The 51,490-nt window shown below is 70.5% G+C and carries 40 protein-coding genes; 20 read left to right on the plus strand and 20 right to left on the minus strand.

From position 1 onward, the window contains the following. Positions 1 to 167: 167 nt before the first annotated feature. Both AB0I88_RS02445 and AB0I88_RS02450 read right to left on the minus strand, forming a co-directional pair. A complete protein-coding gene (locus tag AB0I88_RS02445) occupies positions 168 to 611 on the minus strand; it encodes a hotdog domain-containing protein (RefSeq protein ID WP_361017452.1) in 444 nt (147 codons plus the stop codon). Continuing rightward, positions 608 to 1,243 carry a TetR/AcrR family transcriptional regulator gene (locus AB0I88_RS02450; RefSeq protein ID WP_361017454.1) on the minus strand — a complete coding sequence of 212 codons (636 nt, stop codon included), beginning with the start codon at positions 1,241 to 1,243 and terminating at the stop codon, positions 608 to 610. Before AB0I88_RS02450 ends, AB0I88_RS02445 begins: the two co-directional genes overlap by 4 nt. 81 nt (positions 1,244 to 1,324) lie before the next feature. Here AB0I88_RS02450 and AB0I88_RS02455 point away from each other — a divergent pair, with 81 nt between their 5' ends. Continuing rightward, positions 1,325 to 2,254 carry a TIGR03619 family F420-dependent LLM class oxidoreductase gene (locus AB0I88_RS02455; protein WP_361017456.1) on the plus strand — a complete coding sequence of 310 codons (930 nt, stop codon included), beginning with the start codon at positions 1,325 to 1,327 and terminating at the stop codon, positions 2,252 to 2,254. Positions 2,255 to 2,348: 94 nt separating this feature from the next. Here the strand turns inward: AB0I88_RS02455 and AB0I88_RS02460 are convergent, their stop codons facing one another. The 6 genes from AB0I88_RS02460 to AB0I88_RS02485 all read right to left on the minus strand — a co-directional run bounded on the left by AB0I88_RS02460 (position 2,349) and on the right by AB0I88_RS02485 (position 11,414). Further along, complete coding sequence (locus AB0I88_RS02460) at positions 2,349 to 3,326, minus strand: arabinan endo-1,5-alpha-L-arabinosidase (protein ID WP_361017458.1); 978 nt, start codon at positions 3,324 to 3,326, stop codon at positions 2,349 to 2,351. 88 nt (positions 3,327 to 3,414) lie between these two features. After that, entirely contained in the window at positions 3,415 to 4,416 is a 1,002-nt protein-coding gene (locus tag AB0I88_RS02465) for an arabinan endo-1,5-alpha-L-arabinosidase (RefSeq protein WP_361017460.1), read from the minus strand. 146 nt (positions 4,417 to 4,562) lie between these two features. Next, positions 4,563 to 6,287 carry an AIPR family protein gene (locus AB0I88_RS02470; RefSeq protein WP_361017462.1) on the minus strand — a complete coding sequence of 575 codons (1,725 nt, stop codon included), beginning with the start codon at positions 6,285 to 6,287 and terminating at the stop codon, positions 4,563 to 4,565. Between the two features lie 10 nt (positions 6,288 to 6,297). Further along, positions 6,298 to 9,363 (minus strand): DUF87 domain-containing protein, encoded by a 3,066-nt coding sequence (locus AB0I88_RS02475; RefSeq protein ID WP_361017464.1) that lies wholly within the window; start codon positions 9,361 to 9,363, stop codon positions 6,298 to 6,300. Further along, a complete protein-coding gene (locus AB0I88_RS02480; RefSeq protein ID WP_361017466.1) occupies positions 9,360 to 10,088 on the minus strand; it encodes a hypothetical protein in 729 nt (242 codons plus the stop codon). The genes AB0I88_RS02475 and AB0I88_RS02480 overlap by 4 nt, the downstream gene beginning before the upstream one ends. Before the next feature lie 42 nt (positions 10,089 to 10,130). Then, on the minus strand, positions 10,131 to 11,414 hold the full coding sequence (locus AB0I88_RS02485; RefSeq protein ID WP_361017468.1) for an alkaline phosphatase: 1,284 nt from the start codon (positions 11,412 to 11,414) through the stop codon (positions 10,131 to 10,133). 73 nt (positions 11,415 to 11,487) lie between these two features. Here AB0I88_RS02485 and AB0I88_RS02490 point away from each other — a divergent pair, with 73 nt between their 5' ends. Further along, positions 11,488 to 12,207, plus strand: coding sequence for an AAA family ATPase (locus AB0I88_RS02490; RefSeq protein ID WP_361017470.1), 720 nt, complete (start codon positions 11,488 to 11,490; stop codon positions 12,205 to 12,207). Here AB0I88_RS02490 and AB0I88_RS02495 read toward each other — a convergent pair. From AB0I88_RS02495 to AB0I88_RS02515, 5 genes are all read right to left on the minus strand, one after another. Continuing rightward, entirely contained in the window at positions 12,197 to 15,022 is a 2,826-nt protein-coding gene (locus tag AB0I88_RS02495; RefSeq protein WP_361017472.1) for an FAD-linked oxidase C-terminal domain-containing protein, read from the minus strand. The two genes, AB0I88_RS02490 and AB0I88_RS02495, sit on opposite strands and share 11 nt — an antisense overlap. A 527-nt stretch (positions 15,023 to 15,549) precedes the next feature. After that, positions 15,550 to 15,786 carry a response regulator gene (locus tag AB0I88_RS02500; protein WP_361017474.1) on the minus strand — a complete coding sequence of 79 codons (237 nt, stop codon included), beginning with the start codon at positions 15,784 to 15,786 and terminating at the stop codon, positions 15,550 to 15,552. A 62-nt stretch (positions 15,787 to 15,848) separates the two neighbouring features. Further along, positions 15,849 to 16,031 (minus strand): hypothetical protein, encoded by a 183-nt coding sequence (locus AB0I88_RS02505; RefSeq protein WP_361017476.1) that lies wholly within the window; start codon positions 16,029 to 16,031, stop codon positions 15,849 to 15,851. Positions 16,032 to 17,123: 1,092 nt separating this feature from the next. Next, complete coding sequence (locus tag AB0I88_RS02510; protein ID WP_361017478.1) at positions 17,124 to 17,744, minus strand: vitamin K epoxide reductase family protein; 621 nt, start codon at positions 17,742 to 17,744, stop codon at positions 17,124 to 17,126. Beyond that, positions 17,741 to 18,502, minus strand: coding sequence for a thioredoxin domain-containing protein (locus AB0I88_RS02515; protein ID WP_361017480.1), 762 nt, complete (start codon positions 18,500 to 18,502; stop codon positions 17,741 to 17,743). Before AB0I88_RS02515 ends, AB0I88_RS02510 begins: the two co-directional genes overlap by 4 nt. Before the next feature lie 138 nt (positions 18,503 to 18,640). Here AB0I88_RS02515 and AB0I88_RS02520 point away from each other — a divergent pair, with 138 nt between their 5' ends. Next, a complete protein-coding gene (locus tag AB0I88_RS02520) occupies positions 18,641 to 19,264 on the plus strand; it encodes a hypothetical protein (RefSeq protein WP_361017482.1) in 624 nt (207 codons plus the stop codon). A 41-nt stretch (positions 19,265 to 19,305) separates the two neighbouring features. Here the strand turns inward: AB0I88_RS02520 and AB0I88_RS02525 are convergent, their stop codons facing one another. The 5 genes from AB0I88_RS02525 to AB0I88_RS02545 all read right to left on the minus strand — a co-directional run bounded on the left by AB0I88_RS02525 (position 19,306) and on the right by AB0I88_RS02545 (position 23,891). Continuing rightward, a complete protein-coding gene (locus AB0I88_RS02525; RefSeq protein WP_361017485.1) occupies positions 19,306 to 19,662 on the minus strand; it encodes a PRC-barrel domain-containing protein in 357 nt (118 codons plus the stop codon). Positions 19,663 to 19,718: 56 nt separating this feature from the next. Then, positions 19,719 to 20,465, minus strand: coding sequence for an aquaporin (locus AB0I88_RS02530; protein WP_361017487.1), 747 nt, complete (start codon positions 20,463 to 20,465; stop codon positions 19,719 to 19,721). Between the two features lie 193 nt (positions 20,466 to 20,658). Further along, positions 20,659 to 21,810, minus strand: a complete 1,152-nt coding sequence (gene fucO / locus AB0I88_RS02535; protein ID WP_361017489.1) for a lactaldehyde reductase — start codon at positions 21,808 to 21,810, stop codon at positions 20,659 to 20,661. Between the two features lie 112 nt (positions 21,811 to 21,922). Continuing rightward, positions 21,923 to 23,098 carry a hypothetical protein gene (locus tag AB0I88_RS02540; protein WP_361017491.1) on the minus strand — a complete coding sequence of 392 codons (1,176 nt, stop codon included), beginning with the start codon at positions 23,096 to 23,098 and terminating at the stop codon, positions 21,923 to 21,925. A gap of 550 nt (positions 23,099 to 23,648) precedes the next feature. Then, on the minus strand, positions 23,649 to 23,891 hold the full coding sequence (locus AB0I88_RS02545) for a hypothetical protein (RefSeq protein WP_361017493.1): 243 nt from the start codon (positions 23,889 to 23,891) through the stop codon (positions 23,649 to 23,651). Positions 23,892 to 23,999: 108 nt separating this feature from the next. On the opposite strand from AB0I88_RS02545, the gene AB0I88_RS02550 reads away from it, so the two are divergent. Next, positions 24,000 to 24,731 carry a trypsin-like serine protease gene (locus AB0I88_RS02550; protein ID WP_361017495.1) on the plus strand — a complete coding sequence of 244 codons (732 nt, stop codon included), beginning with the start codon at positions 24,000 to 24,002 and terminating at the stop codon, positions 24,729 to 24,731. A gap of 45 nt (positions 24,732 to 24,776) precedes the next feature. Here the strand turns inward: AB0I88_RS02550 and AB0I88_RS02555 are convergent, their stop codons facing one another. Beyond that, positions 24,777 to 25,742, minus strand: a complete 966-nt coding sequence (locus tag AB0I88_RS02555; protein WP_361017497.1) for a DUF2249 domain-containing protein — start codon at positions 25,740 to 25,742, stop codon at positions 24,777 to 24,779. Between the two features lie 47 nt (positions 25,743 to 25,789). Between AB0I88_RS02555 and AB0I88_RS02560 the strand changes: the two genes are divergently transcribed. From AB0I88_RS02560 to AB0I88_RS02595, 8 genes are all read left to right on the plus strand, one after another. Continuing rightward, entirely contained in the window at positions 25,790 to 26,500 is a 711-nt protein-coding gene (locus AB0I88_RS02560; RefSeq protein WP_361017499.1) for a helix-turn-helix domain-containing protein, read from the plus strand. Positions 26,501 to 27,056: 556 nt separating this feature from the next. Next, positions 27,057 to 28,607 (plus strand): TIGR02677 family protein, encoded by a 1,551-nt coding sequence (locus tag AB0I88_RS02565; protein WP_361017501.1) that lies wholly within the window; start codon positions 27,057 to 27,059, stop codon positions 28,605 to 28,607. After that, on the plus strand, positions 28,604 to 29,965 hold the full coding sequence (locus tag AB0I88_RS02570) for a DUF2398 family protein (protein WP_361017503.1): 1,362 nt from the start codon (positions 28,604 to 28,606) through the stop codon (positions 29,963 to 29,965). Before AB0I88_RS02565 ends, AB0I88_RS02570 begins: the two co-directional genes overlap by 4 nt. A 13-nt stretch (positions 29,966 to 29,978) precedes the next feature. Further along, on the plus strand, positions 29,979 to 34,370 hold the full coding sequence (locus AB0I88_RS02575; protein WP_361017505.1) for an SbcC/MukB-like Walker B domain-containing protein: 4,392 nt from the start codon (positions 29,979 to 29,981) through the stop codon (positions 34,368 to 34,370). Beyond that, on the plus strand, positions 34,363 to 35,649 hold the full coding sequence (locus AB0I88_RS02580; RefSeq protein ID WP_361017507.1) for a TIGR02679 domain-containing protein: 1,287 nt from the start codon (positions 34,363 to 34,365) through the stop codon (positions 35,647 to 35,649). Before AB0I88_RS02575 ends, AB0I88_RS02580 begins: the two co-directional genes overlap by 8 nt. A gap of 271 nt (positions 35,650 to 35,920) precedes the next feature. Continuing rightward, positions 35,921 to 37,588, plus strand: a complete 1,668-nt coding sequence (locus AB0I88_RS02585) for an alpha/beta hydrolase-fold protein (RefSeq protein ID WP_361017509.1) — start codon at positions 35,921 to 35,923, stop codon at positions 37,586 to 37,588. Then, positions 37,585 to 37,875: a hypothetical protein gene (locus AB0I88_RS02590; RefSeq protein ID WP_361017511.1), complete on the plus strand. Its 291-nt coding sequence runs from the start codon at positions 37,585 to 37,587 to the stop codon at positions 37,873 to 37,875. Before AB0I88_RS02585 ends, AB0I88_RS02590 begins: the two co-directional genes overlap by 4 nt. Before the next feature lie 144 nt (positions 37,876 to 38,019). Next, the gene (locus AB0I88_RS02595) at positions 38,020 to 38,979 is read left to right on the plus strand and encodes a hypothetical protein (RefSeq protein ID WP_361017513.1); all 960 of its coding nucleotides are present in this window, start codon (positions 38,020 to 38,022) and stop codon (positions 38,977 to 38,979) included. Between the two features lie 366 nt (positions 38,980 to 39,345). Here AB0I88_RS02595 and AB0I88_RS02600 read toward each other — a convergent pair whose 3' ends face one another. Beyond that, on the minus strand, positions 39,346 to 40,308 hold the full coding sequence (locus tag AB0I88_RS02600; RefSeq protein ID WP_361017515.1) for a DUF1963 domain-containing protein: 963 nt from the start codon (positions 40,306 to 40,308) through the stop codon (positions 39,346 to 39,348). Between the two features lie 132 nt (positions 40,309 to 40,440). On the opposite strand from AB0I88_RS02600, the gene AB0I88_RS02605 reads away from it, so the two are divergent. From AB0I88_RS02605 to AB0I88_RS02640, 8 genes are all read left to right on the plus strand, one after another. Further along, positions 40,441 to 41,847 (plus strand): hypothetical protein, encoded by a 1,407-nt coding sequence (locus AB0I88_RS02605; RefSeq protein ID WP_361017517.1) that lies wholly within the window; start codon positions 40,441 to 40,443, stop codon positions 41,845 to 41,847. A gap of 554 nt (positions 41,848 to 42,401) precedes the next feature. Further along, entirely contained in the window at positions 42,402 to 45,107 is a 2,706-nt protein-coding gene (locus AB0I88_RS02610) for an AAA domain-containing protein (protein ID WP_361017535.1), read from the plus strand. Next, a complete protein-coding gene (locus tag AB0I88_RS02615) occupies positions 45,104 to 46,276 on the plus strand; it encodes a hypothetical protein (RefSeq protein ID WP_361017519.1) in 1,173 nt (390 codons plus the stop codon). The genes AB0I88_RS02610 and AB0I88_RS02615 overlap by 4 nt, the downstream gene beginning before the upstream one ends. Beyond that, on the plus strand, positions 46,269 to 47,786 hold the full coding sequence (locus AB0I88_RS02620) for a phospholipase D-like domain-containing protein (RefSeq protein ID WP_361017521.1): 1,518 nt from the start codon (positions 46,269 to 46,271) through the stop codon (positions 47,784 to 47,786). Before AB0I88_RS02615 ends, AB0I88_RS02620 begins: the two co-directional genes overlap by 8 nt. 63 nt (positions 47,787 to 47,849) lie before the next feature. After that, entirely contained in the window at positions 47,850 to 48,284 is a 435-nt protein-coding gene (locus AB0I88_RS02625; protein WP_361017523.1) for a hypothetical protein, read from the plus strand. 188 nt (positions 48,285 to 48,472) lie between these two features. Then, entirely contained in the window at positions 48,473 to 50,218 is a 1,746-nt protein-coding gene (locus AB0I88_RS02630) for an ATP-binding protein (protein ID WP_361017538.1), read from the plus strand. A 155-nt stretch (positions 50,219 to 50,373) separates the two neighbouring features. Next, positions 50,374 to 50,838 (plus strand): rhodanese-like domain-containing protein, encoded by a 465-nt coding sequence (locus tag AB0I88_RS02635; RefSeq protein WP_361017525.1) that lies wholly within the window; start codon positions 50,374 to 50,376, stop codon positions 50,836 to 50,838. Positions 50,839 to 50,928: 90 nt separating this feature from the next. Continuing rightward, on the plus strand, positions 50,929 to 51,258 hold the full coding sequence (locus AB0I88_RS02640; RefSeq protein ID WP_361017527.1) for a NifB/NifX family molybdenum-iron cluster-binding protein: 330 nt from the start codon (positions 50,929 to 50,931) through the stop codon (positions 51,256 to 51,258). Positions 51,259 to 51,490 lie beyond the last annotated feature (232 nt).

Consider the following 51,490-nt stretch of genomic DNA (forward strand, 5'->3'; position numbering starts at 1 on the left):
ACGGGCCACGTGGTCCGGCCCCACCCAACCCCGGCACCACCGGCGCCGCACGGGCCACGTGGTCCGGCCCCACCCAACCCCGGCACCACCGGCGCCGCACGGGCCACGTGGTCCGGCCCCACCCAACCCCGGCACCACCGGCGCTGAATGGTTTCGTTTGCGGTGGCCTAGCGGATCAGGGTGGCGCCCAGGCCGCGGGCGTGATCGGTCCACGGTGCCGGGCGCATCGTGGCCGGGTCCAGGCGAACGTTGACCCGGCGGCCCTCGGCGTAGACGGCCTCGCCGTCGAGCGAGGTCACCCGGAAGCCGTAGGTGGCGCTGGAGTTGCCGAGCCGGTCCAGCCAGAAGTGGACGGCGATGTCACCGACGCTGGTCACCGGGCGGTGGAAGGTGACCGCGTACTCCCGGACCGCGTTGAAGACGTCCGGCGTGGTGGGACGGCCGCCGGTGAAGGAGACGCCGCGCTCGGCCCACCACTTGGCGATGGCACGCTCGACGAGAACCGCATAGCGCGAGTTGTGCAGGATGCCCATGGCGTCGAGGTCGTCGTAGTGGACGGGGGTGTGCTCGACGGCCCCGTAGGTGGCGCCGGTCTCGGTCATGGTGCTCATGGTTGCTCCGCAAGGATCGTCGGGTCGGTGGCGACGGCGCGCAGATGCTCGATCAGCTGCCGGCGGGCCGTCGCGTACGTGGGTGCGGCGCCGAGCACCGGGGCCTGCATGACGGCGCAGATCCCGAGCGACTCGACGTGGTAGGCGAGCCCGCCCGGGTCCACGCCCGGCCGCAGCTCGCCGAGCGTGGACGCCTCGGCGGCCAGGCCGGTGAGGAAGGACATCCAGTCGGTGAGCTCGGTGGCGAGCCGGTCCCGGATCACGCCGGGGCGGGCGTTGAACTCGAAGTGGGCGTTGGTGAAGAAGCAGCCGCCGGGCAGCACCCGCGCCTCGTAGAAGGCGATCCGCCGGTCGTGCACGGACCACAGCCGCCGGACTCCGGGTGGCGCCTCCATCGCGGGCTGGACGACCCGGTCCCGCCATTGGGCGCGGGCCTGGTCGATGACGGCGAGTTGCAGCGCCTCCTTGGACCGCCAGTGGGCGAAGAGGCCGGACTTGCTGACGCCGAGCGCGTCGGCGACCTGGCTCAAGGACAGGCCGTCGAGCCCGGAGACGGTGGCCAGCAGGAGCGCCTGCTCGATCACCGCGCCACGGGTGCGCTCGCCGCGCGCGATCCGGCCGTCGTGGGTCATGCCACGAACCTACAAAACGACCGACCGTTCGTAAATATAATCCCGGTCACCCTCGCGCGTCCTTTGTGGAAGGCTCGGGGCATGGTGAGACTCGGCATCAGCCTGCCCCAGTTCCGGCAGTACAACCCCGGCGCGGACGTGGTCGCCGCGGCACGAGCGTTCGAGGAGATCGGCTTCGACAGCGTGTGGGCGCTCGAGCGGCTGCTCGTGCCCCAGGATCAGAGCGGCCCCCACGGGCTGTACGGCGTACCCGATCTGCCCTGGCCCGACCTGTATCGGGGGGTGACCGATCCGCTGGTCACGCTCTCCCTGGCGGCCGCGGTCACCGAGCGGATCAGCCTGGCCTCCGGTGTGCTGGTGGTGCCGTTCCACGCACCGCTGCAACTGGCTCGCGCGCTCGCGACCCTGGACGCGGCGAGCGGCGGCCGGGTCGTCGCCGGACTCGGCACGGGCTGGTCACCGGACGAGTTCGGCGCCGGCGCCCCGGTTCCGATCAGCGAGCGGGGCCGAGCGCTCGACGACTTCCTCGACATCGCGGCCGCGGTCTGGGGCCCGGATCCGGTCGGCTACACGACCGAGCGGTACTCGGTCACGGCCGCCGCCGTCGGCCCCAAGCCGGCCCGTCCCATCCCGGTGCTGCTCGGCGGCGCCGGCCGGAAGGCACTGGCCCGGGTCGCCCGGCGCGCCGACGGCTGGGTGGCCAGCGGCGCCACGCCGGACCAGGTGAGGACGCAGTTCGCCCGGGTGCGGGAGATGGCCGAGGAGGCGGGCCGCGACCCGTCGTCGATCAGCTGCACGGTGCAGATCGGCACCCTGGACCTCACCGAGTCGACGGCGTCGCCGCGCCCGCCCTACGCGGGCAGCGTGGCCCAGCTGGCCGAGGACGTCGCGGCGCTCGCCGAGGCGGGCGCCGACCACGTGTACGTGACGCTCCCGGCGGCGGTCGGCACCGTGAAGGAGCTGATCGACCGGGCCGCCGAGTTCCACGAGAAGGCCCGCGCCGCCGTCTGACCTCGCAGGGCCGGCGGGCGGCGTACCCCGGAAAAGAGAGAAGGCGCCGGGGACGGGCCGGCGCCTTTCCCGCGGGAGTGACCCGCGCCGAAGGTCAGTAGACCGTCGGCCATCCGGACGAGCTCCAGGAGAGCAGGTTGATGCCGAGTTTCGCGGCGCCGGACGAGTTGTAGTAGTGGTAGACGAGCACGTCGGCGTCCGAGTCGGCCATCACCGCCGGGTGGCCGGGGCCGTAGACGCTGCCGTGCGTCGCGAGGATCTCGGTGCCGCCGCCCGCCGTGGTGTACGCGCCGGCCCGGTCCCGGTACGGCCCGGTGATGCTGGTCGACCGCGCCACCATGGTCCGGTAGGTGCTGGACGCCCCCTGGCAGCAGAGGTCGAACGACATGAACAGGTAGTAGTAGCCGTTGCGGTAGTGGATGAACGGCGCCTCGACCGACTTGCTGTTGGTGAACCGCTCGGCGATGTGGTGCAGCGTGCCGTCGGCGCGCAGGCCGGTGCTGGAGCTGAGTCTCACCATCTTGATGCCGGTCCAGAACGAGCCGAACGTCAGGTACCACTCGCCGGACGTGGTGACGCTCAGGTTCGGGTCGATCGCGTTCCAGCCGCTGCTGGAGGTCGACTCGATGACCTTGCCGACGTGGGTCCAGCTGCCGGCCGCGCCGGTGGTGCTGGTGGCCAGGAAGATCGCCGACCGGCTGGAGCCGAACGTCGAGGCCGAGTAGTACAGCCAGTACCTGCCGTTGCGGTAGGACAGGTCCGGCGCCCACAGGTTGGCGCTGCCGCCGGTGTAGGTCGAGGCCCACGACGTGCCGTTCGGGAACGCCTTGCCGGCGTCGGCGAACGCGGTCCGGTCGGCCGACGTCTTCAGCGTGATGCCGTCGCCGGTGGTGGCGAGCAGATAGCCGCCGGTCGGCCGCTTGATCAGCGACGGGTCGTGGGCGCCGGTCGAGCCGGTCACCACGCCCGGGTTGGGATAGGCGGCGGCGCTGGCCGACTGGATGCCGTAGACGCCGGCGGCCACGGCGAGCATGCCGGTCACACCGGCGAGGAGCAGCTTGCGGATTCTCATGGGGATGTCACCTTCGGGTCGCTTCGGGGAAAGCGGTTCCGGGTCGCCGCGCGCCGGCGCTGGGGGTGGGCCCCGCCGCGCGGATGGATCAGTGGACGAACGGCCAGCCGGCCGCGTCGTAGCCGATCGGGTTGATGCCCAGGTGTGGCGAACCCGAGTCGGCGTAGTAGTGATAGACGAGGTACTCGCCATCGGTGTCGGCGAGAACCGCTGGGTGGCCGGGACCGTGGACACTGCCGTGCCCGGCCAGGATCTCGGTGCCGCCGCCGGCCGTCATGGGGGTGCCGTTCCGGTCGGCGAACGGGCCGTCGGGGGTGGTGGCGCGGCCCACCATGGTGCGGTAGGTGCTGGCCGCGCCCTTGCAGCAGGCGTCGAAGGACACCCACAGGTAGTAGTAGCCACCGTGTTCGACGAGGCAGGGGGCCTCGATCGCGGTGTCGCCCCGGGTGGCGAGGCGGGCCATGGTGTCGCCGCGGCGCAGGCCGGTGGCGGGGTCGAGCTCGATCTGCTTGATGCCGGTCCAGAACGACCCGAAGGTGAGCCGCCAGGTTCCGGCGCCGTCCACGTACAGGTTGGGGTCGATGGCGTTGAAGTCGTCGCCTTCGCCGCTCTCGACGACCAGGCCGCGGTTCTCCCAGCTGCCGGAGGCACCGGTCGCGCTGGTGGCCAGGAAGATCGCCGAGTGGTTGGAGCCGAACGTCGAGGCCGAGTAGTACAGCCAGTACTTCCCGTCCCGGTAGGACAGGTCCGGCGCCCACAGGTCGGCGCCGCCCTTGGTGTATTCGGTGGTCCACGGTGCGCCGCCGGGGAAGACGGCTCCCGCCTCGGTGAAGGTGGAACGATCGGTGGACGTGCGGAGCTGCAGGTTCTTCCCGGTGTGGGCGAGCAGGTAGCCGCCCTCCGGTTTCTTGACCAGGGTGGGGTCGTGCACGCCCGCGTCACCGAGCAGGAACGCCGGATCGGGCGCGGTGGCCGGAGCCGCCGTGGGGGTGGCGGGCCCGCCGGCCGGAACTCCACCGGCCTCGGCCGTGCCACAGCCGCTCGCCGTCGCGAGGATCAGCGCGGCGACGGCGGCCGTGAGGCGTGACATCGTGCTCCCGGAGTCAAGGTTTCACCGAAGTCGATTCGTTTGCCGATATGTTAACGATCACAAGCCTGGTGTCAAGCCCACCCCATGATCAGCGATCCAGCCCGATGGCACGCTCACAGAGCACGCAGCGGACGGATACGCGGTGGTCACTCCATCGGCAGAACCGCGGCGCGTACGGCGTCCGCGAACCGCCGATTCCGCACCATCTCCCCCAGCGGAACCCCGGCGGCCTGCTCCCGGTCGATGATCCGGTTCAAATCGGGAAGCAGCTTGAGAACAGCCTGCTCGGCGCGCCCCGGCTCCCAGAGCAGGTCCAGCATCCGGCGGCACTGCTCCACCGCGCGCCTCGGATGGCTCGCCAACGGCGCCACGCCCAGTGTCTTCCAGCGCAGGGCCGCCATCAGGTGATAGCGAACCGGTCTCAACCTCGGCAGAAGGCGACGGGTCCGGAGTAACCACTCGATCCGGTAGTGCATCGCCGCGGCGGTGTAGTACGCCTCCGGCAACTGATCCGGCTGGAACAGGTCATCGCGGCGCCGTGACGTCAGGTCACGATAGTGGCCCGCCGCGGACGGCTCTCCCAGGAAGAGCGCGGCGTACGCCCGGGTCAGCTGACTGCGGTTCACCACCCGGGTCTTCTCGACGTCCGGGCGGGCCGCGTACTGCTTCGATCGGCGTTCGTAGTAGAGCCGCCGCTCCGGGACCTGCGCGGCGAAGTAGTCCTCAAGCTTGAGGTGGAAGTCCTCTCGCGTCGACAGGTCCTCCTCGCTCACCGCGGTCTGACGATTGGTCGCCGCGATGATGCCCGCGATCACGTTCTCGTCCTCGCTGTGCACCACACGGAGACTGACCTGGACGTCATCGGTGAGGCGATCCCGCTCGGCGAACAGGACATGGCAGGTCTGGCAGCCGTTGACCACCTGGAAGTCCCGTACGTGCACCTCGTCGCCGACGACCCGCAGATTGCGGGTGACGATGGTGATGCCGTTGTTCAGCACGGCAAAACGACGGTGGCCGTCGTCGTCCCGCACAGTGTCGCGGATCTGCCCGTTGACCGCGTTGTAGCCCTGGAAGTCCCGCACGTTCTCGTGGAACAGCGCCTTGCGGATGTTCCCGGCCGGATCGGTCAGCACCTTCGTCACCAGCTCCCGGGCGGGCACCACGCCGAGAAGTGACTCCTTGACCCCCGGCATGCGGGACAGGGCGATCTTCTTCGGCATCTCGAAGACGACCGACACCGCCTGCGTCGCCCTGCGATAGAGGTCCCGCAGATCGTCACGAGTGACGCACCGGAACTCGACGGTGTCGAAGAGCCCGGTCGTCATCAGCCGTTTCTCCGCGGAGACCGCCTTGCGCCGGATCAGGTCCGCGACCTGCCCGCCGGTGGTGGCGTACGCGACATGCAGTTTCGGCCGGCCTCCCGCGAACTTGGCGATGTTGGCGTAGACCGCGTCCAGGCAAGCCCGCAGGTTCTCCACATCCGGCGACGCCGGGTACGGCAGCTTCTCCTTGGACACCACGACGTGGGCGAGATTGTCGGCGAGATCGGAGAGGACCTTGGCTTCGAACTTGGGGCTGGTCTTGGCCTGCACCAGGATGATGCGGACGTCCAACTGCCTGGCCTGCTCGGTCGCGGCTCGCACGTCAACCTCGTCGCGCAGCAGCACGCCGTTCACCAGCAGGCCGCAGATGTCGATGCCGAGATCGTTGCCGCCGCCCATCCGGAACGTGTCCGGCTGGAACGCCTCCTCGTAGAAGGAACTCAGGACGCAGTAGCCGGCGAATGCCTCGAATGCATCATCCTCGGCCAGCGACAGCAGATCATGGTCGGCCTGGAACTTCTTGACCAGGCTGTCGACGACGATGTCCAACCGGTGCTCCTCAATCGCGGGCTCGCAGCAGAACCTCTTCTGTGGTCAGCGCGCTCGGCGGGTGGTACGTCAGGCACATCGCGGTCGACACCTTGCGGAACGGCCGGCCCTCGGTGACCGCGTAGAACTGGCCGGTCCGCAGCCGGGAGATGTCCAGGACCGTGCTGCCCTTCGCCTGTGCCACCTCCTTCGCCGCGGCGATCTGGGTAGGGCTGTTCAGGAAACCGAAGAACTGGGTGGCCGCGTTGCCGACTATCCGGTTGTGAATGCCCTTCGGCGCCTGGGTCGCGAAGACCAGACCGAGGCCGTACTTGCGGGCCTGGCTGGCCAGCGCAAGGGTGCTTTCGGTGCACGCGGTGGCACCGGTCGACGGGGCGAAATTCTGGGCCTCGTCCATCACGAAGAGCCCTCCCAGCGGCCGGTCGCCGGCCGGGTGCCGCTTGATCCAGGAGAACAGCGCCATCTGGAGCTGGTTGACGAAGCTCTGCCGCTGCCCGTCGCCGGGCAGACCGATCAGGCTGATCACCGAGACCCGGGCGCGGCGGCCAGGCGCCGGGGTGAAGAGGGCACCCGGGTCGAGCGGCGTTCCCGCGCCACCGAACAGGGGATCGTTGACCATAGCGGCCTTCAGCGTCTCCGCCATGTCCGCGGCCAGCTCCCGGGCGCGGCCCAGGCTGGTCACTTCGTCAGGCAGGTCGGTGAGCATTTCCACGAAGTCGGTGAGCCGGCCCGCGCCGGTACGGCCGAAGTGTTCCAGGGCCTTGCGCAGCACTGCGCGGCCCCGGTCGGCCTTCGCCGTGTTCGCCGCCATCCGAGCCCGGGGTGCCAAGGTGGCGACCGCCGCGTCCAACGCGAGCGCGAACTCGTCCGGTTCGTCGAGCACCGCCCCGAAGTCGGGCAGCGGTTGCAGACTCAGCGGCCGCCCGGACTCCCGCCGCGGCGTCCAGATCACCACGTCGGTGCCGTCGAGATACGCTCGCGCCCGCTCGGCGTCGCCCTCCCGCCAGGTCGCCGGAGGCTCGGGCCAGGCGTCGCCGAGCCGGGCCAGGTCGTTGTTCGGGTCCAGGACGATCGCCGAGACCCCGTGGAGGGCACACTCCTCGACGAGCCGCCGGATCAGCACGGTTTTACCGGAGCCGGATCCCGCGAAGATCACCGAGTGCTTACGCAGCGACTCCAGCGTGAGGCGTACCGGGGCGCCGCTCTCGGCGACCGTTCCCACCTGGATGTCCGGCTCCCCGTTCGGTTCCGGCTCGACCGGTTCCGGACCTGACCGGGCGACACCCTCCCCTGACGGCGATCCGAAGATCGCGGTGAACAGGGCCGTGTTGCCGGCTGGGTGGTTCTCCCGCAAGAAGTCCGGCAGTGCCGGGTCGTTCTCGACGAGCAGCACGGCCAAAGCTGCGAAGGTGCGCAGGTCATCCGGGGAAACCTGCATGATCGTGCCGCCGAGTTCGAGAAACTCACGCTTCACCCGGGCGCTCACCGGACCCGTCGGCCAGGCGCCGTTGCGCAGCAGGACGGCACGGCGCTTGCTGATTCCCGGGTCGAGGGCAGCGAGGCTACGCAGCCGGGCGAGCCGTGCCTGCACCGCTCGCGGATGCGAATGTGAGAGGCCGCGGAAATACCAGTGCGCCTCGTCCTCGATCTCGGCGTCGAGCGTCTCGCACAGCCAGGCATGCGCAGACGGGTTGCCTTGCTCGACCGGCTGCACCGTGAAGCGGCCGCCGCCCTGCTCCACCGCCCAGGCCCGGAGCCCGGCCTCCAGCAGGCGTGGCATCTCCACGTCCTCCGTCTGCGGCACGAGCGCGGCATCGACGTCAGCCTCAGCCTTCGCTGCGGCGAGACGCTCACCGAGCCGGGTGAGGCCGGCTTCGTCCATCGGCTGCTGCTGCGGCGACGAATTCTCCCGGTGGTCGTCGAAGTCCGCCAGCGGGACCACCTCGCCCCGGGCCAGACAATAACGGACGTGCTCGTCGGCTCGCTGGATCAGCTGCCGCGGCGTGAATTCGACTGCCCGTTCGAAGGCTTCCGGAAGTAACGGCCACGTGTAGTTGGGCGGTTTGAACTCGGCCGCGTCGAAGAGCGGTGCGAACCGGGCCGCGATCAGACTTTCGGCCACCTCCCGCGAGGGTAGCCGGGCGAGCCTGGTCTCCTGACGGAACCGGCCCTCGAACGAATCGAGCGAGTCACGCTTGATGCGCTGCCAGGAGGTTGGCAGGCAAGCCACCACGGTCACCGTCCGGAACAGCTTCTCGCGCACGTCCATCAGCCCGTGGCCGAGGTCCGCGGCAAGCCCCGGCGTGGTGGCGGAGTTGCTCTGGGCGAAGATCACGTCGATCTGGTCGACCGCCAGCATGCTCGGTCCGGTGAGCGCGAGCAACCGGGAGATCTCCACGGCCACGTCCTGCTCCGGCCTACCGCTTCGGGGCAGGCTCCACTGGGTCAGCTCAGCCTGATCCAGGTCCGGGAGCGACAGCAGCCAGGATTCGCCCAGATCGGCGACGTTCATGTCGGCCGAGGCCAGGAGGACGAGAGCGCGGAGCGTGTGCCGGCACTCCCGGCCGGCTTCCGGGTCGGCGATCCGGACCGCGGTGACGAACGCATCGAGCGTGGCCGGCGTCAACGGACTCTGCCCACGGATCTGGCGGCGCAATGCGAGCGGCAGCTCCGCTCGCTCGCTGAGGCGCTCCAGGAGCATCACCAGCTGGGTGTGCCGGTAGTAACCGGAACGGCGCAACCCGCGCAGCAAGGTGTGCACGATGTTCGGCCAGAAGGTACGGCCGTCGGAGACACCCATCAGGAAGAAGTAGCCGTGACGGGCCTGTACCTTCTCGCGGGCCCAGCGAAGCAGATGCGTCTTTCCCGAGCCGTGCTGTCCCTCGACGATCAGACCGAGCGGGGAGCCGGTCCGCCGCGCCTCCGCCTCCTCGAAAGCGTGCAGGACCGCCGCGCCCGCCGTACCGTTCAACTCGTCGAGGTGGACGTCGAGAGCCGTCCAGACGTCTTCGGGTGTCGGCGCCCAATCCAGCCGGCGCAGCTCGGTCAGCGCACGCCGCTGATCCGCCTCGATCACGTCGGGCCGATCGTGATGAGATGCTTCGCCTCGCCCCCGATGAGGATCGCGGCGTCGAGAGCTTCCTGGGGCAGCTCGTTGCGGGCCGGATCGGGGTCGAGATGGATCTCCCGTCGCCCGTCCATCTCCTTGAGCACCCGGTCCTGTTCGGCGCGCTCCACATCGGGCAGGCGGTCACGGACGAGCACCAGCCGAATCAGATCGCCCGGTTTCGCCGCGAGGTCGGCGTAGGCGTCACGAATCCGTTCCTCGACGGTGCCCGCGGGCGGCGGACCGGGATCCGGCTCCGCGTACAGGTCTGCGATCTGCTGATCCCCGCGCTCCAGAAGGCTGTCCAGGTGACGCAGCGTCGCATAGTGCAGAAGCCACGCACCGGAGACCCTCTCCGGCGGCGGCGACCGGAATTCCTTCCTCGCCCGCGCCCAGCCCAGGTCGGTCAGCTCGTGAAAGATCGCACCCCGCGCGCCCTTCTCCCAGCTGATCAGCCTCCGGCCGGCCAGTTCCTCGCGGGCTGCCTTGGTGATCTCGACCCGATAGCGCTTCTTGAGATCGGGATTCGAGGTCCGCTCGGCGCGCACCATCAGAGCGACAAGGGCCTGCCGGGCGGGGGTACTGAGGTCAGCAGCCATGAATGCGATCTCCGGATCTGGGTCGGCGAACCACGCGAATGCGCCGTCCGAAGCATCATTACCGGAAGTGGGGACGGCGTTACCGCCCCCACCCATGTCCACTATCCGATAGCGACATCCGCCGATACGGCGATTGACTCAGCGGGTCAGGATCGGTTCCAGTACGTCGTACACGAAGGTGTTGGGGTGTTTGCCGGTGAACTTGTCGGCCAGCGGGCCGAAAGCGGTGACCGGCACGTCCTGGCCGGTGTGGCCGCTGGTGGTCCAGTCGATGACGAACCGGAGGTCCGAGTCCTTCACCGGGAACGGGCCGTCCTCGGCCGAGATGCCGGAGCCGGACTCGTCGTCGGCGTCGACGTCCTCGACGGCCAGGCCGCCGGTCTCGTGGTCGCCGGTCACCACGACGAGGGTGTCGCGGTGGTTGGCGGCGTAGGCGCGGGCGACCGCCACCGCCTTGTCCAGCTCGCCCATCGTCTGCAGGGTGCGCCGGCCGTTGTTGCGGTGCGCGAACTCGTCGACGCCCTCCTCCTCGACGAGCAGGAAGAAGCCGTCACGGTCGGTGGAGAGGTTGTCGAGGGCCTTCTTCGTCATCGTCGACAGGCTGACGACCGGGTCGTACACGTCGCCCTGGCCTTCCGGGCGCTGCTGGAACATCTCCTGGTTGGCGAAGAGGCCGAGCAGCCTGCCCCGGCCCGCGGCGGCCAACTGTGCGGGAGTGGAGACGTACTGGTAGCCCTCCGCGCGGGCCTTCTCGATCAGGTTGCCCTTCGTGCCGCGGCTGCCTTCGGTGGGATCCTCGGCGGGCTGGTCGGGGTACGCGCCGGGGGTGCCGGCGGGCAGCCACCAGTCCTCGCCGCCGCCCAGGATGACGTCCGGTTTCGACTTCTCCAGGTACTGCCGGGCGATGTCGTCCTGCGCGGCCCGGTCGACGGCGTTGGCGTAGAAGGCGGCCGGGCTGGCGTCGGTCACCTGGGCGGTGGTGACCAGGCCGGTGGCCTTGCCGGCGGCTTTGGCCTGCGCGCCGAGGATCGGCAGCGGGTTGCCGTCGACGTCGACGCTTATCGCGCCGTTGTAGGTGCGTTCACCGGTGGCCCAGGCGCTGGCCCCGGCCGCCGAGTCGGTGATCGCCGACTCGGGGTCGTCGGGGCTGGTGGTGAGCTGCCCGGAGACCGGCAGCCGGTCCATGACGAGCTGACCGTCGAGTCCGGCGTGGTAGAGGCGGGCGGCTTCCCGGTGGGCGGCGGCCATGCCGTCGCCGTTGATGAAGATGACGTTCCGCACGGCCGGGCGGGGCGGCGCCTCGGCGTCGACGTCGGTCAGCGGGTTGACCAGGATCAGCCCGACGGCGGCCACGGTCCCCGCGATGAGCGGCGCCGCGAGCAGTCGGGTGGTTCGGACCAGCATGTGCTCCTCCAGCTCCATCGATGTAAGGGCATCTATACGAGTAGACGCCTCCGGCGGGCTTTCGGCACGTCCCCTGTGTCAGGCTCCGAAGGTGTTCATCAAGGAGATCTTCCTGGAGAAGGCGCCGGGTGGGGGCTATCCGTTCGATCTGCCCGCGGTGCGGGCGTTGCGGGACCGGCGGGGGCTGCGGCTGCGGACGCCGGTCACCCTGCTGGCCGGCGACAACGGTACGGGCAAGTCGACCCTGATCGAGGCGGTGGCCGTGGCGGCCGGCTTCAACCCGGAGGGCGGCAGCACGTCGTTCAACTTCGCGACGCGGTCGTCGGAGTCGAGCCTCGGTGAGCATCTGACACTGTCCCGGGTGCCGGGACGCCGTCCGCGTAACGGGTATTTCCTGCGGGCCGAGTCGTTCTACAACGTGGCGACCGAGATCGAGCGGCTCGGCGTGACCGGCGGGTACGGCGGGGTGTCCCCGCACCAGCGGTCGCACGGCGAGTCGTTCCTGGATCTGGCGGTGCACCGGTTCGGGCCGTCCGGGCTCTACCTGCTGGACGAGCCGGAGGCGGCCCTGTCGGTGCAGGGCTGCCTCGCGCTGCTGGTGCGGATCGCCGAACTGGTGGCGCTGGGCAGCCAGTTCATCGTGGCGACGCATTCGCCGGTTCTGCTGGCCTGCCGGGACGCGACGATCTTCGAGATCGCGGCGGACGGCGGGATCAGCGAGATCGACTACGACCAGGCGGACGCGGTCGTGCTGACCCGCGCCTTCCTGGCGAACCCGGACCGGTTCCTGGAGCGGATGCTCAGCGATTGACGCGCCGCTCGGGCAGGGCGTCGGCGAGCAGCTGCACCAGGTGGACGCCGGAGACCCCGGCCAGGTCGTCGGCCTGGGTGCGGCAGGAGAAGCCGTCGGCCAGGAAGACGTCGCCCTCCGCGGCCTGCTCCAATGCGGGCAGCAGTTGTTGTTCGGCGACCTGCACGGACACCTCGTAGTGGCCGCGTTCGACACCGAAGTTGCCGGCCAGCCCGCAGCAGCCGCCGAGCCGTTTCACCTCCGCGCCGGCGTTCTTGAGCAGTTTGGCGTCGGCGTTCCAGCCCATCACGGCGTGGTGGTGGCAGTGCGGCTGGGCGATCACGCGTACCCCTTGCAGGGAGGGTGGCTCCCAGCCGGGAGTGGCGGCGAGCAGCTCGGCCACCGTCCTGGTGGCCGCGGCGACCGCCTTGGCGGCGTCGTTGTCGACGAGTTCGACGGCGTCCTGGCGCAGCACGCCGGTGCAGGAGGGTTCCAGACCGACGATCGGGATGCCCTCCTTGACCGCTTCGTACAGTTCGGCGACGGTGTTGCCGAGGATGCGGCGGGCCGCGTCGAGCTGGCCGGTGGAGATCCAGGTGAGGCCGCAGCAGGCGTTGCGGCTGGCGACCCGCGGGGCGTAACCGGCGTCGACGAGCAGGGCGACGGCGGCGCGGGCGATCTCCGGCGAGAAGTGGTCGGTGAAACTGTCGACGAACAGCACGACCGGTTTGCCGGTTTCCACCGGCACATAACTGCTTCGGAACGTCTTGTCGGCGAAAGCCGGGATCGACCGCCGCGCGTCGACGCCCGCCAGATACAGCGCGAGCCCTCTGATCCCCGGCAGGCGGGTCATCAGGTTGGCCAGCCGGGGCATCCTCGACGCGAGCCGCGACCAGCGCGGCAGCCAGCCGAGCGAGTAGTGCGACCGCGGCCGCACCCGCCCCTTGTAGCTCTGGTGCAGAACCTCCGACTTGTAGGCCGCCATGTCGATCCCGGTCGGGCAGTCCGACCCGCATCCCTTGCACGACAGACAAAGATCAAGGGCATCGTGTACGGCCTCCGAGCGCCAGTCCGGCGCCAGGTCCCCGTCGAGCATCTCCTGGAGCACGCGTGCCCGGCCCCGGGTGGAGTCCTTCTCGTTCTTGGTGGCCAGGTAGGACGGGCACATGACGCCACCGAGCACGGTGGTGTCGGCACGGCACTTGCCGACGCCGGTGCACCGGTGGACCGCCTGGTTGAAGTCGCCGCCGTCGGCGTGGTAGGCCAGCGCCAGCTCGGCGCGCACCGGCCGGGCCTGGGAGACGCGGATGTTGGCGTCCACCGGGTCCGGGTCGACCAGGTTGCCCGGGTTGAGCAGGTTGTTCGGGTCGAAGGTGTGCTTGATCCGGCGGAACAGGTTCATCGCGTCGGGCGAGTACATCCGGGCCAGCAGCTCGCTGCGGGCGCGGCCGTCGCCGTGCTCGCCGGAGAGCGATCCGCCGTAGCTGACGACCAGGTCGGCGGCGTCCTCCAGGAAGGCGCGGAACAGGGCCGGGCCGTCCGGCTTGTCCAGCGGGAAGTCGAGCCGGACGTGCACACAGCCGTCGCCGAGATGCCCGTACGGCATGACGCTGAGCCCGTGCCGCGCCGTGAGGGCGTCGAAGTCACGCAGGTAGGCGCCGATCCGGGCGGGCGGGACGGCGGCGTCCTCCCAGCCGGCGTGGGCGGGCAGCCCGCTGGGCGCCCGGCCGGCCAGCCCGGCGCCGTCCTCACGGATCTTCCACAGCGGGGCCGCCTCGGCGGTGTCCTCCACGATCCGGGAGTCGACGGCCTCGGCGGCGACGACCAGCCGGCGGGTGCGGTCGCGGACGTCATCGAGGTCGTCGCCGGCGATCTCCACCATCAGCCAGGCGGCGCCGCCCGGCAGCGGCGGGACCGCGTCCGGGCCGCGACGGCTGCGAACGACGTCGCAGATCCGGTGGTCGAGGCCCTCACAGGCGGTGGGCTCGAACTCCAGGATCTTCGGGATGATGTCGCCGGCGGTGCCGAAGTCGGGGTAGCCGAGCACGACGAGGGTGCGGTGGACCGGGTCGGCGACGAGTTTCACGGTCGCCTCGGTGATCACGGCGAGGGTGCCCTCGCTGCCGACCAGGAACTCGGTCAGGTTGAAGCCGCTCTCCGGCAGCAGGTGCTCCACCGCGTACCCGGACACCTGGCGGCCGAAGCGGGCGAACTCGGTCCGGGCGACCGCCAGGTCCGCGCCGATCACCTCCTGGAGGTTCTTGCGCAGCTCGTCGGCGCCGCTGGTCTCCGCACCGGTGATCAGCTCTTCGCCGTCGATCGTGTACGCCCGCAGCCCGGCCACGTTGTCCGAGGTGCGGCCGTAGCCGAGAGTCCGTGACCCGCACGAGTTGTTGCCGATCATGCCGCCGATGGTGCAGCGGGTGTGCGTCGACGGGTCCGGCCCGAAACGCAGCCCGTGCGGCTTGACGGCCGCCTGGAGGGTCGCCTGGACGGTGCCGGCCTGCACCCGCGCGGTCCGTGCGCCGGGGTCGACGTCGAGCACCCGGTTCATGTGGCGGCTGAAGTCGAGGACGACGCCGGGGCCGATCGCGTTGCCGGCGACGGAGGTGCCCGCGCCCCGGGCGGTGATCGGCACGCCCAGGGTGCGGCACACCTCGAGGGTGGCCAGGACATCGTCGTCGGCTCGCGGCCGGACGATCGCCTGCGGGACGATCCGGTACAGCGAGGCGTCCGACGCGTACGCCGACCGGTGGGCCGCGTCGGTGAGGACGTCGGTCACGCCCGCCCGGCGCAGGTTCTCGACCAGCGATGCGGCAAGTGCTGCTTGTGTCACGAGATGTCCAGGCAATCTTGTTGTGGCCACGGTTAACGCGGCTCGCACATTACCGACATGCTAGTCGTCACGATCGGGCGCTCTCGCAGGCCGGGACGCGGATCACGGCGCCTGCTCGAACAGGCGTCACCCGGTTGATCGGTTGTTGAATCCCGCCTCACCGGCCTGGTCGCCCGAGCCGCCGCCTGACCACCCGCCCGTGGGCGACCGGCACCCCGTCGGTCGCCCACAACCAGGCCGAACGCCAAGGACCGCCGCTGCAAACCGAACGCCGTGGGTGCTGCAAACCGAACATCCAACCCTCTGCAAACCGAAAGCCCACAGGCCGCGAATTCGAAAGTCGGGGCCGGCCAGGTGGTGGGAGTCGAGGTCAAAGCGGCCGGCGCGCTGGGCGGCCCCGTCCCGGCGGGTCCGTAACTGATCAGGCGGGATCCGGCGGCTCGGCCCGGAAAGGGAAGGGCCAGGCATCCACGGGGGAAGATGCCCGGCCCTTCGCTGAAATCGAACCACATCCATCACCCGTTCCGCTACCCGGGAGTGGGCCGAATGGTCATCGGGGTGGCCGGAGAGGCTACCGGCGCCGACATCCGGATATCGGTCAGAACAGCATCAGGCCGGGTACGCGCGACCGCGTCCACCAGCTCGCCGGCCGATCCGACGGCGGCCGTCACGGTCACCTCCCCCGAATCCTCCAGCAGTCGCCGCGTGCCCTCCCGCACCAGATAGTCGTCCTCGGCGATGACCACCCGCAGCAGCTCAGCCATCGGCCGCCACCGCCCCGCGCCGCAAGCCACGACGGCCCGGCGCCGTCTTCATCCGCCGCCGGTCAGCCATCGGCCGGCGCCGGGATCGGGATCTCGGCCCGCAGCGTGGTGCCCCGGCCCGGCTCGCTGTCGACGCGGAGGGTGCCGTCCACGGTGGCGATCCGGTCGGCGAGCCCGGCCAGTCCGTGACGGCCGGCCCTTGCCGTGTCGAATCCGGTGCCGTCGTCGCGTACCTCCGCCGGCATCTGGCGATCCCTGCCCGCCCTGCGCCGCACCAGCACCCCGGCGGCATGACCCGCCACCACTGACGCGACCCGGCACGGCCCGGCACGACCCGGCACAGCCCGGCCCGGCACGGCACGGGCCCGGCACGGCACGGCACGGGCACGGCCCGGCACAGCCCGGCACAGCCCGGCCCGGCCCGGGCACGGCACGGCACGGGCCCGGGCACGGCACGGCCCGGCCTGCTCGGTCACCAAGCCGCGCGGCCGGCCGTTGAGGAAGAGTGCGCTCGTAGGTCCTTCGCGCCGATCTTCCTCAGATGGCGAACGCAGCCCGGGACCCGTCGCTGAGCAGACCGGCCCCTGTTGGTGCAGACCGCGTCGCGGGGCAGGTGGATGGGACGGGGACTCGGATGTCGGATGGCGCCGTGTTGGCCGATGCCGCGGAGGGCCGGCATCCGGGGCAACGTGTGCTTCAAGAACGTGACACCCGTGGTGGGTGTGATGACCCCCGTTGCGGGTGTCATGTTTCCGGGCCATATATAGCGTTGATCCGTGTCCTGTCTCCTCGGACGGTGGGTGGGCTCGATTCCGGGTGAGCAGTGAACCTGTGATCTTCGCAGTGGTCGCGTGTCTCGGCCGGCAGGTGCCGCAAGGTGGCGTTCATGGACGGTGTCAGGCGCTACCAGCGGCCACCGGGGGAGTCATCGCGGCAGGCCCGGTCCATCTCGTCGATCTCCCGCAGGGGCGAGCGCACCGTTCGAGCGCGACGCGGGCCCGCTGGTCCAGACCTGGGAGGGTTCGGCCCAGGAGGCCTACCGAGTCCCTGGTTCGCCCCCGGCGGCGAGCTGATCCGTGACTGGGCGGATCCGGCCTGGTCGTTCGCGGTGAATCCGGACACGCCGGAAACCTGAATCGAGGTCCGGTCTCGGCTACCGGACACCCCGCGTGGTGAGACCTGGCAGCCAGGGGCCGGATCGGATCCGATCACCATACCGGCGGGCGCGGCACGGGCGGGAGTGGCGGGGAGCGCGCGCCGGACGGACGGGACGGTTCACACCGGGCGGGACGAGGTCACGCGTACCAGATGAAAGCGGACCTCGCCCCTGGAGGCGGTCAGGCGAACAGGGCGGCGCCGTAGTGGCTGACGATGATCAGGGCCAGGATCAGCAGCCACACGGTGACGGCGATGGCGTCGAGGTCGGCGGCGATCGCGTCGCGGGCGTGCTGCCGCCAGGACCGGGGCATCGGCAGATAGTCGTCGCGGATGTTCACGTGTGTCAGTGTCACCCACACGAGGGTGGTCGAGACGGTGACGAGCAGGCACCACGGGCACAGCGCGCCGATGTCGGTGAGGGCCTGGTAGAACAGCCAGTACGCGAAGATCAGGCCCAGTGTGTAGACGGCCTGCGCCGCGATCATGAACCATCGCGGGAAGCGCACCCCGCCGAGGGCGGCGACCGCGATGGTGATCACCACCGGCTCGGCGATCAGCCCGAGGAACGCGTTGGGGAAGCCGAAGAGCTGCGCCTGCCACGACACGCCGACCGTTCCGCAGCTGACCACCGAGTTGATGTTGCAGGAGAGTTCGGCCGTCGGGTTGCGGGCGAGCTCCACCGCGTCGATGGAGAGGACCAGCGACGCGGTGAGGCTGACGAGCGCCGACACCAGCATGGTGCCGTAGATCCACCCGTTGGTGTGCCGAACGCTTCGTACCCGGGTGAGGAGCGCCGTCACGGCGCCGAGCCCGCGGCCGCGGTGACGGCCTGCCGCAGCGGTCCGGCCGTGTACAGGTCGACGGTGGTGACCGTGCCGTTGATCTTCACGGTGGGCGTGCCCTTGATGCCGTCGTTCTTGAAGGCGTTGTCGTTGGACTTCGCGATCCACGGCACGTAGGTGCGGTCCGCGAACTGGTCGATCACGTTCTGCGGCACCCCGACGCCGGCCGCGATCTCGGCGATCCGGGCGTCGTCCAGGCCTTCGGTGCCCTCTTCGGGCTGGTTCTCGAACAGGGCCGTGTTGAAGGCGAGCACGTGCGCCGCGTCCTTGTCGGCGACGGTGACGACCGCGTTCGCGGCCCGGGTCGAGTACTGGGCGCCGCGGGACTGGTCGTCGAGGAAGGCGAGCGGGTGCATCTCCAGGGCGGCGGTGCCGTCGCTGACCAGCGCCTGGATGTCGCCGTGGTTGGCCTGCTCGAACCTTCCGCAGTACGGGCACATGTAGTCGAAGTACACCGAGAGGGTGACCTTCGCGTCGGCCTCACCGATCCGGATGCCGCCGTTCGCGGTCGCCGCCGCCGGTGCGACCAGTGGGCCGTCAGCGCCGGACTTGTTACCGTCCATGGCGGTTACCACCGAGATGGTGATGGCCGCGATCAGTGCGACGATGATCGCCCCGCCGACGCCCATGATCGTCCGGTGACCGCGCTGTCCGGCGCGCGCGGAGGCGACGGCCTTCTGCGCGGCCGTTTGCCGGTTGCGGGTTTTCGTGCCCATGATCTGGTGGCCCCCTCATGCGATTTGTACGTCTTCAAGTTCGCGCAGTTCGGGGCTCGGCGTTACCTCTCAGGGCCATGTCGGGACCGTCGGCGGCACTCTTCGGGACCAAGGTCCCCCGCCCCGTACGCTGGCCGGATGGAACCGCTCGATGCGATCGGCTGGGCCGGATCGGCCCTGCTCGTCTGGTCTTTGCTGCAGAGTCGTCTGCTGCGCCTGCGGGCGCTCAACCTGCTCGGCTGTCTGGTGCTCATCGGCTTCAACGCCGCCCTCGGTGTCTGGCCGATGGTGGGGCTGAACGTCGTGCTGTCGGTGATCAACATCTGGTATCTGTGGCGGATGCTGGCGACCCGGCACGACGAGAAGGCGTACCAGGTGGTGGAGGTGCGCACCGACGACGAGTTGCTGACGCACGTGCTGCGTACGCACGGGGACGACATCGCCCGGTTCAATCCCGGCTTCAGAGTGGAAGAGGCGGCGCACAGCGATGCGGCCGCGTTCCTGATCCTGAACGCGGACGAGGTGGCCGGCGTGGTGGTGTTCCGCCCGGCCGGCGAAGGCGTGGCGCAGGTGGAGCTGGACTACGTGACCGAACGGTACCGGGATCTGACGCCGGGCGAGTTCGTGTTCCGGCGCAGCCGCTATTTCATCGACCGTGGCTGCCGCACGGTGATCACCCCACCGGGGATGCGGTCGCCCTACTACGCGCGTCTCGGTTTCCAGCCGCGGGGCGACTCGTTCGTCCTGGAACTGGCGGCCTGACGCCACCGTGCGCTCGTCGCGGAGCCGCTGACCGCTTCCGGTCAGCGGCGGGCGAGCCGCCGCGCTCCGGTGGCCTCGACCTGGTAGGGCAGGCCGTAGTGGGCGAAGAGGGCGGGCTCGTCGGTGGCCTGCAGTTCACCGTCGAGGCCGATGCCGGGGGCGTTGCCGACCAGTTTCTTGTCGTAGCCGACGCGTACCGCCTTGGGGGTGACGGTGGCGCCGGCCAGGGGGACGAAGACGAGCCGGTGCCGTCCGATCATGCCGATGCGGACCGTGGCGAAGGCCGGTTCGTCGGTGACCGTGTCGACGTAGACGGCCTCGAGGTCGCCGATCTTGTCGCCTTGCGGGTCGATGACGTTCTCTCCGCGCCAGTCGCGCAGGTTCTCCGCTGGGAACATGCGGTCGTCTTGCCCGCTCGGGGACGCCGGAAACCAGGCCCGGGTGATGAAGCGTTCTACGAATCGGACGAGAGGGACGCGCCCACTCGCCGGGCCGGCCGGTGCTTCACCGGGGCGCCGGCTGCCTGCGGGTACAGCACCGGGATCAGCACGCACGCCACCACCAGCCCGGCCGTCTGGGCGAGCAGGAAGCCCGGCACGGAGGCGGGGGCGATGCCGGCCTCGGTCCCGGTGAACACGCGGCCCAGCGTGACGGCCGGGTTGGCGAAGCAGGTGGACGCGGTGAACCAGCAGGCCGCCGCGACGTAGGCGCCGACCGCGCCGGGCCCGGCCGAGCCCCGGCCGGTCCGGTTCAGCGCGGCGATCAGGACGAGCAGCCCGGCGGTCGCGACGACCTCGCTGATCAGCAGGTGACTCCCGGTACGCGCGGTGGCCGAGACGGTCACCGCGGGCAGGTCGAACATGAGGTTGCCGAGAACCGTGCCGGCGAGTGAACCGGCCACCTGCGCGCCGAGGTACCCGGCCAGTTCCCCGGTGGTGAGCCCGGTCCCGGTACGGCGGCCGAGGAACCAGTCGGCGGCGGACACGACCGGGTTGAAGTGCGCCCGGGACACCGGTCCGAACATGTAGATGATCGCGGCCAGGGCGAGCCCGACGGTGGTGGAGTTCTCCAGCAGTCGCAGGCCGGCGTCGGCGGGCGACAGCCCGGCCGCCATGGCGCTCACGCCGATCACGGCGACGAGCAGCAGTCCGGTGCCGAGGAACTCGGCGAGCAGCCGCCGGGCCAGAGACGGGTCGTCCATGTGCGCTCCGCTCGTCGGGGCCCGGGCCCGGCGAGACCGGCATCCCTGGCTGATGGTCCGGAGCCTGGGGGCTGTACTGCCGATCACGCGAGGCTGAGGCGTTGGCCTCGCGTGATCGACAGGACAGACGTTAGGCGGGTTCCCGTGCTCGGGTGAGGGCCGTCCGGCCCGGCGATTCCGGGCCGGACGGCGGTCAGAGAACCGACCGGTAGAGCGTCTCGATCTCGGTGACGTCGGCTTCGCGCGGGTTGCCGCCGGCGCAGACGTCGTCGTACGCCGCCTGGGCGAGTCCGGTCAGGTCCTGCTCGGTGGCGCCGATCTCGCGCAGGGTGGTGGGGTTGCCCAGGTCGCGGGTGAGCGCGGCGACCGCTTCGACGGCCGCGATGCGGACCTTGTCCAGCGGCATGCTGAGCGCGTCCTCGACGCCGAAGGCGACCGCGATGTCCCGGTACCGTTCGCCGGTGTGCTCGGCGTTGAAGGCCATCACCGGGGCCAGCAGGATGCCGTTGGCGACGCCGTGCGGGGCGGAGTAGAAGGCGCCGAGCGGGTGCGCCATGGCGTGCACCAGGCCGAGCCCGACGTTGGAGTAGCCCATGCCGGCGACGTACTGGGCGAGTGCCATGCGCTCGGCGGCGGCCGGGTCCCCGTCGGCGGCGGCGCGCAGCGAGGCGGCGATCGTCGTGATGGCCTTCAGGTGGAACAGGTCGGACAGTTCCCAGGCGCCCTTGGTGATGTAGCCCTCGATGGCGTGGGTGAGCGCGTCGAGCCCGGTGGCGACCTTCAGGGCGCGGGGCGCGCCGGCCATCATCTCGGCGTCGACGACCGCCAGGACCGGGATGTCGTGCGGGTCGACGCAGACGAACTTGCGCTGCCGTTCCACGTCGGTGATGACGTAGTTGATGGTGGTCTCGGAGGCGGTGCCGGCGGTGGTCGGCACCGCGATGATCGGGATCGACGGGTTCCGGGTCGGCGCGACGCCCTCCAGCGAGCGCACGTCGGAGAACTCCGGGTTGGCCACGATGATCCCGATGGCCTTGCAGGTGTCCTGCGGCGATCCGCCGCCCACGGCGATGAGCACGTCGGCACCGGAGGCCTGGAACGCGGCGACGCCGGCCTGCACGTTCTCGATCGGCGGGTTCGGCACCACGTCGGAGTAGATCTCGTACGGGAATTCGGCCTCGTCGAGCAGCGCGGTGACCCGTCCGGTGACGCCGCTGTCGACGAGCACCCGGTCGGAGACGACCATGGCCTTGCTGAACCCTCGCCGTGCCAGCTCGCCCGGGATGACCTCGATCGAGCCGGCGCCGAAGTACGCGGTCTGATTCCAGACCATCCGATGTGCCATGAGAGCCCCTTCCGCACTTTGAAACCTTTCATTCACCGTACGGACACGCGCACCCGCGCAGACGTACCGAAAGCCCCGGGCCGGGAGGGACGCCCGGCCCGGTTTCCGGCGGCTAACGTTTCGGGCAGCCGTAGCGGCAGATCAGGAAGCGGGCGAACCGCTGCCGGGCCTGGGAGCCGAAGGCGGTGAAGTCGCCGCCCACGGTGACGGTGCGGCGATCCGGGCCGGCCTTCATGGTGAGCACGCCCCACTTGCCGTTGCTGCGCGGATTCCAGTCGAGCAGGGCGCCGGTGCCGGAGTCCCAGGCGGCCATCTTCGACTGTTTGCGCTGGGTGGTCGGGCACCACGAGGTGGCGGTCCGCGACGGCTGCGGGCAGGCGGTGGTGAAGTGGCCGCCCGCGTAGACGGTGCCGTCCAGGTGGGTGATCGCCTGCACGTCGCCGTCGGTGACGCTGCTCCACGCCAGCCCGCCGTCGCGGCGGTAGGCGGCGACCCGTCCCCCGGCGCCGGCCAGGGCGGCGAACACCCGGTCCTTGGTGACGGTCAGCCCGAACGTGGGGTACGGCGTGGCCGGCTTGAACGTGGCGTCCACCTTCCCGTCGGCCAGGCGCAGCGCGGCGAGGCGGGCCGTCCCGTCGGCGCCGTCGAGCTTCTTGAAGGCCCCGCCGACGTACAACCGTCCACCGGAGGCGGTGAGGGCCAGCACCTTCCCGTCGGTTCCGGCCTTGAAACCGGTGTCCACGGCCCCGTCGGCCAAGCGGATGGCGGCCAGGTTGCGGGCGGCGTGCCCGTTCACCGCGGTGAACGTGCCACCCAGGTAGAGCCGCCCGCCGGACACCTCGACGGCCTGGCCGAAGCCCTTGACGGCGGGCCGCAGCGATCCGACTGCCCCGGAGGCGAGGTCGATGGCGGCGAGACCGGCGCGGGGCTGCCCACCGGCGTTGGTGAACTTTCCGGTCGCGTACAGGGTCCGGCCGGCGGCGGTGAGCGCCAGGACGGTGCCGTCGAGCACCGGCGCCCAGGGCAGCAGCTTGCCGGTGCGGGAGTCGACGGCGGCGAGCCGCTTCCGTTTCACCTCTTTGCCGTCGACGATCGCGTGGGTGAAGTTGCCGCCCAGGTAGACGGTGTCGCCGACGTGGGCGCTGGCGTACACCAGGCCGTCGAATCCGACGGAGCTCTCGGGGGTCGTCGACAGCGGCGGCACGCCGCCCGCGGAGGCGGGTGCGGCGGGCAGGGTGAGCAACATCGCGAGCACGGCGATTCGCCGTGAAAAAGCAACAGGAGACATGAAACCGACGATATGCGGTCAGAGTCGCCCGAATCGTCGGCATAGAAGAAGCTGATCAACGGCTTGAACCTCCTCGAAATCGCTCCGCCGAACGACCAGAAACCGGCTCAGCACCGCACCGATCGAGTGTGTTGATTTGGGGTGCGCTGCGCACCCCAAATCAACACACCCACCCCCGACAGCCACCACACCACGGACGTGTCGACTTCGGGCGCGCAGCGCACCCCAAATCAACACACGCCCACCGCCGACGGCCACCACACCACGAAGAAGAAGCACCAACGAGACGTGTTGACTTCGGGCGCGCAACGCACCCCAAATCAACACACACCCACCGCCGACGGCCACCACACCACGAAGAAGAAGCACCAACGAGACGTGTTGACTTCGGGCGCGCAGCGCGCCCGAAGTCAACACGCTTGGGGCCGTGCCGATCCAGGAATCGGCACGGCCCTTCGCTGGAGGCCGGGCGACGACCTCCCCACCGGACCCCTCCGGTAGCACCTGCTTCCATCTAGCCCGAGAAAATGACGCCATTCCGGCAAATTTGTCATGTTGTGCGCGGATTGCACAGTTGATGCGTGTCGCGCACCGGTGACCGCGGTCGGTCCACGCGGGGCACGCCGATCCCGGTCTCGCTGATCCGGGTCGGCTCCAGCACCCGGCGCAGGAACTCGCGGGTGCGTTCCTCGCGCGGGAGGCCGAACACCTCGGCGGGCGACCCCCGCTCGACGAGCACGCCCGCGTCCATGAAGACCACCCGGGACGCCCACAGGCGATCGAGCCGGTTCATCACCCGAATCAGAGGCCCCCAGTGGGATGTATCGATGAACGTCACTTTATGGCTACCTTCGTGCCCGGGCACCCCGCCCGTTCCCCCGAAGGCAGAAGGGACGTTCACATGCGCACCCCCGCCCGGATCCTGCTGGCCGCCGTCGTCGCCGTCGCCGGTCTGTTCACGCCCGCCGCCGCCCTCGCGGCGCCGAGCGACCCCGGCCCGCTCGTCGTCGGCGGCACGCCGGCCACCCAGAACTACTCGTTCATGGTGTACGTGTCCGGCTGCACCGGTTCGCTGATCAAGGCGAACTGGGCGGTCACCGCCAAACACTGCCCGACCCCCGGCTCGGTACGCGTCGGCAGCATCGACCGGTCCAGCGGCGGCGTGGTCGTCTCGGTCCGCCGCGCCGTCAACCACCCGCGGATCGACGTCAAACTTCTGGAACTGGCGTCGTCGGTGACCTACGCCCCGGCGCCGATCCCCACCACCTCCGGCGCGGTCGGCACCGCCACCCGCATCATCGGCTGGGGCCAGACGTGCCCGACCCGCGGCTGCGGCTCCGCGCCCCGCATCGCCAACGAGCTGAACACGTCGATCGTCGCCGACAGCCGCTGCTCGGGCATCGACGCGGCCTACGAGATCTGCACCAACAACACCAACGGCAACGCCGGCGCCTGCTACGGCGACTCCGGCGGCCCGCAGGTGCGCCAGGTCAGCGGCCGCTGGGCGCTGATCGGCGTCACCAGCCGGGCCGGCAACAACAGTTCCGTCTGCGCCACCGCCCCGTCCATCTACGGTGACCTGCCGTCCATCCGGTCCTGGGTGAACACCCAGGTCGGCGGGCTGCCCGCCTGACACACCCGAGGTGAGGCCGGCGTGCGGGCGCACGCCGGCCTCGTCTCACACTCCGACGGTCACCCGGTGCAGACGGATCTGCCACACGTCCGGCCCGTCCTGCAGCCAGTCGGCGGTCATCTGCCCGCTGTAGCGGTCGTCGATCTCGGCCAGCAGCGGCAGCGGCGCGTGCGGCGCCACGAGAACGAGCGCGCCGTCGGCCGGCAGCGCGTCGAGCGCCGCGATGACCCGGGCATGCCGCTCCCCGTGCGGCAGATCCCGCACGTCCAGGCGCGGATCGATGCTCAGCATCGAGACCGGCGCCACGCCGGCGGCGTCATCGCCACCGCAGCCGCAGTGACCACCGCAGCCGGCGTCCTTCTCCCCGCCGATCGGATCGAGCGACGCGACCGGCGCCACGCCGGCGGCGTCATCGCCACCGCAGCCACAGTGACCACCGCAGCCGGCGTCCTTCTCCCCACCGATCGGATCGAGCGCCACGACCGGCGCCGCGCCGGCGTCATCGCCGCAGTGACCGCCGCAGCCGGCGTCCTTCTCCCCGCCGATCAGGTCGTGCATCCCGTCGAGCAGCTCGGCGAGGCTCACCTCCGGCGCGGCGACCAACAGGGGTACGACCAGCTCGTTCTCCTTGGCGAGATGGGTGGAGAACACGGCCTGCAGCGCCCGGGCGGCGGCCGCCGCGGCGACCGGCGCACTGGTCTCCTCCAGCTCGGCCACCAGCGCCGCGATGGTACGGTGCTCGTCCATCATCCCGTCGATGAGCAGGCGGCCCGCGGGCTGTTCTGCGGCGGCCGGGTACATCGCGGCCTCCTCGGCGTAGGCGTGCGGCAGCAGCTCGGTGTGCAGCCAGCCCAGCAGAGCGTCGCGGTGGTGCCAGACCTGCCGCAGCCCGCCGATCTCCGCGGCGTCGACGAGATCACTGACGTGCCGGGTGAGCGCGACGGCCAACTGCCGGTGATGGTTCACCACGGCCTGTGCGGCGTGCTCGTCGGCCTCGGTGCTGCGGGACATCGCCCCTCCTAGTTTCAACGCTGTTTGCCGTTATAACGTTATTGACCATGGAAACCAGGTGGGTAGGGCCGAACGGCGGGATCACCGACACCCCACGGCATCGGGCGCTCGGATCGGACAGCAGGGCGACGATCCTGCGCCTGATCCAGGATTCGGACGGTGGCATGACCGCCTCGGACGTCGCCGCCCGTACCGGCCAGCACCTGTCCACCACACGCGCCCACCTGGACCGCCTGATCGACGCCGGCCTGCTGGTCAAGGCCCGTTCCAGTGGCGGCCTGCCGGGCCGCCCCGCCTGGCGGTACCGCGCCGCCACGGCCGATCCGGCGCCGGCGCCGTACCGTGCGCTGACCGCCGCCCTGCTGGACCACCTCACCGCGGACGGAGCCGATGGCCGCGCCACCGCGGGCCGGGCCGGCCGTGACTGGGGCCGGCGGCTGGCCGAGGCCGCCCACACCACCGGCGATCCGGTCCAGGCCGTCGCCACGGTCCTGGACGGGCTGGGCTTCGCCCCGTCGGTCCAGCCGGGCACCGCGGACGGCGAGGTCGTCGTACATCTGCTCACCTGCCCGTTCCTGGACCTGGTCGGCCGCAATCCGGACGCGATCTGCGCCCTGCACGCCGGCCTCGTCCGCGGCGTTCTCGACCATCACCGGGCCGAGTCCGGCGAGGCGGTCCTGGAGCCGTTCGGCGCCCCCTCCGCGTGCGTGGTCCGTATGCGAGCCGGCTCCCCGGGCCCGGCGGCCGCCACACCGTGACCGATGTCGATCAGCCACGGCGATGGCCGGCCCGCGGGAACGCCCGGGTCACGGGAGCCATCGCGGCCGACCAGGCCCTTGTCGTCGATCTTCCTCGGAAGACGGACGCGACCAAGACCGACCGCTGAGCAGACCGCCGCACAGGCGGAGACCGCGTCACGGCGGCGCTGGATGGGTTGACTCGGATGTCGGATGGTGCCGTGTTGCCCGGCGGGCGGAGGGACGGCGTCCAGGGCGATGTGCGCTTTGAGGTCGCGACACCCGTGGTGGATGTGGTGACACCCGTTGCGGGTGTGACGTTTCCGGGACACACATGGCCGTGATCCGTGTCCCGGCTCCCCGGATGGGGCGGGCTCGTTTCGGCGTGCGCCGCGAACCCGTGATCGGCGCGGTGGTCCCGCGTCTCGGCCGGCCGGTGCCACAAGTGGCGTCCCTGGACAGCGCCGGGGCAGGCGCCGGGCCAGGTCCTTCTCGCCGATCTTCCGCAACGAACGCACGCGGCTGACCCCCCTCCCGGGTGTAAGGGAACTCGCGTTCCGGACGGTAGGGTTGCCGCATGCCGCAGTCGCAACCGTCCTCTTTCGGGCTGGACGACTTCGGGCTCGACGAGCGTCTCCGGCTGTTCAGTTATGTGAATGCCGACAACCGGCTCGCCTACCTGTGGCTGCTGCGCGCCTTCGACACGGCCCGCTCCAGCTACCACGTCGTCCTGCACACCTCCGAGGTCCAGACGTCGCTGGCCGCGCTGGCCGAGGCCCACCCCGACTGCCCCGACCCGGCGACCCTGGAGCTGCCGCGGCTGCTGGACGCCCTGGTCGACTGGGGTGTGCTGGACCGCGGCCAGGACGGGACACGGGCCGCCACCCTGGCCGAGTACCGCAACCGCCACTCGGTCTACCAGTTCACCGAGGCCGGGTACCGGGCGCACCGGGCGGTCGAGTCGGTGCTGGCCGCCGGGCTGGACGACAGCACCCTGTCCCGGCTGGTCTTCGCCGACCTGCTCGCCGATCTGAAGGCGCTCGCGCGGGCGAACGAGGACGGCGACGCCGAGGAGGTGTACCGCAAGCTCAACCGCCTGGACCGGGCGCTGGCCGACGTCGCGGAACGCGCCGCCCGCTTCTATCACATGCTCGGCGACCTGAGCCGCACCCACGACGTACGCCCGGAGGTGTTCCTCACCCACAAGGACGCCCTGCTGGCCCACCTGCGCGACTTCCACGACGAGCTGCAGCGGTACACGCCGCGCCTGCGGGAGGCCGTCCACGAGGTGGAGGCCACCGGCCTGGAGCGGATGGTGGAGGCGGCGGCGGAGGCCGACGAGCGACTGTTCGCGACTCCGGTCGAACGACTGGCCGACTGGCACCGGCGCTGGCGTGGCCTGCGGTCCTGGCTCGCCCCGGCGGACGGCCAGCCCAGCGAGGCGGACCGCCTGTCGGGCGCCACGATGGCCGCGATCGGTGACGTCCTGGCGCTGCTGCGCCGGGTCACCGAGGCCCGCCGCGGCGGGGTGAGCCGGGAGTCGCAGCTGCGGCACCTGGCCGCCTGGTTCACCGGTGCCGGCTCGGACGAGGCGGCCCACGCGCTGTTCGAGGTGGTGTTCGGGCTCGGTGCGCCCCGGCACGTCGGCGTCGGCTACCCCGACCCGGAGGCGATCCCGGGCCGGCTGTCCTGGTGGGAGGCGCCCGCCGTGGAGCTGTCCCGGTCGCTGATGCAGACCGGCCGGATGCCGGGTCAGGGCAACGGCCGCATCGCCCGGCTGGACCGCTCCGAGGGTGCCCGGCAGATGCTGCGGGAACGGCAGGTCGCCGAGGAGCGCCGGCAGGCGGAGGCGGCCGCCGGGCTGGTCGGCGCGGAGGTTCTGACCGGGGCACAGGCCGCCGCGCTGCGCCGGCTGCTGGACATCGCGCTGGCCGCGCGGGCCGCGGGCCGGGCGGACGCGCCGCTGGCCGCGGCGGCTTTCGGGGTCCGGCTGACGCTCGTGCCCCGGCCGGGCCGGTTCACCACGATCCCGACCGAGTCCGGGAACCTGCACGTCGACGGCTACGAGGTGGCCGTCACCCCGGCCGGGCACACCGGGATCCGGCGGACGGAGCCCGCGGTCGCATGAGGTTCGCCACCGGGGTGTCCGACCTGGAGCTCGCCGACTACCAGCGCGCGGTGCGGCTGCTGCTGCGCCATCCGCTGATCACCGCCACCTGGCCGGACGAGAAGGCGCTGCCGCGGGTCCGCCGGTTCGCCACCGAGCTGCGGCGGGATCTGTCCGAGGCGTTCGGCTACCGGCTGGAGCTGCACGGCGGCACCGCCCGGCTGGTGCGTACCGCCGACCGGCTGGAGACCGACCGGCCGGCGATCACCCGGACCGGCCGGCCGTTCGACCGGCAGCGGTACGCCTACCTGTCGCTCTGCCTGGCCACGCTGGGCCGCGCCGGCATCCAGGTGACGTTGACCGAACTGGCCGAGTCGGTGTCCGCCGACGCGAACCGGATCACCGGCCTGGGCCTCGACCCGGACGTCGGCGCGGACCGGCGGGCGTTCGTCGACGCGGTCGCCTGGCTGGAGGAGCGCGGTGTGCTGCGGCTGGCCGACGGTTCCAGCACGGCGTGGGCCAGTGACCCGGGCGCCGGCGAAGCCCTGTACGACATCGGCCGCGACGCCGTGCTCGCTCTGTTCCTGCCGCCCCGGGTGCTGCAGCACATCGACTCGGTGACCGCCCTGCTGGACCGGACGGTGCACAGCAGCGGCAACGCCGAGCGGCGGGCCGCGGCGCAGGCGGCCCGGCGGGCGGTCCTGGAACGGCCGGTCGTCTACTACGACGACGTGCCCGGCGAGGTCGGCAACCATCTGCGCGGGCAGGCGCTGCCCGCCGACCTGCACCGGCTGACCGGGTTGCGCCTGGAACGGCGGGCCGAGGGCGTGCTGCTGGTCGACACGGCCGGCTGGTCGGCGGAACGATTCCCCGGCGCCGGGTCGGTGGCGCAGGCCGCGGTGCTGCTGGCGGTGGCGATCGCCGAGCGGGTGTCCGATCCGGACGGGCGGAAGGCGCGGCGCATGCCCGTACCGGATCCGGCGGAGGCGCGGGTGAAACTGATCGGGCAGGTGGACGCGGGCCTGCCCGCCGGTGTCCCGATCTTCACCGATCCCGAACCCGAGGCGGAAACCGGGGCCGACGCCGGGAACGAGAACGGGACGCCGGGTGACCGCACCGCGGAGAAGGACGGGGAACGCACGCTGCCGCTGATCACCGACAGCTTCCTGCGGGAGGCGACGGCGGAGGTTCTGCGGCGGTACGGTTCGGCGTTCGGCGCGGCGTGGCACACCGACCCGGACCGGCTGCGTGCCGAGGCGGTGGCCCTGCTCACCCGGTTCGGCGCGGTGCGGCCGGTGCCCGGCGGGGTGCTGGCCCTGCCCCTGATCGGCCGTTACCGCAGCACCGTGGCCCAGGTCAAACAACGCACACTCTTCTGATCGAGGACCTCTCTTGGCTCGTTTCGCCCCCACACGCGCCGGCATCATCAATCTCTGGGACTACCGGGACGAGGAGTTCCTGTTCGTCGACGGGTGGCTGGTGCTGCGCGGCCCGAACGGCTCCGGCAAGACGAAGGCCCTGGAGGTGCTGTTCCCGTACGTGCTGGACGGCCGGATCGAGCCGCGCCGCCTGAACCCGTTCGCCGGCGAGGACCGCACGATGAAGTCGAACCTGCTCTACCGGGGGCAGGAGGTGTCGTACGCGTACGTGTGGATGGAGTTCGGCGACGGCGACCGGTTCGTCACGATCGGCATCGGCCTGCGGGCGCACCGGCACAACGACCGGGTGACCCGCTGGCATTTCGTCGCCGACGGCCGGATCGGGGTGGACCTGTCGCTGCTGGACGCCGACGACCGTCCGGTGTCCCGTCGCGACCTGATCGGCCGGCTCGGCGCCGAGGCGGTCCGGGACTCGGCCGAGGAGTACCGGCGCCTGGTCGACGCGAAACTGTTCGGTCTCGGCCCGGCCCGCTACGAGCAGCTGCTCGACCTGGTGCTGACCCTGCGCAAGCCGCAACTGGCGAAGGATCTCAACCCGGTGGAGCTGTCCCGCACCCTGCAGCGGGGCCTGCGCCCGGTGGAGGACCATCTGCTGGTCGAGGCGGCCCGATCGTTCGACGACATGGAGGCTGTCGCCCGTACCCTCGAGGGTTTGATCGCCGCCGACGCGGCGACCGCCGCGTTCCTCACCGTCTACGCCACCTACCTGCGCACGCACGCCCGTGCCGCGGCGGACGCGCTGACCGCCCGCCGCGACAACGTGGCCCGGCACCGCGCGGATCTCACCCTGGCGCGGTCCAAGGCCGGGGAGGCCGAGGGGTACGCGGCCCGCGCGGCCGCCGAGCTGCAGTCCGCCGAGGGTGAACCGGGCCGGTTGCGGGCGCACCTGGACCGGCTCAAGGGTTCGGCCGCCTACCGTTCGCACGAGCAGCTCGCCGACCTGAAACGGCACGTCGCCGACCTGGCCGAGGCCACCCGCCGGGCTGACGCCGTGGTGACGGCCGAGCGGGCGGCCGCGGAGAAGAGGCACGGCGAGGCGGTCCGGGCGGCGGCGGGCGCCCGTGACGCGCAGGCGAGAGCCGGCCGGACCGTCACCGAACTGGCCGGCGAGGCGGAGGCCGCCGGTGTCGTCTGGGGTTCCGGCGACGCTGATCCGGACGGCTTGAGCACCCGCCTGTCCGCCCGCGCCGAGGCCCGCCGCGACGACGTCCGCGCGGTGCGCGCCCAGGCGGACCGGCTCGCCGAGGCGGAACGCGAACACGTCCGCGCGGCGGCGGCCGACCGTGACGCCCGGGCCGCCGTGGAGGACGCGGCCGTCGCCGAGCGGGCGGCGGCGACCGAGCTGGCGGAGGCGAAGCAGCGGACAGCGGACGCCGTCCACCACTGGGGCGCCGCCCACGCGACACTGCTCACCGACCTGGACCTGCCCGCCCTGCCCGCCGAACTCGCCGCCTCCATCACCGGCGAGACCCTGGAGGAACCCGACGAGTTCGCCGCGTCGATCACCGGCGAGACCCCGGGGCAACCCGGCGAACTCGCGGCCTCGATCACCGGCGAGACCGGGGAGGAACCCGGCGAGCCGGCCACCGGATCGTCCGCATCCGGCCCCGACGGTCAGCGGACCGGGCATCCGGCCGGCGCGGCGGCACTTCCGGGCGCCGACGCGCCCACGCTGCGGGACCTGTTCGCCGCCCGGGTCGCCGCCCCGGCCGGGGCGGTCCGTGACGAGGCCTCCCGGCTCGGTGCCCGGATCGGCGCCCTGACCGGCGAGCGGGACGCGGTGCGGGCCGAACGGGCGGCGATCGCCGCCGAACACGACGACGCTCCCCCGCCGTCAGCGACCCGGCCCGCATCCCGCCCCGGGCGGGCCGGCGCGCCACTGTGGCGACTGGTCCGTTTCGCCGACGGGGTCCCGGAGGCCGAGGCCGCCGGATTCGAGGCGGCTCTGCAGGCGGCGGGCCTGCTCGACGCCTGGGTGCATCCCACCGCTGGCGACGCCGAGAACGCGCTGGCCACCGGCGAGCAGGACGCCTGGCTGCGGACCATCGGCTCGCCGACGGGCACCGGCGGACCGGCGGGCACGAACGGGCCCACGGGCACGAACGGACCCACGGCCACGAACGGACCCACGGGCACGAACGGACCCACGGCCACGAACGGACCCACGGGCACGAACGGACCCACGGGCACAGACGGACCGGTGAACGCGGATCGCGTCGGCGGCACGCTGGCCGGGGTGCTGGTGCCCGAGGACCAGGAGCTGGTGCCCGCCGAGCGGATCATCGCCGTGCTCCGCGGGATCAGCCTGGGCGATCTGACCGGCCCGTCCGGGGTGACCGGCGACGGCGGATGGGCGCAAGGCTCCGGCGCCGGACGGTTCGCCAAACAGCGCTGCGAGTACATCGGCGCGACCGCCCGGGCAGCCCGGCGTGCCGCCCGGATCGCCGGCTGTGATCAGCGGATCGCCGCGCTCGATGAGGAGATCGCGCAGGCGAAGACCCTGCTGGCGGCATGCCGGGAGACGCTGGCCGAGGTGGACCGGGCGGGCGCGGCCCTGCCGGCACGCACGGCCATCACGCGCGCCGAGCGGGCGGTCGATCAGGCCGCGAACCTTTCGAGGGTACGGCGGGAAGCGGCGTTGAAGGCCTCCGGTGATCTCGATGCCGCCGTGGCCGGGCAGTCGTCGGCCGCCGCCGGGTTGCGCCGGGCCGTCGCCGAGCGTTCCCTGCCGGTGGACCGCCTCGACACGACAGCCGAGGCGCTCGACCGGTTCTGGCGGCTCGGCATCGAGTTGCGGCACGCCCACGAGACCGCCGAGCGCACCGCCGCCCAGGCCGAGGAGGCCGCCGAACGGCACCTGGAGGCGGTGTCGAAGGCGGAGGACGCCGGGTCGGCGGCCCGGGCGGCACACGGCCGGCACGCCGAGAAGGACGAGGAGCTGCGCACCCTGTCGGCGGCGATCGGCGCCGAGGCCGCGCAGGTGCTGGCCGAGGTGGCGCGGACCGAACAGGCCGTCACCGAGGCGGAGTCGGTGCTGAAGGCGGCCCGCGACGCCCACACGAAGGCGCTGGGCGACCTGGCGGGCGCCACGGCGCGGGTCGAGCTCGGGCAGCAGTCGGCGGCGGAGGCGGTCGTCGAGGCACGGCGGGAGGCGGTGCGGCTTCGCCCGTACGCCCAAAGTGATCTTCTAGGTTTGATGCGCTGCCCGCCGCACCTGCGGTGGCCGGCCGCCGAGGCCGCGGAGGAGGACGATCTGGATCCGGCGGTGGTGGCGCTGCACGAGGCGATTCTGGCCGCCACCCGGGAGCTGGCTCCGACCGAGACGTCGCTGAAGCAGAGCGCGACGCGGCTGACCGGCGCGCTGGGCGAGCTCCAGGCGCAGTTGCCGGCCGCCGGCCTGGACCACCGGCCGGAGTGGGACACCGACGAGGGCGTCATCGTGGTGCGGGTCGCCGACGAGCAGGGCCTGACGCCGGTCGCGCATTTCGCCGAGCGCATCGCCGGGGAACGCCGCGACCAGGAGCAGTTGCTCACCGACGCGGAACAGCGGGTCTTCGAGGACGCGCTGCTCGGTCAGCTGGCCGGGCAGATCCACCGCCGTACGATCGAGGCCCGTGACCTGGTCGACGCGATGGACACGCAGATGCGGGCCCGCCGGATGTCGTCCGGTCTGACCGTCGGTGTCGGCTGGCGGCTCGCCGACGACCTCGACCCGGAGCAGCGTGAGGTGTGCAAGCTGCTGGAACGCGATCCGGCCCGGCTCGGCCCGGGCCAGCTCACCATGCTGCGGCGGCATTTCGCGGCCCGGATCAAGTCGGCGCGGGCGCAGGCGCCGGAGAAGCCGTACCGGGAGTTGCTGGCCGAGGTGCTGGACTACCGGCAGTGGCGGGTCTTCGCGTTCACGCTGCACCGGCCGGGCAGCGCCGCCGAGCCGTTGACCCGGGCGCGGCACAGTCAGCTGTCCGGCGGGGAGCAGTCGGTGTCACTGCATCTGCCGCTGTTCGCGGCGGCGAACGCGCTGTTCGGCTCGGCCCGCCCGGACGCGCCCCGGCTGCTGGGCCTGGACGAGGCGTTCGCCGGTGTCGACGACAACGGACGGGGCGAGCTGATGTCGCTGGCCAAGCAGTTCGACCTGGATCTTTTCATGACCGGGTACGACCTGTGGGCCACCCATCCGGCGGTCACCGGGTGTGCCCACTACGACCTGTCGCACTCCACGGTGGATCACACGGTGTCGACGGTTCTGCTGGTCTGGGACGGCACGATGAACGTCGCCGACTTCGACGGGACACTGGCCCGGGCCCTCGGCTCCCCGGAGACCCGCCGGGCCCCGGCCGATGCCTGAACCGTCCCGTCCCGTCCCGGCCGACGACTCGGGGCGCCACCCAGGGCCCGTTTCGGACGACGGCTCGGGGCGGCGCTCCGGGCCGGGGTGGTCCGGTGAGCCGGGGTGGGCGCGGCTGCTGGACGCCGCCCGGCGCAGCCTGGAACGTACCGGTGGCAGCCTCGCCGGGTCGGTGTCGCTGTCGGCGCCGGACGAGGCGGAGCGGCACGTCGTCATCGGGGTGACCGGCGTGCACCGGCCGGCCGGCGTCGCCCGGGTGACGGTCCGGCTCGCCGAGCTGGACGCCTACCTGCGTGACGCCCACGGTCTCAGCCTGGCGTCGGCGGTCGGCCCGTTCCGCGACCGTCCGGGCGAACGTGCCGAACTCGCGGGCGCCCGCGACGCCGTCCTGGCCCGGGCGGCGTCGAGCCGGCATGCCGGGCAGCCGTGGTTCGGCGCCTGGCTCGGTGCTCTGCGCCGCGACGGAACACTGACCCGTGTCGTCCGCGGCGGCCTGCCGTTCGACCGGGTGCTGGCGGTGCTGGACGCGCTGCCGGCCGGCGCGGAGCCGATGCCGGTCTTCGCCGAACGCGTCCTCGGCGACACCAAGGCCCTCGCCGACGGCCCGCTGCGCGGCCTGATCCAGCGTGCCCTCGCGGCCTGGCACGAGGTCACGGCTCCGGCCGGCGCCGAACAGGAGCGGGCGTTGTGGGAGCTGGCCGGGGTGGTGCCGGACGATCTGGCGAGCCAGGTGCTGGTGCTGAACCTGCCCGGGTCCGGTGGTCTGCTCGGAGACTGGCTGTCCTCGGCGGCGTCCGCGCACGTACCGTTCCGGGTCACCCTGCACCAGTTGCGGCTCACCCCGCTGGTCCTCGACGTCCGGGACATCTTCGTGTGCGAGAACCCGGCCGTGCTGCGCGCCGCCGCGGGCACCGCCACCGCCCCGCTGATCTGCACCGAGGGCGTACCATCCGCGGCGGTCCACACGCTGCTGTCCCGCCGCCGGCCGGATGCCGTGATCCACTGGCGCAACGACTTCGACTGGACCGGCGTACGCCTGACCGCCGCCGCTCTGGCCCGCTATCCCGGCGCCGTCGCGTGGCGTATGTCCGGCGCCGACTACACGGCCGCCGACGGTCCCGGCGTTCCGCTGGCCGGCACGCCCGCCCCGACCGTCTGGGATCCCGTGCTGTCCACGCTGATGGCGGGCGCGGGCCGCTCGGTGATGGAGGAACGGCTGCTCCCCGTCCTGCTGTCCGACCTGCGCGAGTCCACGAGCCACCGCCGATCGGCCCAGTGACCGGTGTGTTGAGTTGGGGTGCGTATCGCGCCCGAACTCAACACGCGAGAAGTTGTGCCGTTCGATGAGCGCTTCTGCAGTGGCGCGCGGGTGTTCGCACATTTTCCAACAGTAGACCTTGGACTTCCATCCTTATTGACAGGAAGCGCGAATGTTGCGAATGTGCGTTCAGCATGTTTCCTGTTTGAGTCTGTGGACTCGTGTCCTGGGAGCACTCATGTCTCTGAAAACCCGCGCCCTGCTGGGCACCATACTCCTTTCGCTTGCGTGTGTGAACGTTCCCACATCGGCTTCAGCTGGGCCTTCGTCCACCGCCTGCGCCACCACCGGCTCGGTCGACTTCGGGGTGGACCTGGCCGGCGACGGCTGGAAGTTCACCACCGGCGACGACCCGGCCTGGTCGGACCCGTCGTTCGCCGACACCGCCTGGCGGGACTGGACCGTTCCCGACAACTGGGGCGCGCACACCGACCTCACCTCGTACGACGGCTTCGCCTGGTATCGCAAGACCTTCACCCTGCCGGCACGGCCGGACGGCATCACCGACTCCGCCGTCGTCGCGGCCCTCGGCAAGATCGACGACGCGGATCAGGTGTTCCTCAACGGTCAGGAGATCGGGCGGACCGGCGGCTTCCCGCCCACCTTCGACTCCACCTGGGAGGTGCCGCGCGAGTACTACCCGGCGGACGGCCTGCTGAAATGGGGCGCCACCAACGTCCTCGCCGTGCGGGTCTACGACGGCACCGGAGGCGGCGGCTTCTACCGGGGGCCGGTCGGGCTCTACTCGAAGGCGCGGCTGCGGGCCCTGGCGGGCGACACCGGGACGGCCGCCACCCGTACCCAATTGGCTCATGCCTGCGCCGTGCTGGACCGGCAGCATCGAGCCGTCGCCGCCGGAGACGTCCGCGGCTATGCCGCGACGCTGGCCGACGGCTTCTTCCACCAGGGCGACACCGCCGCGCGCCGCATCACCGAACTGCGGGAACTGCTCAAGACCGGCAAGGTGACGCTGACCGACGCGCAGGCCGAGGTGTACGTGGACGGCCAGGGACGGCTCGTCGTCGACACCATCCGCACCTGGACCGGGCTGCCGCCGACCCGCGAACTGCTCCACCTCGACCCGCGCAAACCGGTCGAACTCGGTGACCACTCCCGGTTCTTCCGCGACGACTACCCGTCGGCGGCGATGGACCGGCGCACCCAGTTCAACGTGTACCTGCCGAAGGACTACACCCGCACCAGCGCCAAGCGGTTCCCGGTCGTCTACATGCTCAACGGGTTCAACGGCAGCAACATCGAGTGGGAGGCCCGCGACATCGACAGCGTCCTCGACAAGCTCGGCGTCCAGGCGATCGTGATCTTCCCGGACGGCGGCAGCGGCTGGTACGTCGACACCTCCGCCGGCAAGTACCGGACGATGATCGTGGACGAGATCGTGCCGATGGTGGACCGGGCGTACCGGACCGTCGCCGACCGCGACCACCGCGGGATCAGCGGCGTGTCGATGGGCGGGCAGGGCGCGTTCACGCTCGGGCTCACCAACCCGGCGGTGTTCAGCTCGATCGCCAGCCACATGGGCGCGCTGAGCCTGCCGCCGCTCGCCGGAACGTCCGCCGAGCAGGCCGCCAACGCCGGGCTGCGGCCGCTCACCCTGGTCGCCGGGATGCCGGTGGCCGACCTCGAACGGCACCGGTACTACTTCGACGGCGGCGACTCCGACGAGTACCGGTTCGGTGCGGCGGCCCAGCAGATGAGCACGGCGCTGGCCGCGAAGGGTGTGCGGCACGACTATCAGTTGGGCGCCGGGCGGCATGATGACGCGTACTGGATGCCGAAGCTGAACCGGTCGTTCGGACTGCACGCCGAGCAGTTCGCGGCCCATCCGGTGAAACAGCCGCGCGAGCCGAGGCCGGTCCGGTCCCCGTACGTCTGGCCGTGATCGTTGATCGCCGGGTCGCCCACCGCGGCCCGGCGATCGTCCCGGTCGTAGGCGGCATTCTCGGGGCCGGCCTCAGCTTCAACATGCTTCATCCGGCCGTCGATGACGCGACCCGGCTCTACCGTGCCCTCTACCTGGCCGAGAAGCACGGCTTGCCATGGGCCGAATGGATCAATGTGCCGACCGACGACACTGCGAAGTCCGGTCCGGTGGTGGACACGACGGCGATCGAGATCGACGGCCCGCTCGACGGGGTCGCCGAGGGCGACGGCACCAGCGCCGCATAGCGTCACGTCGTTCGGCACTGAACACGGGCCGACCGGGCGGGAAGGACCACCCGAACGTCCCCGGTCGGCGGCCCGGCGACAAGTCGCGACCGGGGTAGCCTCGGCGGGCTGCACGTACGGAACGGCAAAGGAGTTCACCGGCCCATGACCTCGCTGCTCTTCGACGAGGATGCGCCCGCCACCGTCCGTACTCGGGCCGCGGCGTTGACCGAGTATCTGCTTGCCGTTCGGGCCCAGATGGAACGCCCGGCCCGGACGGTGCCGACCGGCGCTACCATCTGGCAGCATCGGCTGCCCCAGCAGGACGGGCACCTGCAATTCGGGCCCCATGGGGACGAGACGAGCTGGCTGCGGGTCACCCGGCCGCCGCTGCCGAAGCTACGTGAACTGGTTCCTCCGCCGCGTATCGCATCGCTGCTGGACGGGCCGCTCGTGGTCGACCGGGAGCCGGCGTTCCAGGCCCCACCGGGTACCAGCCCGGTCCGGGCGGCGCGTCTCGCCGACGAGGTGACCGCCTGGGTAGCCGCCAACTGGAAGCCGTGGGCGGCGCAGGCCCGCCAGGCGATCGAAACGCAGAATCTCTACGCGCGACTCAACGAGATGCGCAGCCGGCTCGACATGAACGCCGCCACCGAAGAGCTCGTCTGGGGTCACGGCGTCCTGCACCTGGACGTCGACGGCCAGCAGGTCAGGTATCCGCTGGTGGTGACACCGGTGGTGATCGAATACGACCCGGACCGTGGCATGGTCAGCGTCTCCACGCAGGGGCCCGCCCGCCTGCAGATGGACGCCCTGTCCGGTCTCGACGATCAGCACCTGCGCCAGCTGCTCGCTCTCGGCGACAACGGCTTGGTCGCGGTCGACCTGTGGGACGACATGGAACGGCGGGAGCTGTTCGAGCGGGCACTGCGCCGGTTGGGTCACGAACCGCTGCTACGTGCCGCGGCCAGCACCATGATCAACGATCCTCACATTCATGACACCGGCGTTCTTTTCGTACGGCCGAAGCAGCGCATGTTGCGCCGATCCTTCGGGTGGGGGGTACGGCCCGGGAGCGACTTGCCCGGGCAGGCGTACGAACGGCAGTCGGCGTCCTGCTCTTGACGCTGATCGTGGTCGCGGTGATCATCGCACTGGGGCTCAGCCTGGAGGCGTTCCGCGGCTCGACCATCGTCTTCTGTCTCCTCTTCGGGCTCAGCATCGCATTGGGCGTGAGATCGGCTGCCGTTGCAGCGCCGGCAATGTCCGACCGAAACCGGGCTCGATAGCGCGGACGTTGAACCACGATGAACTGATCGGGGAAACGACCCAGATCCGGCTTACTGTAGATCGACCTCGATCGTGAAGGGCGCCTGCCTCCACCCAGCACGGCGTGCTGGACGGAGAGCTCTGCCCTTCTGCGGGAGGCAGGCGGCACCGCGGCGCCGCCTGCCGGTGTGACCTCGTCGCGCGGTAGCGGGCGGGCCGGTGCTATTCGGTGAACCCGGTCCAGGAGACGGCCCGGTCGAAGCGCCGGGCGGTGAGGTCATCGACACGGATCAGGAAGCGGCCGAAATAGACATCGTCACGGGTCTCGCATTGCACCAGGGGGATCCACTCCCGCCGGACCCGCTGCAACTCCTCTTCCACCAGGAAGTACTTCCGCTCACGGTCGACGACCGTGTCGCCGGCTTGCTGCCGGGCCTTGAGGTTCTCCTCCGCGAGGGTCAGCTCCGGGTCGTCGTATAGATGGCCCCAGGAGATGCCACCGGTGTTCCACGAATAGCCGCCGAGCTGGAAGGTCGCAGAGTTTCCGGCCGGCCACAGCCGATCGACCATGGCGCAGAGCTCGCGACGGTGCGGCAGGTCGCGCGCCAGCCGCTTCTGGAAGGACGACAGGCCCGCATCCTCCTCGCCCAGCCACTCCGGCAGGTCGGCATGGACGACGGCGAACAGGTCCTGCTCCGGGCCGATGAACTCGCTGCCGGTGACGAACACGTGCTCGGGTTGGTCCACCGGGGCCTCCGCCACGGTGTCCGTGCCGGCCGGCACGTAGACGATGCGCGCGTACCCCTGCTCCAGGTCTCGATCGAAGGTGTCGAAGGCCTCCTCGTGATGCAGGAAGACGAGCAGCGAGCCGTCCGCCGGCAACGGCAGACCGCCCACCCGCGGAAGCGCGGCACAGTCGATGGACCCGACGAACGGTAGCGGGTCGCCGTCGGAATCGGTGGGCCATGGCATGCCCACCGGAAGCCGGGGTGATCCGCCGCGGCGGCCGACGAGCAGGTCGGCGGGCTGGCCGGGCGGCAGGCCCCGGGGATGCGCCACGATCTCGCCGTTGTACTTCTCGTTCGCCCAGATGCTGAAGCGCAGCAGCGCGGCGAACTTCTCCGCCTCGTCCGGGGAGAAGCCCTCCTCGATCGCCGCGCGCTGGAAACGTCCGTAGTGATCCACAACCCGCATGGTGGCAGATACTTTGTAGCGGCAGGCTCGTGAATGGAGATACGACGGGCTGTCACGGATCGCACGCCTTGGGTAGGGTCGACGGTCATGGCGGAGTCGGCGGGGTCATTCGCTGGTCGATTGGTGACATTGCACCGCATCGAGCGTGGTGAGCAGGAGTACGGGGTGGGCAGCCCCGCGCTTCAAGCAACCTCCTACTACCTGGACCACCTGCTGTCCGACATCGTCGACCGTGCCCGCTCGGCCAGTGCCCTGCCGCAGCGTCGGGTCGAGGTGCTGATCAGCCTCTGCGGGTTCGCCGCGACGCCGACCGTGCTCACCTACGAACTGCTGCGCCCCCGCCGGCTCGTTGTCATCACGTCACGCGATGCGCCGGACAGCGTCGACCTGATCGGTCAGCGGCTGGTCAGCCCGGACCGGCTGCGGTTTCAGGACTTCCGGCACGTGCCGGTGAACGCGAGCGATCCGGTCGACATGTTCGACAACATCGAACGCGAACTCGCCGGCGAGGACGGCCGTCACGCGGTCATCGACATCACCGGCGGCCGGAAGGTGATGAGCGCGGCCGCGGCGCTCGCCGCCTGGCAGTTGAACCTCGGGCTCACCTACATCGAGAACCAGTTCGATCCGGTGACCCGGCAGTTGCGGCACGGCGACGTCCGGCTCATCGCACTGGACAACCCGACGACGATCTTCGGTGGCCAGGAACTCGCCCGGGCGTTGGAGTTGTTCCGGGCGGGATCCTTCGAGGCGGCCCGGCAACGGTATGACGAGATCGCGGAACGGATCGCTACGCCCGGCCGCGCCCGGCTGATGCGATCGCTGGCCGACCTGTATCGCGCCTGGTGTGATCTCGATCTGCCCGCGCTGCCCGACTCGATCGGCCGGGTCGAAACCACCCTCCAGCACTGCCGCCGCGACGTCACCAACGCCACCGCACGAACCATCGAGCGGCAGCTCACGTTCGTCCGTAAGCTCGCGGAAGGCGACGCGGTCGCCTTCGTGGTCTGCTTTTACCTGCTCGGGCAGCATTACCAGCGGCTCGGCCGACATGACTTCGCCGCGCTCCTGTTCTACCGCACCATCGAAGCCTGCCTCACCACCCGCCTCCGCCGTCGCTACCCTGGGTTCGATCCCGACGACTGTGATTGGGCGCTGATCGGCGAACCCAGCCGGGTACGCGCCCGGTACACCGAGGTGGGCAGATCGCTGAACCCGCCGTCGTCATCGGCGCCACCGGGCAAACTGACACTGTTCGCAGCGGCGATCATGCTGGCCTCACTCGACGACGATCTCTCCGTGCGGTCGGGCTTGGTCGATCCGGTTCGTCTCGGCGAACTTCGGGAGCGGACCTGGGCCCGCAACAAATCGGTGCTGGCGCACGGTACGCAGGCCATCGCGGCATCCGACACCGAATCTCTGCGCCGGGAGGCGGCCGGTCTGCTCACCGCCTTCTGGTCGCTGCACGGCGGGCCGGAGAATATCGACGATCTGTGCGAGGAACTGCGGTTCCTCCGTCGGGACAGATGACCACCCTGCGGCTGCCGGGCTCCTGGGCCGAGGAGTACTGCCGCGTCACCGACCCGGAGACATTCGCGCCGTGTCTCGCCGAACTGACCGACGTGTGCCTGTCGTTCCCGCGGAACGCACGGTGGCTCGCCGACTTCACGAACACCGAGGTCGCCGACGATCTCGCCGACGGCATGTGGATCGAATCGATCACGAGAGGAAACGACTGGTTCTGCCGACTGCGAGGCACCCGGTTCGAAGTCGACGCCCGGCACCGGACGGCTCGCACCACCGAGGTGCCGCAGGCGGCCATCACCGCGGTGCGGCGAGCGCGTGGGCCCGGCCGCATCGAGCGCGTACGGCCTCGGAGCGTCCGACTGGCCGTGTACCGCGAAGAGCAGATCTGCGACCTCGCCGAGTTGGCGCGACTCTTCCGCGAAGGGCTACGGGTCGTGCAACGAAGGCGGGCGGCGCTGGACAGTGCCAGCAGAGGTCTGTCGGGCACCTCGATGGCCGCATGCCCTCGCACCGACCTGCACGCCGCGCTCCGCCGCCGGTATCAGCCGCTGGAACTGATGCATCAACTGCTGGAACAACGCAGCGCGCTCGAAGGTGCGGTGCACGCCGGGGCGATAGTGGTCGGCGAGGAGATCGTTGCGGGGCGCCCCGCGATCCGGGTACGGCTCGACACCCCGGCGGAGTTCGCGGAGGGACGAAACGTCGCGATCGACGGGCCCGCCCTGGAACGCCCGGCGAGCCTGCGCATCCTCTCCCGCAACGCCGGCGGTGACGGTCCATCGCTCGCGCTCGAGCATGCCGGCACACCGCTACCCGCAGGCACCCAGTTGCACCTCGAGCAGCAGGGCCGCTTCGCTCTGAGCAAGCACAGTCTGGCTCTGCGACGGTTTCTCGACGAACAGGTCGAAGGGAACTGGGAGCACCTGGCACTGCTGCTGCATACTCCGGACCGGCTACCGGCGCCGGAGATACCGGCGCTGCAGCACTACTTCGACCAGCAGCTCACCACCGACCAGCGGGCCGCGGTGGACGGCGCTGTCGGCAGCCCGCACACCTTCCACGTCCAGGGCCCGCCGGGCACCGGCAAGACCACGGTCATCACCGAGGTGGTTCGTCAGCTGACCGCGCGCGGCGAGCGGGTTCTGCTGCTCGCTCCGATGCATGTCGCCGTGGACGAGGTTCTTCGACGTGTGGCCGATGAGCCCGGCATCCTGGCCCTGCGAATCTCGTGGGACGAGTCACGCGTCGCGGAGGACCTGCGCCGGTTCCTTCCCGAGCAGGTCACCCACACATACCTGAGGCAGGCGAGAAGACCCGCCACCTCACAGGCGGACCGATGGCGCACGGAGATCGAGCAACTCCGGCGCCGTTGCACCGCGATCGAGGAATACATCGCCGCAACCGCCCACCACCGCACGATCACCGCCCAGTTGCAGGCGGCCGAGGACACCTATGGACAGTGGCGTAGCCGGCTCACAGCGAGCCTGGCTCGATTGCGAACCGACACCACGGAAGCCGAACAACGGCTGTCGACCCTCACTGCGGAGTCCGAGACGATAGCGACGGCGGCAAGGTCACTGCGGCGGCAACTCGACGCGGTGCCATGGTGGAGGCGGTCGCTGTCAGGCGTCCAGAACGTTCTCGGTGCCACCGATGCCGTGGCCCGGCTGACCGCGGACTACCGTGACGCCGAGGCTAAACGCCGGCACAACATCGAGGCTCAACGGCAGTGGACGGCACGGCACGCCACGACGGCAGCACAGCTGGCCGACGCTGAGAACGAACGCTGGCACGGCGAGCCCGCCCATCAGCGAACCATCGAGCGTCGACGGGAGGAGGCCGACGCCGGAAAAGCCGCGGTGGCCGACGCCGGCGCCCGTCTGGCAATCGTGATCGGGCCGCGCGCCGACAGCGACCTCGCCAGGCTGCACGAGAAACTGGATGCACAGATCCGGCAGCTCCAGCACCGTATCGAGCTGGAACAACGCTGGTTCGATTTGAGCGGTGCAGCGGCCGCAACACCGGAAACGTTCGCTGAACAGATAGCCGAAGACCTCAGGCGCACAGCTAACCTGATCTGCTGCACCACGACCGGGATCAACCGAGACCTGGGCGACTCCGACTTCGACACGCTGATCGTCGACGAGGCGAGCCGGGTCGTCGACAGCGAATTCCTGATCGGCGCGGTACGCGCCCGCCGCTGGGTGCTGGTCGGCGACGAGCACCAGCTTCCCCCGTATGTCGAACCGGCCGACGAGCATCACCTGCACGCCCTGTCCGCGCTGCACCAGGTCGCCCTGGGGAAGGCCACCGATCTGCCGGCGGCGGTCCGGCAACTCGGCCGGCTGTGGACCGAGGATGAGGAGATCCATCAGTTCCGGACCGAGACGGTGCTGCGCCGGGCCGAACAACTGGACGGCGACGGCACGTGGCAGCGCGAATACCGTCCCCGGTTCACCGATGTCTGGAGCCGGCTGCGCGGCCTAGGTGATGACCCGGAACGGACCCTGCTGTCGGCGATGCGCGACCATCTCGTGCTCAGCCAGTTCGAGCGCTCGGTCGTCGCGGCACCGCCCGCACTGCGCCACCGCCTGCGCGTGCAACGCCGCATGATCGCGCCGATCGCCGAGATCGTGGCCGGGCCGGTCTACGGCGGTGACTACCTCTCCCCCGAACCCGCGGACGTTCCACCACTGCCCTATGGCGGAACCAATACGCCGGTCGTCTTCGTGGACACCTCCGTGTACGGCGACAAAGCTGCCGAACGGCTCTCCGGCAACGGCTTCGTCAACGACAAGGAGGCCGAGTGCATCGCCCGGATGTGCCTGTCCTGGGATAAGCGCCTGCGCCGCTCCGGCAGCGCCCCCGTCACGGTCAGCGTCCTGACGTTCTATCGCGGGCAGGCAGCCGAGATCCGGCGCCGGCTCGGCTGGCCCGGGTATCCCGACTTCCGGGTACTGTCCTTCAACGTCATCGATGCGATCGACAAGATCCAGGGGCAGGAGAGTGACCTGGTGTTCCTCTCCTTCTGCCGCACGTTTCTCGGGCAAGGCAGGCCCTCCGCCCGGTACGGACGCTGGCTGCAGGACGTTCGCCGGCTCAACGTGGCCTGCACCAGGGCCAGATCCGGGCTGATCCTGGTCGGTCACCAGCCGACTCTTCGCCGGCTCAACGGCGTACCCGAAGCTGAGGAGTTCTACCGCAACCTGTTCCACCTGCTCTCCGAGAATCCCGATTTTGGGATCGCGAAGGGCGTCCAGTGACCGTCGTTCGCATCAGCGACCACGCTGTCGCAGCCCGGCCCGGCATCGTCGTCCTACCCGAGGTCCTCGTGCCCATGCTGTGGTGGCGTGGCGTACCGATGCACCGCACGCTGCCGATGTCGATGACACCCATGGAACAGTTCGTCCTCGATCTGGCGCTGACGACCGGACGAGCCGACGGCGAGGAGTTCGTGGCAATCACCGGGTTGCCACGCGAGCTGCTGCCGGCGGCGGCCCGTCGTCTGGTGTCATCGCGGATCCTGCACCGCGCCGACGGCGGCTTCGTCCCCCGGTTCCTCGCGGCGGAGAAGGCGGCACAGACCCGGGTGCTGTATGAACGGCGGCCTGTGGACACGGACATCGTGTTCCTGCCCCGAACCGGGGATCTGATCGCCCTGGACCCGCGCTCGTCGGGACTACGCGAACTCGACCGGCTACGCCCCCGATCCGCCGGCAACGCTCCGCTACCCGCCGATCTCGCCGGGGCGGGTTTCGCCGAATACTTGCAAGCTCGGTTGCAGGCCGGCTCGATCGCCGGCCTCTCGGATGATGTCACCGATGTGGCCTGGCTCCCGGGCGAGTCACCTCGCCTGCCGGAGGACGGGAGGTGCCCGGCGTACCGGTGCCGTGGTGAGCTTCGCCGCGACGCCAGCGGCCGGTACATCCCCTCGATCACCTATGGCGGCGCCGGGCAGCAGCCTGCGACGGTGGCTCTGCCGGGAGCGAAGGGACTGGCCGAACGCTGGCTCACAGTGGCGAATCTGCTCGACGCCCCGGATGCCCGCACACACCTCTGGAACACCGTCATGGGATGCGACGGCTACCCCGTACCCGCCGCCGACCGCACCGCACCGGGGCGCTGGATCTGCTCTGTCCCGGCCGAAGCCGCGCAGCGCCTCGCGGACCAAGGACGCAATCTTGCGCTGCCCCTCGGTGTCACCATCACGGATGAGGACGCCATGGTCGAGGCGACGCTCGAGTTGGCCGCCGCCGACGATGCCGCCCGGCGCCTCATCGCATTCGACCGGCTGCTCACCGCCGCGGCACAGCCGCGAGCCCATCCGGTGGACGTGCCGAGGACCCCGGCCGCCTGGCAGCGCGCATGGCGGCTCGGCTATCCCGGCCTGGTCTACGCCCTGCGCGAGGCGGAGGACTTCCGCCATGGCTGACGAGCTCGACCTGGGGGCTCTCCGGTCGCCCGACGGCTTCTACCTACGCACCGGGGCGTCTTTCACACCCTTCACCGCGGGCGGCGCCGAAGACCCGGTCTATCGGCACCGGTTCACCTACCGGGAGTCGGAGAACTTGCTCAAGCACGCGGCGATCGACCTGATCAAAAGCGCCCGGCACAGGATCTTCATGGCGAGCTACCGCATCGGCGACCACGATTTGCTGAACGCGCTGTTCGAGGCAGCGAACCGGTTGTGCGGCGGCGTCTACATCATCACATCCTGGACCGAGACCACCCTGCGGCGTGACCTTGCCGGGGCCGAGGACATGGACGGAGTGGACCTTCAGGCCCAGAACAAGAGGTTCGACGAACTGACCCGCCGCGGTATCGCCCTGCGCGGACACGAACAGTGCCATGCCAAATTTCTCGTCGTGGACGACGACGCGGCGCTCGTCTCCAGCGCCAATCTGGAGACGAGCGCGCTCGCCGACCGGCCGGGGCGCGGCGCCACCGGCGAAAACGGTGTCGTCGTCACCGACAAGGCCGAGGTCGACAGGCTGTCCCGGTTCTTCACCCGGCTGTGGTATGCGGGCTGCACATGGGAGGCACTCCCCGGCGAGGAATATGCTCTTCACCATCGCAAACCGGTGCCGTGCCCGGTCGCCGTGCCGCCGCCGGCCGAGGGGCCGGGAGTGATCTGGACCGACGGCGATCACCGTGAGTACAGCATCCTCGCCGCGCTGCACGACGTCATCGGCCGGGCGCGCCGAGAACTCGTACTCGCCACGTTCAGCCTGACCGGCATCCGTGACCGTCCCGATCTGCTGCTGGACCCGCTGCGCATCGCAATGACGAACCACGACCTCGACGTACGCCTGTTGGTCCGGTCCCGGAACAACGTCGCGGCCCACCGGGCTGATACCGCAGCGCTCGCCGCGCTCGGTGTCACCGTGTACGCGGACTCACTCACCCACGCCAAGGGTGTCATCGCCGACAGCCGGTACGGCGCGCTGTTCTCCGCAAACTTCGACGCCCAACACGGCTTGTTCGACGGCGTCGAAGTGGGGGTCAGACTGGATGAGAGCTCGGCCCTGGCCGAGGCCGAGCGGTTCTTCGACCACGCCATGACAAATGCGGACATGCGGTTCGTACCGCATCCGACGCAAGCCGAACTGGACAGAGGTCTCGCCGCCCGATGGCAGCGGCCCTGGCCGCACGGACAGCGCCTCGTTGTCCAAACCGACGACTCGACCTGGCATCGTCTGACCGAGAGCGCCATGACCGGACCGGTCCTCTGGGAGGAGTCGCCAGAACTGCGCCTCTATCTGGCCAACCTTGCGGTAACGCTGATTCCCGTTGTTCAGGGAGGCTATCGCCTCGTCGTCGAGGCGAGCTCCACGAGCGCCACGGCGCGGCTCGAGAGCTGGTACAGGGCAACCTCCAGTCCCGGAATCGGCCCCCGCGGCTGCTGCCCCGCCGTACTGGTCAGGGCGGAAGACGACCAATGATCGTCCACACTCACCGCCTGATCGCGAGGAGTCGTTTTGGTACGGGTTAGGTTTCGGCCGGCTGTGGCAGCCGTTGTGGCTTGCCTGCTCGGGCCGTTTCACCTGGCGATGGCGGCACTGTCGGCCACAGCGTTCGACGTCGCACGATCGACCGCCGGCACCGCGCACAATCCTGCCTGGGAGTCGGCAGCGGGCTCGGTGTGGCTGGCCTCCTTCATCGTGCAGGCACTTCTCGCCTTCATCATCGCCTTCGGGTGGGCGGTACGGCGGGGTACGGCCCGGCAGCGACTCGCCCGGGCAGGCGTACGAACGGCAGTCGGCGTCCTGCTCTTGACGCTGATCGTGGTCGCGGTGATCATCGCATTGGGGCTCAGCCAGGATGCGTTCCGCGGCTCGACCATCGTCTTCTGTCTCCTCTTCGGGTTCAGCACCGCCTTGGGCGTGGGATCGGCCGCCGTTGCAGCGTCGGCAATGTCCGACCGAAACCGGGCTCGATAGCGCGGACGTTGAACCACGATGAACTGGTCAGGGAAACGACCCAGATCGGCGCGAGATCGACCTTGATCACGAAGGGCGCCAGCCGGCCACAGCCGTTCGACCAGGGCACAGAGCCGGCAAGCGTCACATCCTGCTAATCTACCTGCTAATCAGGTGATGAGCAGGTAGATTAGCAGGATGTGGCCACGATGAACGCCGACGAACTGGTCGAGATCGTTGAAAACCTGCGAATGCTTGGCAGCGACGTCACCGACATCGAGGTCAAGGAGGCCGTCGGCGGGCTTCCGAAGAGCCTGCGGGAAACTCTGTCGGCCTTCTCCAACACCCGTGGCGGAATCCTCGTGCTCGGTCTCGACGAGACAGCAGGCTTCGCCCCGGCGAGGCTCGGCGACCCGGCCAAGATGGCCGCCGACCTGGCCTCGCTATGCAGCACCGACATGGATCCACCGCTGCGTCCGCACATCCAGATCCTCCCCTTCGAGGGCGTTCAACTGCTCGTCGCGGAGATCCCCGAGCTTCCCCGCGAGCAGAAGCCCTGCTACTACCGCGGCGCGGGCCTCACCAAAGGCGCCTACACCCGCGTCCACGACGGCGACCGGCAACTGTCCAGCTACGAAGTACAGATGATGCTGTCCGCCAGAGGGCAGCCGAGAGACGACCTCGAACCGGTACCCGGAATCGGCCCGGACGCCCTCGACCCGCACCTGGTCTCCGCCATGATCCTCCGGCTGCGCAACAGCCGCCCCTACGCCTACCGGGACCTGAGCACAGAGGAGATCCTGCGCCGCACGAAGATCCTCACCGCTGGCACCGACGAGGTCTCGATCGGTGGACTGCTCGCCCTGGGAAGTTATCCTCAGGAGCACTTTCCCCAGCTCATGCTCACTATCGTGCACTACCCTACCGACGACGGACCCGACGAACGAAGCGGCATTCGTTTCCTCGACAGCGTCGCCATCGAGGGACCGATACCGGTCATGGTCCGCGATGCGCTCACTGCGCTGCGCCGCAACATGTCCCGTCGCTCGATCACCACCGGAGCCGGTCGGCAGGACATCTGGGAGTACCCCGATACCGCGTTACGCGAAGCCGTGGTCAACGCGCTGGTCCACCGCGACCTCTCCGCAGCCTCCCGCGGCGCTCAGGTCCAAGTCGAGATGTTCCCCAACCGCCTGGTCATTCGTAACCCAGGTGGGCTTTTCGGACCGGTCACCTTGGAGAACCTCGGCGAAGAAGGCGCCACCTCGTCCCGCAACGCGTCCCTGCTGCGCATCCTCGAAGACGTGCCGATCCCCGGCGAGGACCGGACGGTCTGCGAGAACAGGGGATCGGGGATCCGGGCGATGCTGAACTCGCTGCGCCGGGCCGGCATGAGCGCCCCCGCCTTCGACGACCGCATCTCGTCCTTCGTCGTCACCTTCCCCAATCACACCCTGCTCAACGACGACGTCGTCCAGTGGATCGGAAGCCTCGGCCAGGACGGGCTCACCGACAGCCAGTGCATGGCCCTCGGCCTGATGTACGGCGACGCCGTCCTCGACAACACCAGGTACCGGAAGCTGACCGGTGTCGACTCCCGCAAGGCCACCGCCGAACTGCGGAATCTCGTCGCCCGTCGGCTGGTCGAACAGGTGGGGACCCGCAGGTGGGCTCGATACGGCTTGGCGCAGCAACTCAGGCCCGGCGTACGCGTACCCCAGGACCGCGCACACCGCCACTCGCCGGCGGACCGACGTGCGGAGATTCTTGAGGCTCTCGGCAACACGACAGCTTCCCGAGCTGACCTCGCCCAGCGAACCGGACTGTCCGACCAGACCGTACGCCGCTGGCTGACGGTCCTGCGCCGGGAAGGCCGCGTGGAGGCGACAGAAGAGTCGACCGCGAGCAGGCACACCAAGTACCGCCGGATCGCTACGGACGTTGAACGAGGGTGAACGTTGGCGTGCAGGGCCCAGGTCTTGCCGTCGGGGTGCGAGGTGCCGCCGGCCGAAAGGGGCAGGTCTCCGTCGGCGCGAGTGTGCTCGCACGGGCCGGGCAACGGGCCGGTCGGCTCTGATCGGTCGTCGCCGCCGCCGGATAGCGTGCGGCCATGATCAATTTTCGTCGCTCGATGAGTGGCGGGGTGGCCCTTGTGGCTGCCGTCCTTCTCGCCACGGGATGCTCCACGGATGAAGCGCAACCGGAACGGGCCGCGCCCACCGGTGTCTCCGCCCCGGCCACCGTTGCTGACAACGCTCAGGGGCGTGTGAGCCCGGCGGACTTCGCCACCGCGATCGCACGGCCGGGAATCGTGCTGCTGGACGTCCGTACCGCGGAGGAGTTCGCCGGCGGGCATCTGGCCGGGGCGATCAATCTGGACGTGGAGGCGGCCGACTTCGCCACCCGTGTCGCCGAGTTGGACAGGTCCAAGTCGTACGCCGTCTACTGCCGTACCGGTCGCCGGTCCGGGGTCGCCGCCGAGCAACTGCACGCCGCCGGCGTCACCGAGGTGATCGACCTCGATGGCGGCGTGACGGCGTGGACGGCGTCCGGCCGCGCCCTCACCACAGGCTGAGCCGGCCTCCGCCTGAGCCGGCCTCCGCCAGGCGGTTCTGGTGTCCGCGGCGGAATTCGTATCGATCTCGGCAAGGAGAAGGAGATTCGCATGATCAAAGTCTGTGTTCCGGTCACCGAGCAGGAGCAGGTCGACCCGCGATGGGGCCGGGCGCAGCGGGTGGCCGTCGTGGAGGCCGGTGACGATGGGATTCAGCGGTGGCAGGTGTTCGATGTGGGCTGGGATCGGTTGCACGACGAGGGCACCGAGGGTTCGCATCACGCGCGGGTCGTGCGCTTCCTGCGTACGCATGAGATCGAGATGGTGGTGGCGGCCCACATGGGAGCGCCGATGCAGAACACGCTGCGGAAGATGGGTTTGCGGGTGGTGCTGGACGCGGCCGGTGACGCCCGCTCGGCGGTCGGCGGCACTCTGTCCTGAGCACCGGAGCCCCTGGCTAGTATGCGGACGGCGTAGCAATCGACCTGACGTCACGCATACTCCTGTTCCAGTTCGGCCAGGTCGCGGTTGGCGAACTGCACGTGCGCCCACTGGTCGTTGAAGATGACTTGCAGGCATTTACTGAGCTTTTGGGGTCAGGGTCAGGGTGGTGCCAGTCCGCTGGTGGCGAGGAACCCGAAGGCGAGGGTGGGCCGGTACTGCATCCGTTTGA

This window comes from Actinoplanes sp. NPDC049802, from assembly GCF_040656595.1.
GTDB lineage: Bacteria > Actinomycetota > Actinomycetes > Mycobacteriales > Micromonosporaceae > Actinoplanes.

What these genes read in the sequence shown, in the direction of transcription:
- AB0I88_RS02445 (WP_361017452.1), bottom strand. Translation starts at nt 611, where the DNA reads ATGAGCACCATGACCGAGACCGGCGCCACCTACGGGGCCGTCGAGCAC.
- AB0I88_RS02450 (WP_361017454.1), bottom strand. Translation starts at nt 1,243, where the DNA reads ATGACCCACGACGGCCGGATCGCGCGCGGCGAGCGCACCCGTGGCGCG.
- AB0I88_RS02455 (WP_361017456.1), top strand. Translation starts at nt 1,325, where the DNA reads ATGGTGAGACTCGGCATCAGCCTGCCCCAGTTCCGGCAGTACAACCCC.
- AB0I88_RS02460 (WP_361017458.1), bottom strand. Translation starts at nt 3,326, where the DNA reads ATGAGAATCCGCAAGCTGCTCCTCGCCGGTGTGACCGGCATGCTCGCC.
- AB0I88_RS02465 (WP_361017460.1), bottom strand. Translation starts at nt 4,416, where the DNA reads ATGTCACGCCTCACGGCCGCCGTCGCCGCGCTGATCCTCGCGACGGCG.
- AB0I88_RS02480 (WP_361017466.1), bottom strand. Translation starts at nt 10,088, where the DNA reads ATGGGTGGGGGCGGTAACGCCGTCCCCACTTCCGGTAATGATGCTTCG.
- AB0I88_RS02485 (WP_361017468.1), bottom strand. Translation starts at nt 11,414, where the DNA reads ATGGAGCTGGAGGAGCACATGCTGGTCCGAACCACCCGACTGCTCGCG.
- AB0I88_RS02500 (WP_361017474.1), bottom strand. Translation starts at nt 15,786, where the DNA reads ATGGCTGAGCTGCTGCGGGTGGTCATCGCCGAGGACGACTATCTGGTG.
- AB0I88_RS02505 (WP_361017476.1), bottom strand. Translation starts at nt 16,031, where the DNA reads ATGCCGGCGGAGGTACGCGACGACGGCACCGGATTCGACACGGCAAGG.
- AB0I88_RS02515 (WP_361017480.1), bottom strand. Translation starts at nt 18,502, where the DNA reads ATGGGCACGAAAACCCGCAACCGGCAAACGGCCGCGCAGAAGGCCGTC.
- AB0I88_RS02520 (WP_361017482.1), top strand. Translation starts at nt 18,641, where the DNA reads ATGGAACCGCTCGATGCGATCGGCTGGGCCGGATCGGCCCTGCTCGTC.
- AB0I88_RS02525 (WP_361017485.1), bottom strand. Translation starts at nt 19,662, where the DNA reads ATGTTCCCAGCGGAGAACCTGCGCGACTGGCGCGGAGAGAACGTCATC.
- AB0I88_RS02530 (WP_361017487.1), bottom strand. Translation starts at nt 20,465, where the DNA reads ATGGACGACCCGTCTCTGGCCCGGCGGCTGCTCGCCGAGTTCCTCGGC.
- fucO (WP_361017489.1), bottom strand. Translation starts at nt 21,810, where the DNA reads ATGGCACATCGGATGGTCTGGAATCAGACCGCGTACTTCGGCGCCGGC.
- AB0I88_RS02540 (WP_361017491.1), bottom strand. Translation starts at nt 23,098, where the DNA reads ATGTCTCCTGTTGCTTTTTCACGGCGAATCGCCGTGCTCGCGATGTTG.
- AB0I88_RS02545 (WP_361017493.1), bottom strand. Translation starts at nt 23,891, where the DNA reads ATGAACCGGCTCGATCGCCTGTGGGCGTCCCGGGTGGTCTTCATGGAC.
- AB0I88_RS02550 (WP_361017495.1), top strand. Translation starts at nt 24,000, where the DNA reads ATGCGCACCCCCGCCCGGATCCTGCTGGCCGCCGTCGTCGCCGTCGCC.
- AB0I88_RS02555 (WP_361017497.1), bottom strand. Translation starts at nt 25,742, where the DNA reads ATGTCCCGCAGCACCGAGGCCGACGAGCACGCCGCACAGGCCGTGGTG.
- AB0I88_RS02560 (WP_361017499.1), top strand. Translation starts at nt 25,790, where the DNA reads ATGGAAACCAGGTGGGTAGGGCCGAACGGCGGGATCACCGACACCCCA.
- AB0I88_RS02565 (WP_361017501.1), top strand. Translation starts at nt 27,057, where the DNA reads ATGCCGCAGTCGCAACCGTCCTCTTTCGGGCTGGACGACTTCGGGCTC.
- AB0I88_RS02570 (WP_361017503.1), top strand. Translation starts at nt 28,604, where the DNA reads ATGAGGTTCGCCACCGGGGTGTCCGACCTGGAGCTCGCCGACTACCAG.
- AB0I88_RS02580 (WP_361017507.1), top strand. Translation starts at nt 34,363, where the DNA reads ATGCCTGAACCGTCCCGTCCCGTCCCGGCCGACGACTCGGGGCGCCAC.
- AB0I88_RS02595 (WP_361017513.1), top strand. Translation starts at nt 38,020, where the DNA reads ATGACCTCGCTGCTCTTCGACGAGGATGCGCCCGCCACCGTCCGTACT.
- AB0I88_RS02610 (WP_361017535.1), top strand. Translation starts at nt 42,402, where the DNA reads ATGCATCAACTGCTGGAACAACGCAGCGCGCTCGAAGGTGCGGTGCAC.
- AB0I88_RS02620 (WP_361017521.1), top strand. Translation starts at nt 46,269, where the DNA reads ATGGCTGACGAGCTCGACCTGGGGGCTCTCCGGTCGCCCGACGGCTTC.
- AB0I88_RS02630 (WP_361017538.1), top strand. Translation starts at nt 48,473, where the DNA reads ATGAACGCCGACGAACTGGTCGAGATCGTTGAAAACCTGCGAATGCTT.
- AB0I88_RS02635 (WP_361017525.1), top strand. Translation starts at nt 50,374, where the DNA reads ATGATCAATTTTCGTCGCTCGATGAGTGGCGGGGTGGCCCTTGTGGCT.
- AB0I88_RS02640 (WP_361017527.1), top strand. Translation starts at nt 50,929, where the DNA reads ATGATCAAAGTCTGTGTTCCGGTCACCGAGCAGGAGCAGGTCGACCCG.